The organism is Amycolatopsis sp. cg9 (assembly GCF_041346945.1).
Lineage (GTDB): Bacteria > Actinomycetota > Actinomycetes > Mycobacteriales > Pseudonocardiaceae > Amycolatopsis.
Window position 1 is genome coordinate 108,684 of record NZ_CP166851.1, and the last position, 55,557, is coordinate 164,240.

Below are 55,557 nucleotides of genomic sequence, written 5' to 3' on the forward strand. Positions count from 1 at the left end.
CCGCGACGTGCGGGGCGGCGGCGACGTCGTCGAAGTGGTCGGTGGCGATGAGCAGCACGTGACCAGGAGCGCGCGGTGACGGGGCTTCGACGGCGATCACGTCCGGCCAACACCGCAGCACCACGACACGCGTCGTGCCGCTGACCATGGCGCACAGCGGACAGTCGGGGACGGCCATGACGCTCACCCGATTCCAGGCCCGCGGTCACGGCTCAGACCAGGCTGGACGACGTGCGGCTGCGGGAGCGCCTGTTCGCGCTGCCGGGCCGGTGCACCTGAGTCCATGACCCAAAGGGTGTCGGGCGCAGCACGCTCCGTCAGGGGGTTTCAGCCATTTGACCGCGAATTGTCCAGTAGTCCGCCCAGTTCGGCCTGGATGTTGGCTACTCCGCCTTCGCGGCGCGGCCTTCCCCGCCGGACTGGTTGGCCTGGAGGGTGCGCATCAGCTCCAGGACCTGTTCCCGGTGGGCCGGGGTGAGGCTCAGCGCGCGCAGCGCCACCGAGTGCACGTCGGCGTCGCGCAGCGCCACCACCAGATCAAGATCGGCCTGGATCTGCCGGGACTTCTCCGAGTCGAAGAAGATCGCCGGATCGACCTCGAAGAAGGCTGCGATCGCCTCGAGGTGCCCCTTGGTCGGGTTGTCCGCGATTCCCGCGCGCAGCTGGCGCATGTACTCCTTGGAGAAGGTCTTCGTCGGGTGGCGCTCCTTCAGCCAGGCCGCGCACCACTTTGCGACGTGTTCCATGGAGTGCTCGCTGCCGTTGGACCGCGTCACCGTCTTGAAGAGCTTGTCGATGATCTCCGCGAGCGTGGATGCCTCCGCCATGGCAACCCGCCTCCTCGTCTGTCCGGGAATCTTCTCGACGGTCCGTAACCGCCCGGTCGCCAAACATAGGTGATCGAGCCCGATACGTCCACATCAGTTGACATCTTGGCGGCTGGGCATATCCTCTGTCTAGCAGGGACGGCAACTGATATGGACGTTTCACTAGGGAACGCCAGGTCAGCGCCGTCTCGCGGGGGCAGGGAAACCCAGAAGGGGTTGGCCCACCCGAGGGGAACCGAGCCGGCTACGGGGGCCGGACGAACCGAGGGACGCCGGCGCGGCCGGTGTTTCGCAGGAGGGGGCTTGATGCACAACCGACCGACGAGGTCGCGCAGCCGCACCGCGCAGTAGCGACGGCACGCCGACTCGTACCGCCGGGCCCGCACCGGGCTGACCGGCGATAACCGAAGCTGGCGCAGCCGTCGCCGGAGCTCGGTCCGCCACCGGCTCCGCCGACGCGCGTGAGCGCATGGCGCGATTCATCGCGCCGTCGACCTTGGTCTTTCCAGCACTGGATCGCACCAGCGACCCAGCGTGCCCTCGCACGCCCTCGTGACGGCCGACAGGCGGCCGGAGAGAGACCGGGCCGCGCTCACCTTCTGCGCCGCCGTGGCGCACCCCACCGGGTGCGCCACGGCACCACCAACAGCCACGCGGGTCGCGGGCCTGGGTTCAGCGCGCCCTCGACCTGGCACGGCCGCAGCACCAGCGGCGCACGCAGAAGGGAGGAGGACGTGCCCACCGTGAACAGCGAACCCTTGGGAAACAACGGGTTCCGTCGCCTCGTTGGCACCGTGCCCTTCGACGCCGACGCCGGGCAGCGGCCCGACGAGCAGGCCGCAAGGCCCGCCCCGCAGCAGGGGCCCATCGACCATCCGCCGTCGAGCACCACCTCGCCGGCAAGCCTGGGGCGCCCGGCCGGTCTCACCCTCCGGCCGGGCGCTCCACCACCCGTGCCCGTCGCGACGTCGCCGGCGGACACGAATCCCACGACACCGGTGCGCACCGCCACGCCCCCCGGTGGGCCGCCGATGCCACTCGCCGGGCCGGCCGCCGCGCCGGCTGAACCCGAGGGACTGCGCACCCTCGAGGCCGAGCTCGCGCAGGCCGCCCGGCGAACGTGGGCCCAACTTCCGGCGGCCGACGTCGCCGCGGCTGTGGAAGCGGGGACGATCTCCGCAGCCACGCAGGCGTCCGAGGAGCTGACCGCCACCCGCGCCGGGCAGCCGCTCGTCGGCGATCAGCCCGCCCCGCCCGGCGGCGCCGCGCACGCGGCGACCATCGAGGTCGCGGCCGCCGCGGCAGCGATCCAGCGCCAGGGCCTGCCGCCCACGGCGACCGACCCGGTGGACTGGAGCGGCTTCGGCACGGTCATCCCCGTGCTGGCCGGTTCGCCCGGCGCCGGTGCCTCGGTCCTGGCCGCGGTGCTGGCCGACGTCCTCCAGCTCGCGCAGCTGCGGGTGCTGCTGGTCGACCCGGCCGACCCGCCGCGCTCCGGCCTGGCCGCCGCCACCCGCTCGCTGGGCCCGTGGCTCGCGCACCCGCACCCGCATGTGCACATCCGCTTCTCGTGGCGGGCGCAGGCCCTGCTGGCGCGGCTGGAGACCAGTCTTCCGGTCCTCGCGCCGGGCATGGTGCCGCCGCCCCGCTTCTGGCACCCGCCGGTGCAGCAGCTGCACGCCACCGTGGTCGATCTCGGCCACGACCCGTGGCGGGTCACCGCGCACCCGCTCTCGGGCGCCGGGGCGTGGCTGCGCCGCGGTACCCCGCAGCCCCGCCCGGTGCTGGTGGTGCGCCCCAGCCGCCCGTCGCTGCTGCACGCCGAACAGGTCCTCGCCCGGCTGGACCACTGGATCTCCTGCGCCGCCGCGGCCGCTCCGGCGCAGCTGGTGGTGATGGGCGCCAAGCGCTGGCCCGACGGGGTGGCCGGCGCGGCCGGACGACGAGTCAGCGCCCTGCTGGACGAAGCGGTGTTCCTGCCACACGACCCCGATCTCGCCGCGGCCGGCGTCACCGCCGCGGTCACTCCGCCCCGGCTGCGGCAGGCGATCACGCCGGTGCTGCGCCGCTGGGGCCTGCTGCCTGACACCGCCGGCAAGAGCAGGCGGTCGAGTACGAGGGGGCGCTCATGATCGAGCACTTCGAGACCGTGATGTTCCTGGCCCAGCAGATTCCCAACCCCGGCCCGGCCGAGCCGCCCGGCGCCAAAGAGATCCTGGGCGTGGTCAGCAACGTCAAGTGGGCGGCGGGAATCGCCCTGCTGGTCGGCTTCTTCGCCGGGCTGGTGGTGTGGGCCGGCGGGCGCTGGATCGACCACCACCGCGCGGGCCGCATCGGCTTGATCATGATGCTCTGCGCCATCGGCGGCGGCCTGCTCTACGGCATCGGCTGGCAGGTCATCAACCACTTCGCCGGCGGTCAGTGATGACCGAGAGCCCGACGGAGGACACCCAGGCCCGCAAGAAGGCCGGGCTGACCCTGACCGGGGTCCTGGTCGCCGCGATCGTGCTGATCGGGGGCGTGATCGCGGTCGTGGTCGCGCACTACGTCACCGCTCCGGCGCCGGCGCCGCGCGCACCGGGCGCCACCACGCCTCCGGCCGTGGCGACGAGCACGTCCGGCGCCGGCGGCGCGGCCGAGGAGAACGCGCTGGCCGCCCAGCCGATGGTGCAGCTGCCCGCCCAGGCGGCGCAGCCGCAGGCGATGACGACCGCGACGGCGGGCCCGGCGATCACCGTGCCCAAGCCCACCGTCACCACCGGTCGCTGGATACCGGGTGGGTTTCCCGGCACGCCCGAAGGCGCGCTCGGCCAGCTCAAGGCCCTGGACGAAACCGCGATGACGGCCGCGGATCCGCAGGTCTACGCCCGCGGCTACCGCGAACTCGCCGAGTCGGGCGCGCCTGATCCCGGCTCGACCGGGCTGGCGTCGCTGCTGACCAGCATGCGCGCGCGAGCCCAGCTGCCCGCCACCGGCTCGGTGACCGGGCTGAGCGCGACCTACCAGGTCACGCACGGCCAGATCAAGGGCACGGCCTCGGGCGGGCGCTACGTGGTGGCGTGCGTACTCGGGCAGTTCTCGGTGGGCGTCAACGGCCAGCTCGTCAGCGTCGGAGTCGGTGACTGCCAGGCGATGCGCTGGACCGGCTCGGACTGGCGGATCGCCTCGGCCGCGCTGGCCGCGCCGGCGCCGAGCGCGTGGCCGGGCAGCGCGGACGCGGTCAAGGCCGGCTACCGCGAGCTGAGCGGGAGCTGAGCGCAGATGTGGCCTTTCGACGACATCGGCTCCTCCATCGGCGATTCGATCAAGGGCATGATCGCCTCGGCGTTCGAGGCCGCCATGCAGGCGATCTGGGACGCGAGCCTGTTCGTGCTGCGCGGCGCCTTCTCCCTGGCCGACCGGTTCTCGGTGTTCAGCGTCAGCACCACCGAGGGCCCGATCTCCATCTTGTGGCCGATGATGCTGTGGATCTCCGGCGTCCTCGCGCTCGGGCTGTTCTTCTGGCAATTGATCATGACGAACCTGCGCGGCGGCCGCGGGTTCATGCGGCTGGTCGTCGGGCCGGTGCAGTACGGCATCGCCCTGGCGGTGACCGTGGGCATGGTCGCGGCGTTCCTCGCCGGCACGGACGCGCTGACCGAGGGCATCCTCAACTACGGGTTGCAGTCGAAGAACTTCACCGACGCGCTCAACCACACCAGCTTCGGTGACAGCGTCGTTGACGGCGTCAAGGCCATCGTGCTGGGCATCTGCGCGTTCGTCGGCGTGATCCCCGCGGCGATCGGCTACATCCTCGAGATGTTGTTCCGCGAGGCGGCGATCTACGTCCTCGTGGGCACGGTGCCGATCGCCGCGGCGGGGCTGCTGGCGAACGTCACCTCGCACTGGTTCTGGACTCCCTGCCGCTGGTGCCTGGTCTGCATCGCCATGAAGCCGGTGCTGAGCCTGGCACTGGTATTGGGCGTGGCGATCGCCGGCGGCGCGCAGGGCCTGTCCGGTCTGCTCGCCGGCGTCGGCGTGCTGATCATCAGCTTGTTCTGCCCGTTCGTGTTGTTCCGGTTGTTCGCCTTCATCGACCCGAACTCCGATGCCGGCGCCGCGTTCCGCGACGCCCTGTCCGGGATCGGCGTCGACTCCTACGGCGCGAACAACCCCGCGATGATGGCCGCCGGCGCCGTCGGGGGCAGCGGTGGCGGCGGGGCGATCGAGGACGCCAACACCGGCCGGTTCGACGAGGCGGTCGCCGACCACGCCGAGAACTCCATGGACGAGTCCGGCGTCGGCCGAGGCTCCGAGGGCGGCTCCGAGTCCGACAGCGACAGCGACACCTCCAGCCCTGACCAATCCGGCGACGACGGCGTCGGCGGCGGAGGCAGCAGCTCCGGCGGAGGCGGCGAGCTGCCGCCGGCGAACTCCGGATCGGTCGTGTCCTCCAGCCGCGACAGCGGCCCATCGGGTGACTACAGCAACGACAGCACCGGCGGCGACGGCGGCGATCCGCCCCCGCCCGAGCCGCCCGGCGGCGGCGGAACGCCCTCACCGCACGGCGGAGGCGGCGGTGGGCCCAGTTCCGGTGGCGGCGGCGGAGGCACCGCCAGCGAAGCAGAAGAAGCAGAGGAAGCGGCGGTGATCGCATGACGACGCCTCGGATCTACCGGGGACTCAACCGGCGCGAGCACGCGGGCTGGATCATGGGGCTGACTCCGGTGCAGGCCCTGGTGTGCATCCTGCTCGCGGTCCCGGTGCTGTGGACCATCTCCGACGGCAGGTTCACCGACGCCGCAATCCTGCTGCTGATCTGCGGGACGATCGCGGCCCTCGTGGTAATCCCGGTCCGCGGCCGTCCGGCGTTCCGCTGGTTGCTGCACCTGGTGCTGTTCCAGGTCGGGATCGTCACCGGCTGGTCGCGCTGGCAGTCCAAGGCCGCCGCCGGCGCGTCCGTCGACCCCAACGAGCCGGATCTGCCCGGCGTGCTCCAGCGCGTCGACTTCCCCGACGGCCCGCAGTTCAAGGACGCCGGCCGGGTGTGCCTGATCCACGACACCGGGGACGGCCGGTGGGGCGCCACCGCGCGCCTGACCCACTCCGGGGTGGGGATGCTCTCGGACGAGCAGTGCGAGCGCTTGGCCCACCGCTTGGGCAACCTGCTGCTGTCGCTGGGGCACCGCGAGGTCATCGACCGGATGAGCCTACTGGTGCGCACCGTGCCCGACGACGGCACCGAGTACGAGGTGTGGCGCAGCGACCACGAGGTCACCGACGCGCCGCGGCTGGCGCGCCAAGCCAGCTACGAACTGGACCGCACCATCGGCAACGTCAGCGTCCGCCACGAGGTGTTCGTGACGGTCAGCGGCCCGGAGGACAAGCTGCGCAAGCCGGCCGCGGCGGCCGGCGGCGGCGTCGCCGGGCGCGCGCTGGCGCTGTACCGGGTGCTCGACGGCCTGGAGGATCCGCTCAAGGCGCTCGGTGCCCGCACCGTGGAATGGCTCGACGGGCCGGGCATGGCCGAGGCGCTGCGTACCGGGTTCAACCCCGCGGCGCGGGCGGTGCTGGCCACCGCACACGAACGCGGCACCGGCGGCCGCGGGCTGGAGAAGGCGGCGGCCGGGCCGACCGCGGCGCCCTCGCCGTCGGCGCGGGCCTACACCCACGACGGGTTCACCACGGTCTCCTACAGCGCGCTGATGCCGGAGGCGGGCACGGTCTTCGGCAGTCTCGGGCCGCTGTTGGCGGTGCGCACCGCCGGGGAGCGGCGCACGCTGGCGATCCACTACGAGGTCCTGGACTCCCGCCGCGCGCATCGTGCGGTGCAGGGCAACCGGTTCCGGTCCAACGTGATGACCGACTGGAAGCGCAGCAAGGGTTTCAACACCACGGCGATGGACGAACGGGAGGCCAGCGGCGCCCGCGCGCAGGAGCGTGCTGTCGCAGCCGGGCACTCGGTGGTCCGCTTCGCCGTCGCGGCCTCGGTCACCGTCCCCAGCACGTGGAACGTCGAGGACCACGCCGCCCGCCTGGAGAACGACGCGAGCGGCCGGTTCCGGCTGCTGCGGCTGGATTTGGCGCAGGACTCGACGTTCGTCGTCGCGGTGCTGCCGGTCGGGATCGGGCTGCCCCGCCAGCGGGGAGGTCTGCTGTGAGCCGGCGCGGTCACCGGGAGCGCAGCGCGGCGCAGCTGCTCGGCGACTTCGGCGCGCCACCGGCGACCAGGCCCCGGCAGGAGCCGCAGCGCCGCAGCCGGGACCGGGTCAACCGGGCGATCGCGCCGCGCCGCGGCCGCGCCCGCCCCGGTGAGGGATGGTCGCCGGTCGAGGCGCCGATGGCGGTCTACCAGGCCGCCACCTCCGAGATCGGCGGCTTGTTTCCCTTGCTGGCAGCCAATGGCATTCCCGCGGTCGGCGCGCGCATCGGCTACGACACGCTCTCGGGTGGCGCGTTCTACGCCCACCCCATCGAGTGGGTGCTGCGCGGCCTGGCGACCAACCCCAACCTCGTCATCTTCGGCGAGCCGGGACGCGGCAAGTCCAGCACGGTCGTGGCGTTTCTGCTGCGGATGATGCTGTTCGGCATCAAGACGCTGATCTCCGGCGACGTCAAGGGCGAGTACAGCCCGCTGCTGCGGGCACTGGGGATCACGCCGATCGCGCTGGGCCGCGGCAGTTCCGCCCGGCTCAACGCGCTGGATCTCGGGCCGCTGCGCAGCCGGTGGGGCGGCTGGACGGTGACCCGGCAGCGTGAAGAACTCGCCGGCGTGCTGGGCCGGTGGGTGAAGCTGCTGGTCGCGCTCGCCGAGGCGCAGGGCTACCGCCCGACCGTCACCGACGAGGCGGTCCTCTCGGCGGTGCTGCGGCGGCTGGTCGGCGTCGACGACGGCTACACCCAGCTGCGCCCGGTCACCATCCCCGACGTGCAGCGCGAGCTGGCTGAGCCGGACGACGCGCTGTGGGAGGCCACGCGATTCGCCGGCCGCCGCCAGTTCCTCGACACCCTGCGCCCGATCACCGACGCGCTGGGCAACCTGATCAACGGGCCGCTCGCGGGCTTGTTCGACCAGGAGACGAACTTCGAGCTGGACTGGGACGCCCCGGTGCAGTCGATGGACCTGTCGCTGCTGCGCTCGCGCGGCGACCAGGCAATCGCCGTCGCGCTGACCTGCCTGGGTTCCTGGTCGTCCATGGTCACCGACCTGCAAGACGACGGCGAGATCCGCATCGTCGTGCGCGACGAGGTGTGGCGGCAGATGCGGCTCGGGCTGCGCGCGGTGCAGGCCGTCGACTCGGACCTGCGGCTCTCGCGCGCCGAGCGCAAGATCCAGATCTTGGTCATGCACAAGCCGTCCGACCCGCTGTCGGTCGGCGCGGCCGGGTCGCAGGAAGTGGCGATCGCCAAGGACCTGCTGGCGTTGTGTAGCACCCGGATCCTGTTCGGCCAGTCCACGCGGGTGGCCGACGAGCTGGCCGAGGACTTCGCGCTGTCTGAGCGCGAGCAGGACGTCACCACCGGGTGGGCCATGGAGCGCACCGGCCGGGCGCTGTGGAAGATCGAGAACAACCCGGGCTACAAGGTCCAGACCGTCCTGTCGCGCACCGAGCGCAAGATCTTCGACACCAACGCGCAGCTGCGCGCCCGGCGGGACGGGTAGGCCGCCGTGGGGATCGGGGCGGCCAAGGGACCGCTGTTCGCCGGCGCCGCCGCGGCCATCTACGTGGTCGTGGTGATTCCGGCGCTGCTGGTCGGCACCGTGCTGATGGCCTCGCAGTCCAGCGCCATCGGCATCACCACGGCCGCGGCGGTGGAGTGCTCGCCCTACCAGTTCGCCGACTACGGCAAGGGCGGCGGCACCCAGGAGATCGGCGACGAGAAGTTCCACGCCGAGCAGCTGGCCAACGCCCAGACCATCGTGGCCGTCGCCGTGCAGCGCAAACTGCCCAAGCGGGCCGCGGTGCTCGCGCTGGCCACCGCGATGGTCGAGTCCGAGCTGCGCAACCTCAACTACGGCGACCGGGACTCGCTCGGGCTGTTCCAGCAGCGGCCCAGCCAGGGATGGGGCAGCCCGGAGCAGATCCTCAACCCCGTCTACGCGGCGGGCAAGTTCTACGACCACCTCGTCGCGCTGCCCGGCTGGCAGACCATGCCGCCCGGCGCGGCTGAGCAGGCGGTCCAGCGCTCCGGGTTCCCTGATCGCTACGCCCCGCGCGAGCCCGCGGCCGCGGGACTGACCGAGCGGTACTGGCAAGGGCCCGACAACCCGACCCCGCCGCCCGTCACGGACCCGGTGCAGCAGGTCGACTTCTCCGCCAGTGCCTGCCCGGACAAGGGGCGCGGCAAGCTGCGCGACGACGGCAAGCTCGACCCGAAGAAGCTGCCTCCGGACTTCACGCTGCCCACGGACCCGAAGCTCGCCGCCGCGGTGACCTACGCGCTCGCGCAGCTGGGCAAGCGGTACGTGTGGGGCGCGGAAGGCCCGGACGCGTTCGACTGCTCCGGCCTGATGCAGGCCGCCTGGGCGCACGCCGGCGTCGCGATCTCGCGTACCACGTCCACCCAGGTCCACGACGGCGTCGCCGTCGGCTCCCTGTCCCAAGTTCAGCCCGGGGACCTCGTGTTCATCCCGGGCGCCGACGGCACCCCCGCCAATCCGGGCCACGTCGGGATGTATGTCGGCAACGGCTACATGGTCGACGCCTACGACGACGACCACGGCGTCATCCTCACGACCCTGGAGTCGTGGGTGCCCAAGGTGGTGGCAATCCGGCGGGTCGCGGTCGGCAACAACGGACAACCGCCACCAGGAGGTGACCCGCGGGTATGAGGAACACCGTCTCGCCGACCGCCGACCGCGACCTGGCGCTGATGGGCGTGTTCGTGGCTCTGCTCGGCGTGCTCGCCGCGATCGCCGCCGCCCTGATGCTCGGCGCTGCGGTGACCACCAGCCTGCTCGGCGGGCCCTGGTCGATGCCCGGCGTCGACAGCTGGCTGGCCGGGGTGTTCGGGGTGCTCAGCCATCCCGGCAGCCCCGGCGCGGGCCTCGGGCAGCCGTGGGCGAGTGCCCTGACCGGCCAGGGCGGCTGGTACTGGACGATCACTGCGGTGCTGCTCGTGGTGGCCACCGGCCTGGTGTTGCTGGTGGCCGTGCCGGCGTGGCGGCGGTTCGGGCCGTCGCAGGCCGGGCACGCCAGCCGCGAGGATATCCGCGAGGAGCTGTCGCTGACCGCGGCCCGGCGCACCGCGGAGTGGACCCGGCCGGGCCTGCCGCGGGCGCAGGCGCTGCGGGCGCCGCTGGAGGAGGTCGCCGCGCCCCTGCACCTGTCCCCGCAGCGGCAGCCGATGTGCACGCCGTTGGAGAACCCCACCGGCACGCTCGCCCCCACCCAGAGCGGAAAGTCGCGGCGGGACTTGGTGCACAAGGCGATCGCGGCGCCGGGGGCGCTGTTGTGCAGCACGACCAAGCCGGATCTGCTGGAGTTCAGCGGGCTGCTGCGGGCGGCGCGCTACCAGGCTGGCCCGGTGATGGTCGCCGACGTGACCGGCGCGGTCCCGTGGCCGGCGCAGGTGCAGTGGCTGCCGATGCAGGGCTGCGAGGACACCACGGTGGCCTTCCGCCGGGCGCACACGATGGTCGAGGCCGCCTCGGTCGGGCTGGCCGGGGTGGGCGGCAACGACAAGGTGTTCCGGGACCGGGCCAAGGTGGTGCTCCAGGCGTACTTCATCGCCGCGGCCATCCACCACCGCGGCGTCGACGACCTGGTGCGGTGGGCGATGAGCAAACCGGTCGACCAGGAGCCGGTCAAGTTGCTCCAGCAGGCCGGGTTCGCCGAGCACGCCCGCAACCTGCGCTCGGAGATCGGGATGGTCGCCGAGACCTCCGACGCGGTGTGGATGAGCGTGCGGCGGGTGATCGAGCCGTTCATGGACCCGCAGATCCGGCGGCTGTGCACGCCGGCGCCGGGCCGCGACTTCGACGTGCGCGCGATGATCGCCCAGCACGGGTCGCTGTACCTGGTCGCCGGGCAGCACCAGGCCGCCCAGGCCGCGCCGATCCTGACCGCGCTGGTCGAGCACTGGCTGACCACCGCGCAGGAGATGGCCCTGCACACCCCGCACCGGCGCCTCGACCCGCCGGCCACCGCGATTCTGGACGAGATCACGAATGCGACGCCGGTCCCCTCCATCCCCGACATCGTCTCCGACTCCGCGGGCCGGGGCGTGCTGATCCACTGGGGCGCCCAGTCGGTGGCCGCGCTGGAGAACACGTTCACCGCGCAGCGGACCCGGCAATTGCTGGACAACACCACGACATTGAGCGTGTGGGGCGGCATCAAGGACCGTGTGACGCTGGAGTGGGTGTCGCTGCTGACCGCGCACCACGAGCGGCGGCGCTTCCAGCAGCAGAACGACGGCCTGTTCAGCCAGGGCCGCACGTCGGTGGGTCTGGAGACCGTGCCCACCTACCGGCCCGGCGACGTCCGGCGGGTCCGCCGCGGCCGGGTCCTGGTGATCCACCGCCACCTCGACCCGATCCTCGCCCTCACCCTCGACGTGCGGAACCGGCCCGACTGGAAGGTCATCCGCGAGCACGTCCAGGCCGTGCGCGACGGGCAGGTCCCGGTCGGGCCGGACGGGTTCGCCCTCGCGCCCACGCTGAGCACCACGCCCGGCGCCGGCCAGCCGGGGAGGTTCACGGCGTGAGCGAGCAGCCGGAGCAGCAGCAGGCGGCCGCGGGCGCCGACGGCGACCGGGACGGCCAGATCAAGGCCCTCACCGAGATCATCGGGGCGCTCGCGCAGACCGTGCGCCGCCTGGAGGGCCGGGTCAACCAGCTGTCGAAGAAGCCTGCGGACGGGGAGAAGGAGGACGAGGAGGATCCCACCGCGCCGGCGTCGTGGGTGTGGTTCAACCAGCCCGCGGCCGCCGAGGACGATCCCGACGGCGAAGACGACCCGCGGGCCACCGTCGGGAACTTCGTGGCCTGGTACAACGTGACCTTCGTCGGCGTCGACGGCAGCCGGGCCCGGCCGATCCCGCCGTGCTGGCGCAAGCATCCCGGCCTGGCGATGGAGGTCGCGGCGCTGGCCTACTCCTGGCGGGCGGCCAACATCGGACCGGAGGCCAGCGTGCGCGACGCCCAGTACTGGCTGCACCAGTGGCGGCCGGGGTTTACCGACCGGCTCACCCGCGACTGGGTCCGCCCCGACTGCCTCGACGGCGACCACCGCGACGACGGCGCCCCGGCGCGCGCGGACCGGTTCGAGCTGGCCGAGCAGCACGCCGCCGCAGCGGCGCACGCGCGCCAACCGGTGTGACCCGCCGGCACGAAGAAGGCCCCGCGCGGTGCTCGGCAACCGGGGGGTTGCTGTCGAGATGAGCAGGAGCCCAAGGGGGAGGGGCCACTGCGCGGTCCCGCGCGGGGCCACACCTTCAGGGTACGGCGCGTTCCCGCCGCGGCGCCGGGGATTTGCCTGGAATAGGGGCGTTTTTCACCTCAAACCGCCCATTGTTCTTCGCTCGGCAGGGTGACGCGAGTCGGCGGCGTGCGACTCAACTGCGACGCCGTCGACGCAGGATGCCGCCATGGTCGAGAGGATGAAGACCAGCCCGGTGCGCGGCGGCGCGCATCTCGACGACCCGGTGCTCGATCAGTTGCTCAGCGAACCGGTCGTCGTGCTGATGGTCGGCCCGGCCGGCGCGGGCAAGAGCACGGTGGCGCGCGAGCTGGCGGCCCGGCGCCCACACCTGGCGATCGTGTCCTACGACCAGGAGCAAGGCGACGGCCAGGTCGTCGGCGAGGCGGCCGTGGCCCGCGCGCACACCCGGCTCGACCGGCACCTCGCCGACGGCGCGGGCGCAGTGGTCGACGGCACCCACCGCCAGTCCGCACGCCGCGCCGCCGTCCGGCGGATCGCCGCCACACACCGGCTGCCCACCGTGGCTGTGGTGGTCCTGCCCGGCCTGGACCAGTGCCTGCACCGGCAGACCCTGCGAACCCGCGTCGTCGCGGAGCATCGGGTGCGCGCACACCACGCCGCGGTGACCGCGCTGCTGCCCGTCCTTCCCGGCGAGGGCTACGACCTGGTCGCGGTTCTCGCCCTGGCCGCGTCCGGACTCCCGGATTTCCGGGAAAACGCCGCGGCCGTGCGTGATCCACTGAAGTCGTGACCTGCGACGTCGACGACCCCGATGCCCTGACCGACGACGAGTACGCCCAGCGGTACCTCTTCCCGCACCGTGCAGCCCTGGATCTGCGGGTGCGGGCGTTGCTGCGCGGCCGCGGCTGGACGTCGCGGCACAGCGACGACGAGGCACTGGGGGAGAAGTGGGTCTACGCCGGCAGCTTCGGCGGCCGGTCCCCGAACTACGGGCTCGAATGCGGCATCGAGCCGCTGGGCCTCGGTGTCGAGGCGGGACCGCCGGCGATGCTGCGCGTGCACGACTGCGGCGTGTACCAGGGCTGCGACGCCCACGCCTCGACCGAGCACACCATCCCGGCGGATGCGGCCGACCTGGCCGACCTGCTGGACGCCCTGGAGCGCCAGGCCCGTGCCGTCGACCCGGCCGCCGTCGCCGAGTACGTGGTGTTCGGGGCCTGCGGCCGGCGCGGCCGCGAGCGGGCATGGTGAACACCCTGGGCGTGGCACCGCGTGCGCGCCCGGCGAGCATCACCATTTCGGCCAGCGAGGTTCGATGTGGATTCCCGCTGCTTGCTGGTGGGAGCAGGGGGCTGCCGGTGCCGGCGGCGGTGGTCCGATGCGCGCCCAGAACGCGGCGGAGTCCGGTTCGTCGGGCGGGTTCGCGCTCCAGCGGTATCCGGCGCCTCGGGCCGCTGCCGCGCGGGCCAGGACCCGGCCGACGCCGCGGCGTCGGTGCTGCGGTTCGACGTGGATGCCGAGCAGCAGTCCGCGCCGATCGAGCGGGCACAGCGACAGCTCGACCTGGCCGTAGATCGTGGCGCCCCACCGCAGCTGGATGAGGCCGATCCCCGCGCGGTCGGCGGGCGGGAGGACTACGAGCTGGAGTCGCCGCGACTGGACCTGTTCCTCGGTGACCTGCGCGGCGACCGACGGGTCGACCAGCGCCCATCGTCCACCGGTGCCTGGCTGGTTTTCGCAGTGCCGGCACACGAGCTCGTTGAGCTGGTAGTCCTGGTTCGGGGCCTCCTGCAACTGTCCGGGCCGCAGCCAGTGCCGTGCCGGGCACCACCGGGGCAGGTGCGGCCCGGACTCCGGCCGAGTCCATGGCCAGAGCGGGACGTCGAGGTAGCGTCCCGCTCGCGCCGCCCCCGCGCCGGCGTGGCGGGCTGCTGTCGGGTCAGCGGAAGTCACGGCTCTTGCTGGCCAAAGCGCGCAGGTCCAGCGGGGTGATGTGGTCTGCGACGAGCGACGCGGTGCCCTGGGAGACTTGGGCTTTCCCGCGGATCACCAGCGCCGAGCAGGTGGAGAGGACTTGCCGGTACCGCGTCCAGGTGCCGGGGTGGACGATCACGTTGGTCATCCCGGTCTCGTCCTCGAGGTTGAGGAAGGTGATCCCGCCCGCGGTGGCGGGCCGCTGCCGGTGGGTGACCGCGCCGCCGACCAGGATGCGGGTGCCGTCGGCGACGTCGAGCAGCTGCGCAGCGGGGACGACGCCGAGGCTGTCGAGGTGCTGGCGGACGAACTGGACGGGGTGCTGGTCGGGGGTGATGCCGGTGGCCCACACGTCGGCGGCCGCGACCTCGAGCGCGGTCATGCCCGGCAGGGCTGGGGCGTCGACGCCGGTGGCGATGCCGGGCAGGTGTCCGGCGCGGGTGCGGGCGGCGGCGCCGGCGGCCCAGAGGGCTTGGCGGCGGTCCGGGCCCAGCGTGCTGAACGCGCCGCTGGTGGCGAGGGCTTCGGCGACCGGCTGGGTGAGCTGCACCCGCTGGGTGAGTTCGCCGATGCTGCCGTACGGGCCGTGTAGGGCGCGGTCGGCGACGATCCGCTCGGCGACGTCGGCGCCGACGTTGCGGATCGCGGCCAGCCCGAGCCGGACCGCCACGCCGCCGGCGGAGTCGGGGTCGGGCTCGAGGGTGGCGTGCTCGTGGGAGGCGTTGATGTCGGGTTCGCGGACGCGGACGCCGTGCCGGCGGGCGTCGGCGACCAGCGACTGCGGGGAGTAGAACCCCATCGGCTGCGCCCGCAGCAGTCCGGCGCAGAACGCCGCCGGGTAGTAGTACTTGAACCAGGCGCTCGCGTAGACCAGCAGCGCGAAGGCCATCGAGTGCGCTTCGGGGAAGCCGTAGCCGGCGAAGGCGTGGATCTGCTCGAAGATCCGCTCGGCCAGCGGCCGCGGCACGTCGTTGGCGGCGCAGCCGTCGAAGAAGCGGGTCATCAGCGCCCGCATCTTCCGGTCCGAGCGTTTCGAGCCCATCGCCCGCCGCAGCCGGTCGGCTTCGGCGGGGGTGAAGCTCGCGACGTCGACGGCCATCTGCATCACTTGCTCCTGGAACAGCGGCACGCCGAGCGTGCGGTCCAGGCTCGGGGCGAGCAGCGGGTGAGCGTGGCGCCAGGTTTCCTCGCCGCGGCGGCGCCGGATGTAGGGGTGCACCGAGCCGCCCTGGATCGGGCCCGGCCGGATCAACGCGACTTCGACTACGAGGTCGTAGAACTTCCTCGGCCGCAGCCGCGGCAGCGTGCCGAGCTGAGCACGGGACTCGACCTGGAACACGCCGATCGCGTCGGCGGCGCAGAGCATGTCGTAGACGTTCTTGTCGGCCAGGTCCAGCTCGCCGAGGTCGACCTCGCGGCCGTGGTGCTCGGCGACCAGGTCGATGCTGAAGCGCAGTGCCGAGAGCATTCCGAGCCCGAGCAGATCGAACTTGACCAGCCCGACGGCCGCGCAGTCGTCTTTGTCCCATTGCAGCACGCTGCGCCCGGCCATGGTCGCCCATTCGACCGGGACCACTTCGGACACCGGCTGCTTCGAGATCACCATGCCGCCGGAGTGGATGCCGAGGTGGCGTGGCATGTCCTCCATCTGCGCGGCGAGCTCGCGGACGTCCTCGGGCACGCCGTGGCCGCGTTCGCCCGGTGTCTCGCTGTCGGCGATCCGGCGCCACCGGTCGACCTGTTTGCCGAACGCGTCCTGCTGGCCCTCGCTGTATCCGAGTGCCTTGGCTGCGTCGCGGACCGCGGACTTCGCCCGGTAGGTGATCACGTTGGCGACTTGGGCGGCGTGCAGTCGGCCGTGCCGCTGGAAGACGTACTGGATGGCTTCCTCGCGGCGGCCGGACTCGATGTCGACGTCGATGTCCGGCGGGCCGTCGCGTTCCTCGGACAGGAACCGCTCGAACAACAGGCCCCATCTGACCGGGTCGGCATGGCAGATCCACAACGCGAAGCAGACCGCCGAGTTCGCGGCGGAACCGCGGCCCTGGGCGAGTATCCGGTTCTCGCGGCAGAACCGGACGATGTCCCAGACGACCAGGAAGTAGCCGGCGAACCCCAGCGCCTTGATGACGTCCAGTTCGCGCTCGAGCTGCGCGTAGGCGTCCGGTGCCTCGGCGGGGGTGCCGTAGCGGACGGCGGCGCCGTCCATGACCAGGTGGCGCAGGTAGGCGTCCTCGTCGGCGTGGCCAGGGGGCACCGGGAACGGCGGCAGCGTCGGGGCCACGAGCGTCAGGTCGACCGCGCACTCCTGGCCGAGCTTCGCCGCGCGGGCGACGGCGCCGGGGTAGCGGCGTTCGAACTGCTGCCGCTGCTCCGCGCCGGAGCGCAGGAACGCCGCGCCGGCTGCGGGAAGCCAGCCCTCCATCTCCTCGAGCGAGCGCTGGGCCCGGATCGCCGCGAGGGCATCCGCCAGTCGGCTGTCGCGGGGAGCTGCGTAGTGCACGTTGTTCGACACGACCGTCGGCAGGCGCAGTTCGCGGGCCATGGCGGCCAGGTGGTCGTTGTGTGTGCTGTCCAGCGGCTGGCGGTGGTCGATGAGCTCCACCGCGACGTGCTCGCGACCGAACCGGTCGGCCAGCAGGGCCATTTCGTCGGCGGCCGCGGCGGGGCCGCCCTGGGCGAGGGCCTGGCGGACGGCGCCCTTTCGGCAGCCGGTCAGCACCTGGACGTGCCCGGCCAGCTCGTCCACAACCTCGGCGAGGTCGTAGACGGGGCGTCCTTTCTCCCCGCCGGCGAGCTGGGCGTGGGAGATCACCCGGCACAGCCGGCGGTAGCCCTCCAGGCCGCGGGCCAGGACCAGGAGGTGGGTGCCTTCCGGATCCGGGACGCCGTTCTGCCGGGCGGTCAGCCCGAGCGAGAGCTCCGCGCCGTACCCCGCGTCGATTCCGAGTTCGCGGGCGGCCGTGGCGAAGCGGACCGCGCCGTACATGCCGTCGTGATCGGTCAGCATGATCGCGTCCAGGCCCAGCCGGACGGCCTCTTCGACCAATGCCTCCGGTGAGCTGGCGCCGTCGAGGAAACTGAAGTCGGAGTGCACGTGCAGCTCGGCGTAGGGCACCCGCTCCTGCTCGGTGCCGTGCCCGGTCGCCAGGTCGGGCGGTGGGCGGTAGCCGTCGCGCTTGCGGCTCCAGGCCGGGGAGTCCCCGCCGTCGCCGTCGATCGCGGGTTTCCGGCCGGACGCGATGCGCTCCAGCTCCCGCCATGACGTTCGGCTGCCGCCGTCGAAATTGGACACACTTCACCCCGCGCTACCTGGGCGCCGCGGGAAGGACGGGCCGAACTACACTACTCGAACACCAGTGCGAGCAGCATCGCCATCATGGTCATGGCCAGCGGCGAAAGCAAATTGAGTCCCGCTCGGCACGGCCGAATGGGCTACGCGGAGGAGAGGCGATGCCGATGCCGGACATCAGCGATCTCGTCGACGAGGCCGCGGAGCAGATCCGAGCCACGGCCGAAGCCGACGGGCTGACGGCCGGGACTGCGATCGACGTCGTGCAGGCGATGTACGCCGTCCGCACCCGCAAGGGCGCCGGCGATGTGAACCTGGTCGGCAACCGCCGACGCCTCGCGCACGTGGCCGGGAGCGCGATGCACGACGCCCGGCTCGATCCCGACCAGCTCCGCCGGGCAGTCATCGCCAAGCTCACGCCGAATCACACCGCGTCCACCTGAACAGCTCGCGCCGGGCCGTCGCTTCCCGCCGGCCTGGCGCGTTGGCTGTTTCCCGATCATCTGGGAAACGGGAAACACCTGTTCAGGAGGGGTTTCCAGCCATGATCGTTGAGTCATGGACACGACGCCCACCACCCTCACTACTGCCGCCGATTCCGCCGCCCCGGCCGTGCACCTGATCTCGTTCGGGTTCCTGCACGGCCCGGTCCCGGAGGCAGACCTGGTCCTGGACGTCCGCCGCTGGCTGCACGACCCCGCCGCCGCGAAGGCGATCCTGGACCTCGACGGCCGCGACGCCCGTGTGCAGCAGACCGTCTACGGCACGCCCGGCGCGGTGGAGCTGGTCGAGCACGCGGTGCACGCCGCCGGCGTCGCGCACCGCGGTGAACGCGTGCTGGCCTTCGGCTGTGCAGGCGGCCGGCACCGCAGCGTGGCCCTGGCCGAGCTTGCCGCCGGTCGCCTGGCGCTGCGCGGCTACCGCGTCAGCCTGGAGCACCGTGACGTCCACCGCCCCCGCGTCCTGCGCGCCGCCACGACGACCACGGAACCGGACCGGCGTGAACCCCGGGACCTGTACTTCGAGGCCCCGAACTACTACCTGCCCCAGCCCGGCGACGCCCCGGCGGTGTTCCTCGCCGGCGGGATCACTGGCTGCCCGCGCTGGCATGATCACGCCGCCGCGGTGCTCGCCGCCGCGCCCGAGCCGGTCGTGGTGCTCAACCCCAACCGGGCGGACTTCCCAATCCACGACCCGGCCGCCGGCTGGGAACAGGTCTCCTGGGAGCAGCACCACCTGCACCTGGCCGAGACCACCACGTTGTTCTGGTTTCCGGCCTGCGACCCGGCGGTGACGGTGCAGCCAATCGCGATGTACGAGCTGGGCCAGGCCCTCGGCGAAGGCCGCCGGATCGTCGTCGGCGCGGATCCCGGCTATCCGCGCGTGGCCGACGTCCGGATGCTCTGCCAGCTCGCCCAGCCCGGCCTTCCCGTTCACAGCACCCTTGACGACACCCTCGCCGCGGTCCTGGATGCGTTGCCCCACCCCGCCGAAGCCGCACTCGCCGCCGCGTAGCCGTCGTTGTGGCCGAGCGCGTGGTGCTCGGCCACAACAGGCGCTGCTGCGGTGAGGGAGGGCATCGGTCACGCGCTGAGGCACAGGAACTCGCCGACCACGCGGACATCGCCGTGTTGGACCGGCGGCTGCCACACTGGGAAACGTGATGGCCCCGCCACTGCGCGTCGCAGCCCGCGTCGTCGCCCTCGCCCCCGATGACCGGGTCTTGCTGGTGTACTACGCCGAGAACGGCGGGTTCTGGGCCACACCCGGCGGCCGCATCGAGGACGGCGACGACAACGACCGCGCCGGCGCCCGCCGCGAATTGGCCGAAGAAGTCGGCATCGACCCCGTCCTCGTCGACCTGCGCGAGCAGGTGGCCGAACGCAGTGAGGAACACGAGGTTGGCGACCAGCTCGTCCGGCAGGTCGAGCGCTACTTCCTTGCCTACCTCGACCCGGACGACATCAACCCGGCTCGTGCCACGCAACCGGACACCATCCGGGCCACTCGATGGTGGACCGTTCAAGAACTGCGCGACACCACCGAGACCGTCTACCCGCCCGGCCTCGCCGACCTCGTCACGAACATCCAGACCACGGGCGTTCCCTCGCATCCGGTCGTGCTGCGATAGCCACGGGGGATAGCCCAGCAAGCTGAAGTCGATTCCAACCGGCCGCTTCCGGGTGATTACCGCAGGTCACAGGGTGTCATGTGTGGACGGTCGGCGAGCGCGACCGCGCCGTCCGGGTGACCATGGAACCGGCGGCGGGCCGGTCCCGGCGCGGAGTCGGCGGGAGGTGCGGGGATGGCGCGCACAGCCCGTCGCGACAGCTCCCGGGTCCCCGGCTGGGTCGAGCCGATGCTGGCCAAGCCCGACGGCGGGCGACTGCGCGAAGGCCCAGATTGGACCTACGAGTACAAGCTGGACGGCTACCGCGCCTGCATGCAGATCGCCCCGGACGGCACGACGCGGCTGACCAGCCGCGCCGGCAACGACTTCACCGACGAGTTCGCCGAGCTCACCAGCGTGTTCGGCCCGGCCCTCGAGGGCCGGGCCGCCGTGCTGGACGGCGAGATCGTGGTCTACAACGAGGCCGGCCAGCCTGAGTTCGGCATGTTGCAGGAACGTCGCGGCCGCTACCAGACCCACCGCAGCTCGATCCGCCGCGGCGAGCCGTTCGAGGGCCTGCCGGTCCGGTTCCTGGCCTTCGACCTGCTTCAGCTCGGCACACGGTCGCTGCTGGGCGCTCCGTACGACGAACGCCGGCAGCAGCTGCTGGCGCTGCCGATGCCGGATCCGTACCGGGTGGCGGTGGTGCGGGGGTTCACCTTCACCGAGCTCGACGCCGATCGCTGCACGCCCGCGCATCTGCTGGCCCACGTCGCCGCGGCCGGCCACGAGGGTCTGGTTGCGAAGAACCGCCGCGCGGTCTACACGCCGGGCAAGCGCACCGACGCCTGGCTCAAGCACCCGCTGATCCAGACCACCGAGGTCATCGTGTGCGGCTGGCGCCCGGGACAGGGCAGCTTCGCCGGGAAGGTCGGTGGCCTGCTGCTCGGCGCGCATGATCCGGACACCGGCGACCTGTGCTACATCGGCGACGTCGGGACCGGCTTCAAGGAAGCCGAACGCGACCGCCTGCAAACCCGCCTCAAGCCGCTGGAGCGGTCGCAGCACCCGTTCGCGGTCACGCCGCCGCGGGAGGACGTCGTCCGCGCCCGCTGGGTCGACCCGGTACTGGTCGGAGAGGTCCAATACCGGCAGTTCACGCGCGGTGCCGGGCGCCTGCGCCACACCAGCTGGCGTGGCCTGCGTGCCGACCGTGTGCCCGGCGACGTCCTCGTCCCCCGCACCGAGCCGCGTGTGGCCGCCCAGCTCCCGCCGGTCAACCCGACGGCTTCCGAACCCGCGGCCGCGCCGGCGCAGCCGACCGGGGCGAAAATCACGGTGCAGGCCGGGAAACGGCAGATCACCTTGTCCAACCTGGACAAGCCGTTGTACCCGGATGGGTTTACCAAGGCGCAGGTCATCCACTACTACTCCCGCATTGCCCCCGTCTTGCTGCCACATCTGGCCGGGCGGCCAGTCACGGTCATCCGGTTCCCCGACGGCGTCGACGGACAGCAGTTCTTCGAGAAGAACGTCCCCCGCGGCGCTCCGAGCTGGTTGTCCACGGTCCGGCTGCCGAGCACGAGTTCCCGCAGCCGTCACGGCGAGCGCGGTGAACCGATCGAGTACCCGCTGCTGGACGAGCTCGCGGCGCTGGTGTGGGAGGCGAACATGGCCGCCCTGGAGATCCACGTCCCGCAGTGCATCGTCGACCTGGGGCCGCCACCGGCGCGCCGGCCGCCGGACAGGCTGGTGTTCGACCTCGACCCCGGGCCCGGCGCGTCGATCGTGGATTGCTGTCGGGTCGCGGAACGGCTGAACGACCTGCTGGCCGCCGACGGGCTGACCGCGTTCGCCAAGACGTCCGGTTCCAAGGGAATGCAGTTGTACTGCGCGATCAGCACCGATGACCCCGCGGCGCCGTCCGCCTACGCCAAGCGGCTGGCCCGGCACCTGGCGCGGCAGACACCTGAGCAGGTGACCGCAGTGATGGCCAGGGCGCAGCGCGCGGGCAAGGTGTTCATCGACTGGTCGCAGAACAACCCGGCCAAGACAACCATCGCGCCGTACTCGCTTCGCGGCCGCGACCGGCCAACCGTCTCCACGCCGGTCACCTGGGCGGAAGTCCGCGCCTCCCGTCACGCGAGCCAGCTGGTCTTCACAGCCGAGGATGTTCTCGACCGCGTCGACGAGCACGGCGACCTCCTCGACACCCTCGACAGCACTCGCGCCCCGTTGCCCACCGGCTGACCGGGATCTGCGCCGATCGGCGCTTGCGCGACGTCCTGGCTCCCCTTGATCAGGGATTCAGGCGCTGATCGAGCGGCGTCGCTGCCGCCACCAGAACTGCCCGGTGCCTCGGCATCCTCGCCGGCGGGCGGCGACTACGACGGCGACGGCCGCCTCCACGCAGAGCAAGTCCGGGAACCTCACGCTGTCGATGTCGGCCCTCCATTCGACTAACGCCCGCGTAACCACGTCCTGCTCATGCATCTGCACCTCACCCCATGTCCTACTTCCGCGTAGGTCGCGCCGGAAAGCAGCGTCGTTACCGGCCATCACCTGCCGTCGCAGGCAGAGGAGCAGGCCGGCCTGGCGACTCAGAGCCGCCAAGACGAGGACTGGGCTTTTTCTGGGCATCATGCTTCACTCAGTACATGCCCAAAAAAGGCCCAGTCGAGGACGAGGTTCGCGCCGCGGTCGCGCGACTGCTGCGGCGGGGCCTCCCGGTCACGCCGGCCAGCGCCGACACCGCCCTGCTCAACCTCCGCGGAATCGTCGCCAGGGCCGTGGACCCAGCCGACCCGGCGAGCCGCACCGCTGCGTTGGACGGCACGCTGCGTGGCCTGCTTGCTCGTTTTCCGGATGCCCGCCATGCCGCAGCGGCGCGAGCGCTGTTCGGGCTGCCACCTGCCGAACCGGGCCAGAACCTGACCGCCCGCCGCGCGCAGGCCGCCACGCTGGCGGGGTACGAAGTACACCACTTCCGCAAGCGGGTCGAGCCGAAGTTGCTCGAGCGGGTGGCCTGGGAGCTACTGGCCGACGCCGACCGCTTCACGCGGTCACCGATGATCGCGCCCCGGCTCGCTCCGGCCGGCGAGCGCCAACTGGTACTGCCGGACCCGTTCGCCTGGGAAGTGACCGAGCACGAGGAGCACCTGTCGCGGTTGTGGTCCGCGCTGTTCGCCGCCCGCGCCGAACTGCTGGCCCTGGAGCGCCTGATCAGCTTGGAGGCCGAGCGCACGGCCATCGTTCGGGTTGCGGTGACCGCCGCATGGCGCTGGGGCGCGGCTCGCGCCGAAGCGGTCAACTACACCACCGCGTTCGCCTCAGAGCTGGAGAAGACCTCCGCCGACGAGCTCACCGCGCTGGCCGGCTGGACGCCGCCGCTGACCGACGCGCAGGCGGCCCGCCTGACCGAAGCCGCGTCCGGCGGTGCCAGCCGCGAGCAATTTGTCCAGGCCCTGCACGACGAGACCGAGCTGGGCAACGCCTGGATCGAGGGTTTCCTCACGCCGTCGGAACACGACAAGACCACGACCGAGAACAGGAACGGATCACAGCATTGAGCAGCAACAACCTCACACCCTCACCCGCGCTCACCGCCGCGCTGAAGGCCGCCGATGACGAGGCTCCCCGCCGGTACGTCATCACCGGCGGCCCCTCGTCAGGCAAGGACGACTTGATCACCGCAGTGCACGCCGCCGGAATTCCCTGCATGCAGGACGAGCCCGGCCGAGAGATCTACCGCAAGCACCGCGAACGACTCGGCCGGCATCTGCGCCGCGAAGACCGCCGGGAGTACTCGTTGGAGGTCTTGGACGCCTTCGTGGCCGAGTACACCGCCCACCAACACGGCGTCCGCTTCTACAACCGCGGCATCCCCGACGGCTACGGCTGGGAGGCGTTCTTCGGCCTGCGCCCCACCAGCGAGCTGGAAGAGGCGACTCGGCGGTACCGGTACGACACCATCTTCGTCCTCGATCCGCTGGACACCTTCGAGGACCCCGACGACATCGTCTGGGCCAAGGACCGTGAGATCCGCCGGGTGCACGAGTTGATCGTCCAGGGCTACTTCGACGCCGGCTACGAGCCGGTCTTCGTCGCCCCGGACTCCGCCGCCGCCCGGCTGGACTTCATCTGCGCCAACCTGCGTCTGCCCAAACCAAGCCGAGGAGCGTGATGTCGTTGTCCCGCACCGCAAAAGCAGGCACGCCGGGCCTGCTGCTGTCGCCGAACAGCGTGCTGGCTAACGCGCTGCTGCGCTCGATCGACCTGCTCCGGCCGCGCGTGCTCGCCGCACGACCCTCGCGCATCGAGTTCGTGGTCGGCACCCAGATCAACGGTGCCCCGCACCTGGGCACCAACCTGGTGCAGACCGCGGCGTTCCTCCTGGCCAAGACCGCCCGCCGCGAGTTCTCCATCGACACCACGGTGCGGTTCAGCGCGCTGGACAACGCTCCCCACGAGGTCATCCTGGACCCGGAGACCCACCACGCCTATCAGCAGACCTACTTCCACGCCTTGGGCAAGGACAAGATCAGCGAACTGATCGAGGGCTACTACCTGTCGTTCTTCGACTCGTTGGCCGAGGCGACCGGCACCGAGTACGCGATCGAGACCTACACCGATCAGCAGGCCACGCCCGGTTTCCGCGCCGAGTTCCTGCGCACGCTCGAGCGGATCGAGGACATCCGCTGGTGGATGGCGCCCTCCCACGGCGTGGTGCACGTGCGCGTTCCGTGTCCGTACTGCGGCTGGGCGGAAAAGCGCGCCGACCGCACCAAGCTCGCCGGCTTGGACGAGGACGGCGCCACCTTCACCGCCACTTGCTTCGACCACGGCGGCTACGAGGCGCACATCGACCCCGAGGACTCCACGCCCTACCTGGACCTGGCGACGCTGTACCGCAACCTCGTCAAGGAACGCGCGTTCGGCCGGGACACCGACGTGCTGCACGTGATGATGAAGGGCGGCGACTGGACATTCGGCTGTCAGCTCGTCGACGGCGCCCTCGGCGCGCTGGGAACGCCGCCGACCGCGATGCCGATGCGGATCTTCACCCCGCAAGTGCTTGCTCCGACCGGCGCGAAGCTGTCCAAGTCGCTCCTGCGCGAACAAGGCAAAGGCGCCCTTCCCGCCGACGTCGAGCCCTGGATGCTCGACACCACCACCTGGACCGGCGACGTCGACAACTACGTCGACGCGCTGGTGTGGCTGGTCAGCGAGCTGCTGACCGACCCGAAGCACTTCTTCCGCTCGTTCACCGTCAAGGAGCTCGGCCGCCTGATGACCGCCCGCCCGACCACCATGCCTGTGCGCGCCCACGAGATGGGCATCTACAAGCGCTACTTCGACCTGATCGCCACTGGACGCAAGACCACTGAGATCCGCGTCAACGACTCCAGCCGTCAGAAGATCAAGCAGGGGTCGCTGATCCGGTTCCGCTGCCAGGGTGACGAAGTTCTGACGCGCGTTACCAAGGTGGCCCGCTACGCCTCCTTCGAGGAGATGTTCGACCACGAAGCCGTGACGTCGGTCAACCCGTTGGCCACGCGCGAAGAACAGCTGGCCAACATCCGCCAGATCTACCCACCGGAGCGGGAAGCGCTGGGAGTGGTCGCGATCGGCATCGAGCTGGTCAACCCGCCTCGATCGGCGTGACCACCGAAGCACGACAACGCACACGCTGGGCCTCGACCAAGGTATCGAGGCTCAGCGTCGTGCTTGTCGAGGTTTCCCGCTCAGCTGATCCGGCGGCGCAACCAGGCCAGCGCTGCCATGCCCTTCTCGCGCTGGTGCGCCCGCAGCGTCGGCAGGCCCGCCGGGGCGGGTAGCAAGGACTGATACAAGAAGTCGCCGGCCACCGCAGCAAGCACCGAGTTCACTTGGCCGGAAGCGGCGGCATGCGCGGGCCGGAAGTCCTGCCACGCCTGTTCAGGGTCGAGGTCGCTGGTCGCGGCCACCGAGGGCAGGAACAACAGTGCGTCCACCCACGGTGCACCGGTGACGGCGTAAGGCCAGTCCACCACTATCACCGTGTCGTCGGTGAGCAGCAGGTTGTCCGCCCGCAGATCGGCGTGCAGCAAGGTGTCGCCCCGAGCCGCCGACGCCCAGCCCGACTCCAGCTCCGCCAGCCGCGTCAAGTTCGCCCGCGCCCACTCGTCCAGCCGGCTGGCGAGCTGCGGGTCGGCCCCGATGGCGTGCCATGACCGGAAGTTCTCGGCGAGGTCATCCACAATGGACATCGCGGGGACGGGTGCCGGGGTGAGCCCGTCGGCCAACCGCTCCAACGCGGACATCACCCGCGCGAACTGCCCCGGGCGCCACGGCGTGGCCAGCATCGCGCCGTCGACGTCGTCGAGCACGAGCATGACCCACTTGCCGTCGTCGTAACTCCACCGCAGCCGCGGCGCTGGAACCGAAGCCGGAAGAGAGCGCATCACCTCGATCTCGCGCCGATACAGCCTCGGCGCCCGCGGATTCTGGTCGGCGCTGATCGCCTTAGCGAATACCCGGCGCCCATCGCTAAGAGCGAGCCGGGACGCCAGGCCCGGCGAGAACCCACCGGACTGAGACACGTCGCGCACAACCGGCGCGCCGAGCGCCGATTCTGCGGCCGCCCGCACCTGCTCGGGCAACTCCTGCCAGCTCAACCGGTGCGGGACGAGCGTGGCCGCCCCCGATGCCGTGTTCACGCGGGCACTTCCATGCACTGGCTGGTCAGTGGGCTGTTCACCTGAAAACGATAGAGGACAGCGGTCTTCCGGGCGGCCCGCCGCCAGCATCGCGCCGTGTGGCGAGCGACGCCAGGGCGGTACTGCCCGGCTGCCGAACCGTTCGAGGCATTCCTGGCCTCGGCCTGCCCGGCTATCATCGGGGGCATGACTTCGGCGCTCGCGAATCGCTCGCCCGCTGACCAGTACCTGGTGCAGCGGATCGCGGCGCGCGACCGGGTTGACGTGGCGTCGCTGGCCGCGCTGCCGGCCCACGAGCTAGACCGGCTTCTTCCCGGCGGCCGAGCTGCGTTCGAGCATCGCGCGCAGGTCGCCCAGGCGCTGCTGACCCGCAGAGGCATCGACCCGGACTCGGCTGAGTATCAGGCGGCTGACGCGCAGGCCCGCGACATCCTGGCGCGCGTTGACCAGCTCGGTTCGGACCACGCCGCGTGACCCTGCCGCGCGCGCTGCTGCTCGACTCGACTTTCTTGATCGCCTACGAACGTGAGCTGAGTCCCCGGCTGGCGCAGGCCGTGGTGGTTCAGGCGATCACGAGCGGACGGCTGCTGGTCGTGCCTGCCGTGTCCTTGCTGGTCGCCGGGACCGAGCTGGGCGGGCGTCACCCGGATCTGTCCTGGATGCTCAACGACCCCGCCGGCCCGGTGGAGGTGCTGGCACTGTCGGCGGCTAACGCGCTGGAGACCGGCGAGCAGGCCGCCCGCGCCGACGGGCCGGACCTGATCGGCGTCGAGGTGGCGCAGATCGTGGTGGAGGCCGGCGGCAGTCCGATGGCCGTGATGACGTACGAGCCGAAGCGGTACTCGGGGCTGTCGTTGCAGGTCATGGATATGCGTCCCCGGTAGACGGCGGAACCAGGTCGGCGCAGCTTCGGGATGATCTTGAGGGCGCAGGGAGTTGTAAACCCCTTCTGACGGCCTGTAGATGAGGTCTTCGGACCTGCTACCGGCAAGGCGCCTGCGCCAGCCGCCCGTCACAACGGTACCGCCACGCGGCAAGTAGTCCCGCGGATCATCCGCCGGGCCGCGCGGGAACCACCGAGACCCGCAGGCCGCTGTCGGTGATCTCCGTCTGGAAACCGTAGTGGCCGCCGTTGGGCCCGCCCAGTGCGTCGGGCGCCAGCTGCTCCGGCGTGAGTTCGACGCTGCCTCCGGCGCGGACCAGCAGCGCGATCAGCAGGGTGTGCGCCCAGTCTTCGGGGCTGACCTGTTCGTCGTCGCACCAGGCCGCGTGGTGCAGCGCGGTGTAGAGCTGCCGGCTGGTGACGGCGTCCATCGGCCCGTCGACGTGCACGGTGATCGGCGTTGCGGCGCCGGGCTCGCGGTGCACCGACCAGCCCGAGCCGGACCAGTCCGTCGTCTCGTCCTTCATCACTGCTCCTTCATACCGATCATCGTCCGGATCGAGGTCCGGACACGTGCTGTCAGGCGGGTAGTTCCTGCCAGAGCTCGGCGGCGACGGCACGGCACGCCGGGCAGGTCTCCAGGTGGGCGTCGACCTGTGCGGTCTCCCGCTTCGACAGGCCGCCCCGCTGCCACGCCCCCAGCTTTCCGGTGATCACCCGGCAGGCTTCCGGCTGGCCGTCGGGCTCGGCGACGTATTCCTGGAGGTACGCCTGCCGCAGGGCCTCGCGGGCCCGATAGGCCAGGGCGGACACGCCGTTCGGGGTCAGCCCCATCACGGGGGCAATCTCGACGGGGGTCATCTCCTCGACCTCGAGCCGCCACAGCACCTCCTGCCACCGTTCGGAAAGGCGGGCGAAGGCCCGTGCGACCAGGCCGCGTTCCAGCTGCGCGACGGCGGTGTCCTGGAACGGTTCGGCGATCAACTCCGGGTTGTTGGTGTCGATCGCGAAGGTTTCGACATCCTCGGTGAACTCGACCTTGCGGGCGCGGCGGGTTCGGTCGTAGGCGACGTGACGCAGCGACGTGAGCAGGTAGGCGCGGAAGGTGGCGTGGGGGCCGCCGCCAGCGCGCATGATGGCGAACACCTTCGCGAACGCCTCCGCCACCAGGTCGTCGGGGTCGATGGCCCGGTTCGTCAGCTGGTTGGCCAGGTTGTAGGCCGCGGGGCGGTGCCGGCGGAAGAGCACGCCGTACGCCGCGTGCTGCCCGTCGCGCACCGCGGCGATCAGCGCGGCGTCGTCCGGCTCGTCGCCGGCGGGCGGGACCTGGTGGCGGGCTGGCGAGCCGTCCTGGCGCTGGGAACAGGGAGTCCGGTGAGCCGAGGTGCGCTGGAACGGAACGGTGGCCGGCTGCTCGCTGGTCAACATGGTGGTGGGCACTGCTGTCTCCCCGCGTGGCGTGGTGCGCGATGTGGACTGCGCGACGTGGGTCTGCGAGGCCCGGCCGGAAACCTCTACAGCGCGTCGATCGGCAGTTTCGGTAGGTTCGGTAGATTCAAGCTACCGAACCTACCGAGACTTTCGCAAGAGGTTCGGTAGGTTCGGGAGGTTCGCCCTTCCGACAGCAGGGTGTGGCGGCCCCGTGGTGCATGCCCAGCTGGCCGGACTGCCTGAGGCCGTCAGTCGCGGCCGGGAGGCAGCTGCGGCTCGGCGCTGAGCCGGACGTGGCGAAACCGCGGCCGGTAGAGGGTGTCGTCGGCCAGGACGTCCGCCCGCGGCCCGTTGACGCTGTACACCAGCAGGAAGCTGTTGCCGGTCTGGTGCAGGAGGGTCGGGTTGTAGGCGTAGCGGCCGGCGCTGTTCTCTGGTGGGTCGAGGATCAGCTGGGGCCCGGTCCACGGACCGGCCGGGTGCTGGGCTCGGTAGGCGACGATCGGCCACGAACCGTGTGGTCTGCGGGTGTCGGAGGTGACCAGCAGCCACCCGGCATCGTCGGGCAGCGGCAGGACGCTGACCTCGTTGCTCACCCCGGTCAGCAGCCGTGCCGCGTCGGCTGGCTCGGGCGACCACGTTCCGGCGGCGCTGCGGTAACGCCAGGTTGCCGCGGGCCGCAGCGCCGAGGTGGAGGCCAGCAGCAGGTGCTTGTGCTTCCCCTCGTCGGCCACGCCGTAGACCAGCAGCTCATCGCCGACCCGGTGGACGGCCGCGCCCCACTGCACTCCGGTACCGTCGGCGATCGGCGTCCGGCTGAGCACGCGCAGGTCCGGGAGCGTGAGCTCGACCAGAACCGTCTGGCGCCAGGCGAAGTCCCATTCCGTCTTCTGCTCGTCGGGCACCGTGGCCTGGTACTCCTGGTAGAAGATCCACAGCCGGTGCCGGTCGGCGGGCAGCGCGGGGTCGTCCACCGCGACGCCGTGGCCGGTCCACAGCCATTGGGTCAGGCCGTCCGGCCCGACCTTGTCGATCGGGGTGACGAGGGCATCGGGCTGGCCCGGCGTTCCGCCGAGGACGGTGCGCAGTCCGCCGGGGGCGACGTCTTCGACCACGATGCAGTTGTTCACCATGCGGTTGTCGGCCAGCAGGGTGTCGGAGAACAGCCAGAGGCGCTGGCGTCCGTGGGCGAGGTCGATCGCGTAGGCGGAGTCGCCGCCGCGCCAGCCGTTCTGCGTGGCGGCGAGCACGGCGAACCGGTGCGCGAGCGGATGCGGCGTGGGGTCCAGGACGATGGTCAGGCCGGCGGCGGGTGGTGCGGGCACGGCGACCGTTCAGCGCGGGCCGGCGGCGTCGGTGCTCGCTGCCGCGGTCCGGAGCTTCCGCAGCAGCGTCAGGTAGCCGCCGAAAGCTTGCGGGCCAAAGGCTTTGACGCCGACGGTCATGGTGAACGAGGCCGCCGCGTGCAGCCACAGTTCCCGGGTCGGCTCGCCTTGGGTCATCGCGACGACCTGTGCGCTGCGGCCGGCGAACCATGCCTCGCACACGTCATAGACCTGCTCGGGGGTCAAGGTGAAGGTGTCGCCGCTCATGCGGGCGACGACGCGGGGGAAGGTTTCGTGGATTTCCTGGGTGGACCAGCCGCGGCTCTCTCGCTCGGCGCGGCTGGCCATCGGGACGTAGATGCCCACCAGGTCCGAGCACACCTGGTCGCTGGCCGCCGGGTCGAGTGCCTTGATGATCTCGGCCGCGCGGGCGTGATCGGTGACGAGGTAGGCGCGCAACAGCTGGATGGTGTCCAGCCTGGGGGGCGTGATGCCGTCACGCGCAAGACCTGCCAGCTCGTCGGTCATCCGGTCACCCTAGCGATCAACTCGGGTCGACCGGGCGGTCAGCGGGGCGTCCGGATCAGCGCGGTCGACGCGATCTCGCCCCAGCTGGTCAACAGGGGCGCCAGCTCGGTGTCGTCGATGTCGGCCAGCAGCGCGTCCACCGCGTCGGCGCCGTCTCCGGCGGCTTCCGCGATCGCGGCCCGCACGGCGATGATCTGGGCTCGCTGGGCGGGTTCGGTTGCCGTGTCGAGGTCGTGGCCGGCTCGCGCCGTCGTCTCCTTCGGGACCGTTCCGGCGTCGACCGCGGCCGCGGCCAGCTTCAGCAGGCACCGCGCGACGATTCCGGCGGCACCGTCGACGACGGCGTGGTTGAGCCCGAGGCGCAGCGGCGGCTGCCAGTCGGTGGCCGCGCCGACGACGATCCGGGCGGCGGCCATCGAGGCGGCGGTGTCACCGCCGGTGAACACCGAACACAGCTGTTCCAGGGCTTGGATCGCCCGGCCGGGCAGGCGGGGGAGCCGGTCGGTGATCGTGACCGCCGCGGTCATCGCCACCGACAAGGCGAGCTCGACGTCCGGGGAGATCTGTGCCCACCACTTGGCGCGTGCGGTGGGCGTGCCCGCGCGGCCGAACCCGGCGAGGGCGTGCTGCACCTTCGGGCCCAGCTCGGGCCGGGTGGCGACGATGGTCAGTGACGCGGCCGCCGGGTTGTCCGTGCAGTAGTTGGCGTTGATGTAGGTCCAGGACGCGAGCACCTGCGGAACCCGACCGTCCCGGTCGAGCGTGTGCAGCAGCGTGTGGAAGCGGTCCGCGTCGCGGCCGGCGGCCAGCAACGCGTCGCCACGGGTCAGGTCCAGGGCCATGGTCACGGCGGACTCGCCTTCGTGTCGGTCGCGGCCTGAACGGAGCGCGCGGCCGCGGCAACGCCGGAGCAGTGTGGCAGCCGGGCCGCTGACACGATCGGGTTACCGGGGCCCTCCGGCGCGACCGGTGCGCGAAAGAGGCGGCGGGACGGTGCCGTGAACAGGGACAATCGGAAATGGATTGACCCGGCGAAGGGAGGACGCCGTGTACTCAGCAGGCCACCGCCCAGCCGCCGACGCAGGTGCGGCCTCGGAGGCCGCGGGCCAGGTGCGCCTGGCCGACCGGGTCGTCCCGATCGCCGCGGTCCGCGAGCACCCGGAGCGGTACACCTCGCTGTTCGGGCGGGCGCGCAGCGAGGTCGGGCACGCGGTGTGCTTGTGCCGCACGGATCAGCTGGTGAGGCTGGTGATCCGCTGCCGCGCCGGGCGCTACCACCTGGCCAACTGGCCGGCGGGCGGGCAGCAGCACGCGCCCGGTTGCCCGTGGTTCCGCAGCCCGTCGGCGATGTCGGGGCGTAGCGCCTACGCCGAGGCCATCACCGTCGGCGAGGACGGCACGTCGATCCGGCTGTCCACGCCGCTGACCGTTCGCGGCGCGACCGCGGCGCCGTCCGACACCCCGGCTCCACCGGCCGCGTCGGCTGGGTCGGTCACGACCGCGCGGCGAGCGATGGGCCTGTTGGCGCTGCTGCACTACTTGTGGGAGTCCGCGCAGCTGAACGTGTGGCACCCACGCGACGGACGCAGAAGCTGGCGCGACTGCCGCGAGCTGCTGAACGAGCAAGCCGGGGACTGCCGGGTCAACCGGCTGGAGCTGGCGGACGCGCTGTGGGTCGTGCCGGCGTTCCAGCGCGCGCAGGCCGAGAGGATCAACGCCGCGTGGGAGCGGTTCCTGGGCCGGTTGGCCAACTTCGGGAAGGTCCGCCGGCGTGGCCTGGTACTCGGCGAGCTCCGGGCTGTCGAGGCGACCGACTACGGCGTGCGGATTCGCCTGGCCCACCAGCGCGCCCCGCTGTTCGCTTCCGCCCAGCTGATGGATCGCGTCCGCCGCTCGTATCCGAGCGCGTTCGGCGCGCAGGCCACCCAGGACGGCCGCCGGCAGGTGGCGCTGTGCCTGGTCGAGCGCAGCCGCCGCGGCTACCCGACCGTCGTCGACCTGGCCGCGATGCTCACCACCAGCTCGTACCTGCCCGCCGACTCCAGCTACGAAGCAGCGATGGCCGACGCGCTCGCCGCGGCCGGCCGCGCGTTCCACAAGCCACTGCACTACGACGGCACCGAGGTCTTTCCCGACTTCGTGCTCGTCGACGTCGACCCGGAGACCTATGTCGAGGTGTGGGGTGTGCGCGGGCGCGAGAGCTACGAGATGCGCAAGCGCGCCAAGCAGTCCTTCTACCGCGAGTCGGGCCGGACGCTGCTGGAGTGGGACGTCCGCGAGCCGATGCCGGTGCTCGCCCGCAGCTGACCGCGCCAGCGCGTTCGGGACTCGCGCCGCGCCGAAGACGCCGGGCACACCGTGCTGGCCGGGTTGCGCAGGCCATGATGGGCCAGGAAATGGGGCGCGACCAGCGCCTCGACGATCGACAAAGGGGACTTGAATGGCTCTGCCCACCCTCACTCCCGAACAGCGCAATGCCGCGCTCGCCAAGGCCGCCGCGGCCCGGACGGCGCGCTCGGAGCTGTTGCGGGCGCTCAAGGCCGGCGAGACGACGCTCGCCGACGTGCTGGCCAAAGCCGACGCCGACGACGAGATCGTGAAGAAGACCAAGGTGCTGGCGGTATTGAAGGCGCTGCCGGGCATCGGGGATGTCCGGGCGCGCCAGCTGATCGACGGGGCCGAGATCGCCGAGAGCCGGCGCGTCGGTGGGCTCGGCCAGCGCCAGCGCGAAGCCCTTCTCGCCGCGATCAGCTGATCGGGCTTTCCGCGCCGGCGATGCCCGCGGAGCCGGGGCGCGGGTGGAGCGCGCGATGATGGCGCGCATGACGGCTTCCGGCTTGGAACGTGCTCGGCGGGCTCTTCATCAGGGCGACGCCGAAGCGCTGCTCGGCGAGCGGGAATGCGCCTGGCTGGATGTGAAAGAGCGCATCTACCCGCTCGACAAGCCCCGAGGGGCCGAAGAGCTCGCCAAGGACGTGGCGGCGTTCGCGAACACCCTGCACGGCGGCCTGCTGGTGGTGGGGTTCGCCACCAGGAAGGAACACGGCGAGGAGATCGTCGACGTCCTGCACCCGGTTCCCCGCACGCTGGTCAATCTCGACCAGTACCGCCAGGTCATCGCCACGCGGGTGCTGCCCGCGTTGCGCGAGGTGACGGTCGACTGGATCGAGCGCGGGAACGGCACCGGCGTGCTGGTCATCGACATCCCGGCCCAGCCGCGCTCGAGCCAGCTGTTCGCTGTGCCGGCGCCGACCGGGACCGCCGAGGTGAGCAAGAGCGCCGTCGGTGTCCCGGTCCGCCGCGGCGACGGCACGACGTGGCTGCGGCCGCACGAGATCCAGCATTTCATCGGGCTGGGCTACGCCAACTCCGGCGACGGGGCCGACAAGCTGGCCGCCGCGCTCGCGGCCATCCAGGCCCCGCGTGAGGAGGAGCCGAAGTACACGGTCGGCGGCGGTGAACCCGGCTGGACCGAGCCGTTTCAGCAGGCCGTCAGCGACCTCGCCGGGCACGGCGTGACGCTGGGCGAGCCGGTCTCCCTCGCGTCCGCAAGCGGTCCCGGGGTGGCGCAGCACTTCCGGGCACCGGGACAGCAGACCGGCTGGGTGCTGTGCGCCCGCCCGGGGCGCCGCCCCGTCGCGGTCGCCGGCGAGATCTGGCAGGCGTTGCGCGAGCAGGGCAGCGGCGCCCCGGACGGCGACGCGCTTGCCGCGCTCGGACTCCCCGCCGGAGATGCCGGTACCACCCGCGTCGTCGGCCAGGACGCCACGGAAGTGGCGCTGTCGGGTGGTCACTGGGGTCCCGGCCGACTGCTGCGCGCGGCCGGGCGAGGGTGGCGGTGGGAACCGGACCCGGTCGTCAGCACGGAAACGTCGGCAGTGACGGGGAACTGGACCGGTGGGCCGAACCCACCGCAGTTGCGGGCGCGGGTGCTGGCGGTTCTGCCGTTGGCCGGTGCTGACACCGCGAAGATCAGCCCGGACCGGCTGGACGCGGTGCTTCCGCAGCTTCCGTTCAGCGCGCTGGCCGGGATCACCACGGCCTTGTCCCGCGGTCGCATGTTCGCCGGTAGCTGGGCTCCGGGACGCAACGGCAACGCCAGTGATCGGCTCAGCTACACCTGCGAGATCACCGCTCCGGATGGGCAGCTCGCGCTGTCGGCCGAGGTCATGATGACGCTGCCGCCGGCGTCACGAGGTTTTGCGGTCGTCACCTGCGCCGAGGTGCGAGTGGAGAACTTTGACGCATGGTCCCGGGTCCTGGACGATCCGGCAGCCGATCTGCGCTGGTCGGTGGACGACCTGGTCGAGTTCTTCGTGGCGGCCTGGGACACCGCCACCGAGCTGCTGCCCCAGTTGATCGACGGCGCCGAGGACGGCTCCCCGGCCTCGCCCCGGTGGGCGGGGGTGCCGCGGGTCGAGCTGTCGATCGGCACGGAGTCGCGGCACGACCAGCAGGCCGGGGAGCAGCTGGTGCTGGCCAACGTCTTCGACCTGGAGCCGTTCGGGCCCGGTGATCGCCGTGACCGGCTGACCGAGCTGTTCGTCGCGGTGCACTCGGCGCCGGGGCTGGACGCGGACTCGCGGCGTCGCCTGGTCCGGTCGGTGCTGGTGGAGATGGCGCACCGGTATGGCTTCATGCAGGTCCGCGACCGCACGTTCTGACCGGCCTCCAGGTTCCTCGCGGGGAGCTCCCGGCCGCGCCGGGCCGCGGCGAGGTCAGCGGCGGCCCGACCAACGACGCCGGCCCGGCCTCCCTCGCGTTGGGTGGCCGGGCTGGCGTTCGCCTTTTCGTGTCGAGGTCGTCAGGTGGGTCAGAGTCCGCGCTGCATCTGGTCGAGGGCGGCGGTCAGGGCGTTGCGGTGGTCGCCCCACATGTTGGGAAGCACCGCGTCGAGGGTGTCCAGCGGCGTCCATCGAGCGCGGAAGCCGTCGGGGACGGACTGGCGCGTGGGCAGCACCACCAGCACGGTGTAGACCACGGTCCAGGCGTTGAGGGTGTGCGGGCTGGACACCGGGCGGATTTCCCGGACGATCCGGAGCGTGGATCCGTCCGGGGTCGCGATCCCGGTCTCCTCGCCCAGCTCGCGTAGTGCGTTGGCGATGATTCCGGCCGGGGTGACCGGCCGGTGCCCGGTGGTCCAGTCCGCGAAGGTCAGCCCGAAGTCCTGGGGTTCGGCGAAGCCGCCGGGCAGCGCGGGAATGGTGCCGTTGTGCGGGGTGTCGCGGTCGATGAGCGCCACGTGCCCGTCGGCCACCGCCACGGCGTCGGTCACGACCTGTTCGCCGTAGCGCCACGAGGGGCCGAGGCCGGTGCACAGCCCGATGCGCGGGTCGGCGAGCAGCGACGCGTACCGGGGGTTGACCGGACGGCCGTGCTGGTCGGTCGGCCACCCGCGGGCGATGGCCCACGCGGTGATGCCGGGGTGCACGCACCCCACGCCGTCGCGGCGCGTCGCCACCGCGGCGTCGCGGCTGCCGGGGCCGGGGTCGTTGCGGTGGGCGCGGTCGGCCAGCCAGTCGAAGCCGGGCGGCACCTGGACGATGCCGTCCTCGGTGACGGCCAGGCCGCCAGGCCCGGTGAACAGGCGGGGAGTGTTGGGGTGGCCGTGCATGGGAGCGACGTTGTCGGCGATGACGTCGAGGTCGGCGGCGGTGTAGGGGGCGTCACCGGCGCCCTGGCCCCGGGTGAGGGTCGACAAAGTGGTCATGAATTCAGCATCGGAGCACCGCTGACCTGGGAAAATGGGTTTCCTGTTTCGCACAAGATCCGTCAACTCAGGAAACCCGGAAACTGCCAGGTCAGCGGTGCGACGCCCGCGATGCGTTCAGGCCGGCGCGGAGCTGGCGGTGGCCGGCTGCCGCGGGGAGAGCTTTGCCAGCGGCGAGGGCCGCCCGGCCGGAGTGGCGCGTACGGCGTCCCAGTCGATGGCCGGATGGTCGAGAAGGACTTCGAGATCGGCGGCGCGGAACAGCGGCACCGCCGGGATCGAGCGGCGGCGCTGCCGGCCGCTGCGCACCCAGGTGACCGGCTCCAGCCAGTTCGCGCGGATCAGGTGCTCGACGTCGGACGCGCGCACGCGCAGGTGCTCGACGACCTCCGTGCGCTGGAGCAGGCGCCCGTCGACGAGGGCCTTCTCCAGTGCGGCGCGGTCGTCGAAGTGCTCCAGCGCACGGCCGTCGTAGAGCGGGTAGTCCTTGTACTCGCCGACCTCGGGGATGAGTCCGAGGCGATCGAGCTCGAGCAGAACGTCGGCGGGGACCTCGATGCCGAAGCGCGCGGCCAGCACGTCCGCGGCGCGGCTGGCGCCGACGTCGGGCTGGGAGCCGACCGCGGCCTTGATCTGCTCGATCTCGGCCAGCGCGGTGTGCACGACCGCGGCGGGCCAGCGGCCGGTAGCGGGGTCCGCGGACGGGATCAGCCCGGCTTTCACCGCGCGCTCGAACTGCCACATCGGCATCCCGAGCGCGGTGGGCGTCTGGATCGGGCCGTAGTCCTTGGGCGTGCGGGTCCTGGTGTTCTTCGCGGCGGTCATCTCAGGCGACCTCCTCGGCGGTCAGCACGCGGACCGAGCCGACGAGGAACGCGTGGGACTCGACCAGGTCGACCACGTGCTCGGCGGTCAGGTGGCCACAGCCGCACCGGTCCGCGGCGTCGTCCTCGAGGAGTTCGGCAATCTCGTCGGCCAGGTCCTCGGGCACCGGGGCGTTGTCCCAATGGCGGGTGCAGGGGCCGACGACGACGTCGACGTGGCCGGCGCCGCGGGCCGCGTCGGCCCAGCCGTCGGGCAGGTCCAGCTGGCACACCAGCAGATGATGGGGCGTGCCGTCGGCGTTCTCGCCGTGTCCGGTCCGGATCGCGATCCAGGGCGAGTGGTTGTCGTCGGCGTGCTCGGTGGCGACGCGCAGCGCCCAGCCGGTCTCGTCTTCGTCGTCGAGCTCGTGCACGCGGCCGACGCCTTCGCTGCCGAGATACAGCTCGAGTTCGGTCAGCCAGGCGAAGGGTCCCTGGCCGTGGTCCTGGACGACGTGGGCGGTCAGCAGCAGCATCGCGTGCTGGGTGTCGTCCTCGGGGTCGGTGTCGAGCAGAGCGTGAACCTCGAGCTCGAACTCGCCGACCATGGCGGGCTTGGCGCTGGCCGGCAGGCCGAGGTACTGCGGGCCGGCGGGGATGTCCGCGGGGACCGCCCACGCGATCGAGGAGGGCTTGCAGGTCGCGTGGTACTTCTTCGTGCCGATGTGGTGGGTGACCGGGGAGAGGTCGGGGTCGTAGGCGGTGACGATGAGCGAGAGGCTGGAGTCGTTCTCGCGGGCGTCGCCGGGTTCTCCGCACCAGTCGCAGTCGAAGGTCGGCTTGACCTCGTTGTCGAGCCAGGCGTAGAGGTCGCCGTAGTTGACCCCGCGCCAGCTCTCGCCGGACAGCCAGGCGCGCACGTCGTCGGTGAGGATCCAGCGGTGCTGGGGCTCCCAGGGCTCGGCCGCCCGGATGACCTGGCGCAGCGCGCTGGCGTAGGGCATGCCGGTGCGCTTGGCGAGCCGGCGGGCCTGCGCCTTGCGGGCGTTGGGCCGGTCGGGGTTGGTGGAGGTCATGACGGAAAGTCCCGTTCCCGGCAGGTCCCACGCTCCTGCCGCGGTGGTCTCGTCGCGGCGGAACACGTCGTCGAAGGTCGCTGGATCTCGTGCTGCCTGCCCGGTGGGCTTGGCCTGTTCGCCGGGTGTGCGTGGGACACGTCGGCCAGGGCGCGGCCGTGCGCAGCGACGGCCAGGTGTCACGGTAGCGGAGGCCACCGACAAAGCCGTGCGCCGCACCGCAAACGCGGTGCGGCGCACACGTCAGGTTCGGAGAGCGTCGACTCGGCCGGAGCCCTACTGGGCGTGGTCACCGACGATGCCGTTGATGACCGGCAGGTCGTAGTGGCCGTCGTGGTTGACCGGGCAGTTCGCCGCCGTCACCTGCCGCACGACACCGCCGGAACCGCGGACGTTGCGGGTGTAGGTGTGGTTGGGGGGCTGGCCGCCGCCGGGGCAGGGCTGGGGGCGCGGGGGCATGGCAGTTCCTCTCGGGGCCCGTGAAACCGCCGAGGACGTCGATCGGCAGTTTCGGTAGGTTCGGTAGATTGAAGCTACCGAACCTACCGACACGCATGCAAGAGGTTCGGTACTTTCGGGAGGTTCGGGAGTTCAGCTACGGTAGGCACCGTGTTCGACATGACCAGCGAGGGCGTCCGGCGCGCGTGGAGCGAGTTCCTGGACCAGATCGAGACCGGCCAGGCCGTGACCGTGAGCCATCGCGGCCGGGCGAAGCTGGTCGCGATGCCGTGGCCGCGCTATGCCGAGCACCGCGCCGAGACCGGCGCGGCCATGGGTGAGCCGGCGCGCGTGAGCGCGGCCGACGTCGGCGACGCGCAGCCGAGCTGGTGGACCGCGTCGTTGGTTGTGGTGGAGTCGGGGGTGGCCAAGGACGCGTGGCGCCGCCTTCAGGTGTGGGTCGCGGCGGGCGGGCACGCGATCGTCGAGCGCTACGGCCGTCGTTTGGCCGTGCTGACGCCGGTGAGCTGGGCGCAGAACGTCACCGCCGCGGACGCGTCCGGCGAAGGATCGACGGCCGGCCAGGCGGACTGATCGTCATCGCGGGGCGTCAGTCCGACGTCGTCGCTCAGGGCTCAGGGTCTCCCGAGGATGAGCTCGTAGCGCGGGCCGCAGCTGGCCCGCTCGGCGGATCACGTCGACGCTGCGGCTCCCGAAGCGGTCCGCGGGGCACGGTCCATCATGGTCGGAGCCACGGCCGCTCATCACGGCGCTTCGCACCGCCGGTCGAACAGGCGCCAGCCTCGGCGCAGCGTGTTCATGGTGAGGTCGTACCAGCCGGCCAGGTCCCCGAGTTGCCCACCGGCGATGCCGACCGACAGCCCGGTCGTGCGGTCGGCTGGTCCGGCCGCCTGGAAGTCGGCGCGCGTCGCGATGCTCCACATCAGGACGTGGGCGTCGCTGGACAGGGTGTTCCAGGCCAGGCGCAGACCGCCCTGGCGCACCGTGTCACCGGGGAAGACGATCGGCCCGATGTCGCGCAGGATGTCGGCGACGTTGACCTTCATCAGCGCCGGCTGCACGGCCGTGAGTGCGTCCAGCCGGCTGGTGATCCAGTCGATCTGGTCGCGTACCAGCTGTTGCTGGGCGGCAGTGTTTCCGAGGTCGTCGGCGAGGTCGAGTGTGCGGCGCTGGTACTTGCGCAGCTGGTCGTAGGACTCGGCGATCACCGAGTGGCCGCGGCGCTGTCGTGTCGCCGCATCGTCGGGCGCGGTGATCCACACCGCCTGGGCGGCGCCGACGAGCGCGCCGCGCACGGCGGTGTGCTGGGCGGTGGTGTAGAGGTGTTTGCGGTCCAGCGCGTCCCAGACCAGCCGCAGGTGCTCGCCGGCGGAGATGAGGCTGATGCGCGTCATCTCGCTGATCCGTTGGTAGGGGAAGACCTTGTCGTCCTCGGCGAGGTCGCTGCCGCGCTGGGGTTCTTCGGGCGGGTTGCGCACCTGGCGCTGGCGCCACTGCTCCAGTTCCGGCTGCGCGGACTCGAAAACCTTCAGGTAGTCCATTCCGCTTCCTCGTCGCCGGCGGGGTAGGGGCCCGCTGATCCTGTCGGACCGCGCACCACGACGGCACTCCGGCCCGCTCTCCGCGGGGGTGGTCAGTATCCGAACCCGGCGTCGAGGTCGCTTCTCTGGTCGACGTTCTCGGCGTCGTCGTAGCGGTTCAGTTCCTCGGCGGCCTCGGTGGCGCGGGCGTCGGTGTGCTGTTCCAGTGCTTCGTCGGCGTAGTCGGTCGCCAGCGCCTCGGCGTCGTCGGCGTAGTCCGCGGCGCGGTTGATGACCTGGTCGCGCAGCGCGTCGATGCGCATCTGGTTGTCCGCGTACGGGTCGGGTGTGGTCACGATGGGCCTCCACTGGTCGGTGAGGTTCTTCCAGGCACGGGCGCGGGCGTCCTCGCCGCGCGGCTGCGCCCCGAGCGGGACGCGGGGGTCGGCGGTGGTGATCCGGTAGGTCTCGCGGTAGGCCGCGGCCGTGCCGGCGAGCTCGTCCCAGCGGGTCGCGGCGACCGGGTCGGCGGGACGCGGGCCCAAGCCGGACGTCCAGTCCGGCGTGGTGTCGGCGACCTCGGCGCGCAACGTGGCGGCGCGGTCGGCGATCGCCTGCCCGAGCTCGTCGAGATGACGGGCGAGGTCGGGCCGGTCGGCCAGCGCGGCGGGATCGGCGGCGTCCAGCCACGGCAGCGGGCCGCGGTGGTATACCGGCTCGCCGGGTGGGTCGGCGCGCTGGATGCGCTGTTCGACCCGTCGGTACAGCACGGCGGCGGGGTCGCGGGCGCCCTCGATGCCGACCAGGCTGTCGGCATCGGGCACGGCCTGGGCGATGGTCCAGCCCTGCTCGTGCGCCTGGCGCAGCAGCCAGCGCAGCCCCGGTTCGGCCTCGCGCCCGAGCACCTGCGGGGCGCGAGCGGTGAGGACGCGGGTGATCTCGGCGTCGAGGTGCTGCTCGTCGGCGAACCGCGCGCCTCGCTCGTAGCGGCGCGCGAGGTCGGACAGCCGTTCCTCCAGCGGCTGGTGGGCGAGCAGTTCGTCATCGAACGTGGCCAGCAGCTCGTCCGGGTCGATGGTCTCGCGCAGCCGGTCGGTGCTGTCCTCGCGCGACCCGGCCCTGTCGGCCTGCTCGGCGCCGGCGGTCTCGTCGTCGCCGAGCGGGCTCCACTGGGCCATGAGGTCGCGCCAGGCGCGGGCGCGCAGGCTGTTGCCCTCGGGTTTCTCGCCGAGCGGGTAGCGCGGGTCCTCACCGGTGACGCCGTAGGTGTCGCGGTAGGCCGCGCCGAGTCCGGCCAGCCGGTCCCAGCGGTCCGCGGCCGCGGGATCGTCGAGCGGGCGTGCGCCGAGCGCGCCGGTCCAGGCCGGTTCGTCGGCGATAACGGTGGCGCGCAGCTCGGCGGTACGGGCGCCGATGGCCTGATTCATGCGGTGCAGGTAGTCCAGCAGTTCCGGCTGCTCGGCGAGCTGGTGGTGGTTCGGGTGCGCCAGCCACGGCAGCGCCGGCTGCCAGCCGCCGCCCTGGGCGCGCTGCCGCGAGAGGGCGTGGTCGAGGGCGTTGGCGGTGAACCGGTAGTCGGGCATGGGGTCGTTGGTGGGGCGGGCGGAGAGCAGGCGGGCGGCGTCGGTGACCGCGGCGTCGGCGTCCAGGCCCTCGCCGGTGGCCGCGGCCGCGACCTGCCACACCGGTTCCCAGGTGCTGTCCTCGACCGCCGCGGCGTTGTCGTGGCGTTCGATGATGCTGCGCCACCGGTTGGTCTCGGCGAGCGTGGGCGCGACGGTGCGCGGGGGCGGAGTGTCGCGCAGGGTGCGCTGCTGGATGCGCCATTGCAGGACCGCGGCCGGGTCGTCGACGTCGTCGACGTCGAGCGGGCCGCTGGCCAGCGCGGGCGCGACGAGCTGGTCGGCCTGCCAGCCGAGGGCCTGCGCGGTGCGCAGGGTCTGCCGTAGCGCCGGCGCGGCCTTGTTGTCCAGCAGCTCGGGGACGTGCTCGGCGAGCACGGCGTCGACCTGTTCCTCGGTGCCCAGCAGTGCGACGTAGTCGTGCCGGCCGACCAGGGTGCGCAGCGACTCGGCGGTGACCAGCGCGTCGCGCAGCTCCTCGTTGGCCGAGGTCTCCGCCGACGAGCGGGTCAGTGCCTTCTCCAGCACGCCGCGCGGGGTCTGCTCGAGCGGGGTCTCCTGGTGGGAGTCGATGGTGTGCTGGTGGGTCTCGACGTAGACGCGGTTGTCGTCCACGGCGCGGGTGATCAGGGTGTAGAGCTGTTCGCGGGAGATGCCCTGGGTGGCGATCGCGTGCGCGGATCCGCCGCTGGTCATGCCCTGGACGCGGTTGATGGTGGCCGCGTAGGCGAGTTCGACGTCCTCGCGGACGTAGTCGGCGGGCACCACGACGGTGCCGCGGCTGGCCTGGTGGCGCAGCTTCAGCGCGCCGTCCCGGCGGACCGCGGTGACCGTCCAGGTGTCGCCGTTCTTGATGAAGTCCTTGCCGCCGAACAACGTCTGGAGGCGGTCGTTGCGGCGGGTGACGACCCAGTCGCCCTTGCTGGCGGCGGTGCCGTCGTGCAGCTGTGCGGTGCGGCCGTCGGCGTCGACGTCGCCGCGGGCCAGGCGCAGTTCGCGGGCTTCGAGGTTGAGCGCGGTGACGTCGACGTTGGTCGGCACGATCAGCAGCGATTGGCGGCCGCGGTCGAGGTCGGCGCGCCAGGCGCGGTGTGCGGCGTCGCGGATGGTCTCGCGGCTGCCGCCGCTGATCCAGCCCTGATCGAAGTAGTAGTCGAGCCCGGCGGCGTTGCCGGCGTGCAGATCGAGGGAGGCGGCGCGCTGGTCGGGGTCGCGGAATCGCACGACTTCTTTGAGCCGGTTGGCGCCGTTGATGTGCTCGAACCACCGCACGGCGCCGCCGGCTTCGACGGCGGCGAGCTGCTTGTCGTCGCCGACCAGGCGCACGTCGGCGCCGCGGCGCAGCGCGTAGGAGACGACGTCGTGCAGCGTGTGGGTGCCGGCCATCGACACCTCGTCGATGATCAGCACGTCGCCGCGGCGGAACGGGAACGCCCGCTCGACGCTGCCCATCATCTGCGCGGTGGTGACCTGGTGCAGGGTGTGCGGGCGCGCGTCGATCGCCTCGCCGAGCACGTGCGCGGCCCGCGCGCTCGGGCCGAAGGCGTACACGCGGCCGCCTTCGGCGCGCACGGCGTCGGCGTAGACCTTCATCGCGGTGGTCTTGCCCGCGCCGGCCGGGGCGTAGAGCAGCTGCACCCGGCGGCCGCTGGTGGCGAAGGAGACGACGGCGGAACGCTGGCCGTGGTTGAGCTTGCGGGCGCCGGCGAGGGCGGCGTTGACGGTGGCAGGGGCGAGGCGGTGGCCGTCGGTGAGCTTGCCCCATGCGGCCAGCGCGGACTCCTCGCGCAGGGTGCGGCCGGTGGTGAAGCGCTGGCTGTTGTGCTCGACGAACACCGACTCGCCGGAGCGCCGTCGCAGCGCGTTCGGCTCGTCGACGATCGACGGTGCTTCCAGGGCGACGATGTCGGCGGAGCCGAGCACGGTGCCGACGACGTCGGCGATCAGGGCGTCGCGGCCGCCGTTGACGACGCGCAGGTGCGCGGTCTGCCGGTGCGCCTCGGCCTCGACGTTCCACCGGTTGAAATGGGAGTAGTGGTCCGAGACGGTGGCGAGCGTGGCTTCGGCGAGCTCGGCGACGTCGACCTCGGACAGCTCCTCGGGTTCGCCGGCGAATACCCGCTGGCCGAGCTCGTCGATGCTCTCGGGCGTGACCATCTGCTCGGCCTGGCCGCGCCAGCGGCGCAGGTGATCGGCGAACGAGCGCGGCGATTGCTTGGCGTCGCGGGTGCTGTACTGCGCCTGTTTGGAGATCTCCAGGATCTCCTTGGGGGTGGGCTCGCGGCCGTGCGCGTGGCGGAAGGCGACGATCCGGCGGGCGCGGTCCTGCTCGACCTGCGAGGCGCGCTGGGAGAAGCCGGTCAGCAGCTCGTTGGACACGCCGTCCAGTTCCCAGGTCGGCCGCTTGTGGTCGAATCCGCCGGCGGGGCGCTCGGTCCAGGAGGCGCCGTTCTCCCTGGCCAGGTCTCGGATGCGGCTGTTGTAGAACTCCGACAACGTGACGGAGGCGGCCAGGATGGTCCGGCCGTCCAGCGCGGTCCAGCGTCCGTCCGGGCCCTGGACCTTCGCCGAGATCGTCACGTGGGTGTGCAGGTGCGGGTCGCCGGCGCGGGAGTCCCAGTGTTCGAAGATGGCCGCGGTGATGCCCTTGACGTCGTGCTGGGTGTAGCCGCCGTCGCCGCGTCGGGTGTACGCGATGTTGTCCTCGGCGTAGGTCAGGGTGTCGCGCACGGCCTGGCGGTGGATGTTCATGGCGAGCTCGCGGCTGGCGTCGTCGCCGAGTGCCATGAGCACGCTGAGCGACTTGTACGGGGCGAGCACCAGCTCGAAGCCGCTGGTGGCCGACTTCATCGCGCGCTTCTGCTCGGCCAGCCACTTGGTCAGCTCGTCGGCGGAGGGCTGCTGGCCCTCGTGCGCGTCGGCGTACGCCTGGGCCTGGACGTCGCGGCGGATGCCGGCGCGGGTGGCGTCGTCGATGGGGGCGCCGATGGGGCGGTTGTGGTCGAGGTTGTGCTGCTTGTAGGCCGCGATGACCTTGCTGCGCAGCTGGTCGAGCCCGTCGTACTGGTAGAAGCGGTGGCCGAGTTTCGTGGCGGCCAGAGCCTCGGCCTCGGTGTGGCCGGCCGCGATCATCTCCGCCTGAATGCGGTCGGCGTCGGGATGGCGGCCTTCGCCGAACAGGTTGTTCATCTGCGCGGCGGTGACCTCGCCGGACATGCCGAGTTCGGCGGCGCCGCGGCCGAACCACTGGCCGGGCGGGTAGCCGTGGGCGATGTAGTAGTCGCTCAGGGACTCGCCGGCGTCGAGTTCGCGGTCTGCGCAGGCCACCGACCCGGTCAGGTACTCGTACCCGCCGGGCGAGAGCTTGCGCACGCCGATCACCGAACGCCCTCCCAAACGTCCATATCAGTTGACGTCCACACTAGTTGACAAATCGCAGCTTCGTCACCAGCTCTTAAACGATTCAGTACCGGCTCGCATGGCACATGCAAGAGGTGCTGTGTGGCAGTAGAGGCGAGCAGAGGGAGGCCGGCGGCCGGGTGAGGGTGCCGAGGGGGCAGGCGGGGCGGCCGGCAGTAGAGGCGAGCAGAGGGCCGGCGCGGGCCGGGCGCGGGTGCCGGGCGGGCAGGCGGGCTGTCCGGCCCTGGACGCGCGGCGCGGCCAGGATGCGGCGCGGCACGGGCGCGCGCACCAACGGGGCCGCGCCGAAAGAGCTGTCGGCCGCAAGGCCGTCCGATTCGTCGTGCACGCGCACGAAAAGGCCCCCCGGCGGAAACCGGGGGGCCTGGGCGGCGGGGCGGGCGGCTAGTCGGTCCAGCTCTGCCGACGGGCGGCGCGGCGGGCGCGGCGGTTCGCGCGGACCTTCGCGCGCTTGGCGCGGCCGCGACCGGGCTTGACGTCGCGGCGGTGGTCGAACATGTCCACTTCTTCGCCGTCGTGGCGGGCGCGGCGGCCGGTGCTGGGGTGGGTGCTCATCGCGGGGGCTCCTGCGGTTCGGGCGGGCGGCTGGCGGCGGGCGGGGTCCGGCCCGGCGGGCCGGACCCCTGCGCGGACTACGCGGCGGCGGTCTCGGCGCGGCACTCGGTGCACAGTCCGTCGTCGGCGGACAGCCAACGCACGTCGCGCGCCTTGCGCGTCTCCCCGCACGACCCGCAATCGGCAAGCTCGGTCACCTCGACGGGCGCGGCGAGACGGTCGAAAGCGTCGGCGTAGAACTGGTGGGCGGTCGCGTAGTCGGCGATCAACCCGCGAACAACGGGGTCGGTCGCCTCGCGCCACTCCCGGCGCATGGCGCGCATGACGGCGTCCGTAGACATGACCTGGGCGGCGATGAAATCGCATCGCGCGTAGACAGCAGACCGAAGGCTGTGCACGGCAGGCAGGGCGGGGACCCCGGCGACTCCGGTTTCCCGGCACTCGACACACAGTCCGTCGTCGTTGCGCTCCTCCGCGATGCGTTCGGCGTTCACCTCGCCCGGCCCTCGGCTGATCCAGCACCCCACACACCGCGTGCCGCCGGTGCCGAACAAGGCGGCGCGGTCGTAATCGAAACCGGAGGCGTAGACCTGCGCCGCGCGGGCGGCGTCGTCGCGGTCGCGCAACTGCTCGCCGTCTGCGACCCCGGCGCGCTCGGCCTGGTACTTGGCGAACTCGGCGGCGTCGGCCTGCTCCTGCCGGGAGCGGCGACGGCGGCGCAGCTCGGCCCGCTGCTCGGTCTTGACGGTGCTCGGAGCCTGGTACTTGTTGCGGCCGTTCCAGCGGGGCGCGCGGCCGGTGTCGGCCTGCGGGCGGCGGCGCTGCTCGCCGTTCTTGGGCGCGCACGCGGCGATGATCGCGCGGTCGCCTTCACTGGGGGCGCTGGCCCACCACTGACGGAGGATGTCAACGGCGGTACGCGGCCGGTTCTCCAACAGGTCGGCGATCCGGGCGATGAGCCACAGTTCGCGGGTCTCGGCGACGTTGAGCAGCTTCTTTCCCAGCTTGCGGGCGGCGGGAATGTTCCCGGCCTCCACCAGCGCGGTCAGCTCGGAAATGGTCTCCGGAACGGAAGCGATAACAGACATGAAATGAACCCCACTACTGAGTTTTTCCGCTTCACCAGGTCTGGCGTTCCCGGTGTTTCTTACAGGTTTGAGTCTAGTAGCGAAAGGGCTGTTTTGCAAGGTCAGAGCGGGTTTTTGGCCGACAATTTTCTGTGACTTTTCCCGCCATCTTGACCCCCTGAACAGCGGTTTTACCCCGCGCAAAACCGGAAGCGCACAACAAAAGCCTATTAGCGCTTAACTGATTGCTGCCCTTTCCTCCCCCTCCCCCCTGCCCCTGCCATCTCTTGTGTCGTGGCAGTCGGGTCAAGGTGGGCCCCGAAAAAGATTTTGTCGGAGCTTGCGGAGACAAAATGTTTTTTGGGTGCCTTGAGGCGGCTGACGCGACATAAGACGATCGAGGTCAGGGGGGCCCTGGTGACCACCCAGTGCCGTCAAGGTGAGTCGCCGGATGCCGGCCGGGACGTGATCGGGTCGCGTCCGGCCCGGCGGGCCGCCGAACCGGCCGACAGGCCGCGGCGTACCGGTCACGACTGGGAACCGTCAGGGCGGCCCTGCCGGGGTGGTTGCGCGTCGCGACGGCGCCGCCGGCGGGCGATCCGGCGGCCGCGTCGCGGCCTGCGGCTGGGAACCGTCAGGACGGGAGCAGCCGCTGCCGAACAGAACCTGACGGTTCCCAGCTGCCCAGGTCGGCGGCGGTGTCGTTCGTCTCGGTCAGCACTGAAGTCATGGTGACAACGGACTGCGGGTGAGGCCGCACGCCCCGGTCGTCCACCGTCGTGCGCTGTCTGGGCGCCGCCCGTCGACGGGCTCGCGCTGCCGGTCCTCCGGCCGACCGGCCGGTGCGGGCGCGACCGGTTGGCGGTTCGCACGCGAGGTGGTGCCGGCGGCGCCGCCCAGCGGCTACACTGGGTGGCGCGCCGGTCAGGTCCGCTGAGGCCCTCCGCGCCGGCGCACCGTCGATCGCAGTTTCTGGCGAGATCCGCTTCCGGGCGGTGAGCCCTTCGGGGCTTATGCGATCGGCACCTCAAAGGCGTGTCCCAGCCCTCGGGCGGGACACGCCTTTTGCGTTGCGGGGCTGGTTCGCCGCACCGCGCCGGGTGGCAACTGGTCTGGCCGCGTGTGCCCTGTCGCTGCGTGTCGGTTCCCTCTCGACGTCCACATGAGTTGACGTTCGCGGTATGGTGTCCGACGTCGGAGGAACCGGAACGCAGGTCACAGGGGGTAGGAACATGGCCGAGCCGACGAAGCAGACCCGCCGCCGCGGTCGCCGGTCGACCAGGGTCAGCCAGCAACTGGAGGCGGCGCGCAAGCGCAACGCCGAGCAGCTGGCCAAGCAGCGCCAGCAGGAGGAGGCCGTCGAGGCCGCGCTGGCGAAGTTCTTCGACGCCGGCGACCAGATCGCCGCGGCGGACGCGGACTGCCAGCGGAAGGTCGAGCCGCACGAGCAAGCCATCGCGCAGCTGCGCACGCAACGGGATGAGCTGGTCGCCGCGCAGGAAGCGGAGCAGGGGCTGGCCGCGCTGGCGATGCACGAGGCCGACCGGACGGTCGAGCAGGTCGGCGAGCTGCTGGGTCTGGGGGAGAAGGCCACGCGGCGGCTGATCGCGACGGGCCGGGAGGCCAGGGCGAAGCTGGAGGCGAGCCAGGGCGAGCAGGGCGGCGGCACGCCGCCGTCCGATCCGGCGAACGATCACCGCGGCCGGGGCGCGGACGGCAGTGCTCGCGGTGAGGACGTCGTGCCGTCGCCGGACGGGGCGGAGGCCGCGCCGGCCGGCGTGCAGGGTTGGCCTGCCGGAGCTGGTGGTGAGGAGGCCGCGCCCGCGGCGCGGCCGGTGCCCGGCGCGGTCAGCGCATAGAAGACGGGAAGGGGGCGGACCGATCCGGTCCGCCCCCTTCCCGTGCTTTCGCGCCTGGTTCAGCGGGTGCGGTGTACCTGCCGCGGCCGGGCGGCGTAGGTGCGGGCGCCGGGTGCGGGGTGCGTGGCACGGAACCAGCGCACCCACACCACCGTGGTGGTGACCGCGCCGACGAGCATCAGCAGCATGCCGACGGCGAGCAGGTTGCCCAGCTGTCCGATGGCGATGGCCAGCGGCACAACGACGGCGCCGGCCAGGGTGCCCCACAGCAGGCGGCGGCGGGCGATTGCGGGCAGCAGCCAGAACCGGGTCAGCCTGGCCACGGCGATGCCGACCAGGGCGCCGAACACGATCAGGACCGGCAGGGCGGTCAGCCACGGGCTGGCGGGGGCGAAGGCCCGGCCGGTCAGCACGGCGATCAGTCCGGCGACGGCGGCTCCGACGCCGGCGCCGATGCCCGCGGCGCCGATGAATCGCCAGAAGACGACGAACGTGGTGACCCTCATGTCGTCCGAGGGTAGGGCACCTGCGCGTCCTGGTCTGCGGAAATTCCCGGTCCGGGCGTGCCGCGGCGGGGGCGGCACGGTGGGCCCGCCGGGTCTGGCGGTGGGGCGGGACAGGCCCGGCCGGTGTCCAGCCGGGCGGCGCTGGGGTGCGGTCACCGCGGCTTCCGCCTGGAGGCCGGGAGCAGCTTGGTGAGCACGTACAGCTGCCCGTGCCGGTAGGCGGCGCGGGCGGTCAGCCCACTGACGAGTGCCGCCGCGATCACGGTGACCGCCCCGTTCGGCCAGCACGGGGGTGCCAGCGCGCCGAGGACGAGGCTGGCCAGGGCGGTCGCGATGGCGGCGATCCAGGCGCGCCGTTCGGAGCGGCGCCAGCGGCGGGCCCGCTCCGCGGTGGTGGTGTCGGGTGTGTTCACCGGGCCTCCTGGAGGGCGGCGCGGGCACGGGCGGCGGCGTCGCGCAATTGCTGGGCCGCGGCGCGGGGGGAACGCAGGGCGAAGCGGAACCAGGCGACGTCCTCGCGCCAGGCTTCGACGCAGGCGTCGCAGGGAACGCGCTGGGGCGGGCGGCCGGCGCTGAAATCCAGGTAGTCGCGGGAGCCTTCGCACGCATCGCAGTGGGCGCGCCAGTACTTGCAGTGCGGAGGTTGGGCGTACCAACCCTGGCTGGCGCACGAGGGGCAGGCGCACTTGCCGGGGCCGCTGGCGGCCGGGGGCGGGGTACTCGGGAGGCGGAACCGGTCCGGGCCGCGGCCGAAGAACGTCTCGTACCGCAGGCCGCCGTAGTTGACCCGGAGGTCGAAGGCGTCGGTGCCGGCCGGGTAGATGCCGATGCGCATGGATGTGGGCTCCTTGCCTGGGGTGGGTGGTCGGGGACGCCGCGCTCGACGGAGGCCACGCGGTGGGGGAGCCGTCCGGGGTGGACGGCTCCCCTAGGGCTGGGCGGGTTCAGCGGGTCCGGGTCGAGACGCCGAAGCCGCCGCGGGTGATCGCGGGGTTGCGGGTCGGCGCCGCCGCGGTGGTGCGGGCTGCGGAGGTCGGCGGGGCGGTCGTCGCGGCGGGTTTGGTGCTGGCCGTGGTCGGCGTGGTGGTTCGGGCCGGGACGGTGGCCTGGTTGTGGGCGGCGGCCGCGGAGGCGCGTACGGAGGTGATCGAGCCGCCGGACGGGGATGCACCGCGGTCGATGACGACCACGGTGGTGGAGGTGGCCACCGGCACGGTGTGGATGATCGGCACGCCGATGACCGGCTGGTTGTAGGCGGCGATGACGCCGGTGTAGCTGGGCGGGTAGTAGTCCCACAGGTAGCCGGCGCGCGAGAGCGCGGCACCGGTGTAGGGGTCGGCGCCGCCGCAGAAGGTGTCGGCCACCCGCCAGTGGGTGACCGGGTCGACGCACACGCCCACGTAGGCCACGGTCGGCGCGGCTGGCGGTGCGGCGACCGGGTGGCCGCAGGCGGCCAGCAGGGCGGCGGCCGTAATGGTGCCGCCGGCCAGGACGGCGGCGACGACGTGGGTCCGGCGGCGGGCCGGTGTCGTGGTCGTGCTCAACGGGACCTCCTCTGCGTTGCCTGCGGGCGTGGTCGTCCGCAGTGCGGGTGAGCGGGAAGGGGCACGCGGCGGCCCTCGGCCGGGCGCGGGCCGCTGGGTGAGGGCGGCGCGCCCGGCCGAGGGGTGAGCGGGCAGCAGCGCCGTGGGGGGGTGTGGGCGCGCGCCTCGGCTCGGCCGGATGGCGTGAGGCCGCCCGGTGATGGGCGGCTGGTGGGCCCGCAGGACCGGCTGGGGCGCATACGGTCCATGGCCGACGACTCGCCTCGCGTCCAACGCTTCGGCTAGCCGGTCCTGCGGGTGTTCGGGGCGCGCCCGGCGGGCGCGGTGGGACAGCGAGGGCCCGCCGGCGTCGGTGCGCTCGGGGCGGGCCCTCGCTGGGTTTGAGGGGCTGGTCAGGTGCTGTCGAGGCCGCACTGCGGGCACAGCAGGGCGATGCCGTCGGGGGCATCGGGGTCGGTGGCGTCGGTGATCTGGCTGCCGTCGGCGGCGAACCAGATGCCGCGGCCGGAGTCGTCTGAGCATTCCTCGGGGCGGGCGGCCGGCCAGGTGAGGCCGGGAACCTCGATGACGGTCCGGCCGGGGTAGACCCATTCGCGGTCGAACGGGTCGTCGGCGCCGCCGTGCCAGCGGACGAGTTCTTCGCGCTGGCGCAGGGCGGTGCCTGCCAGGTCGGGTGCCTCGAACGGCGGGTAGCCGCGGGCGCGGGCGAATTCGGCGGCCCGTTCGGCGAAGCTGGTCGCCGGCGTGGCGGTACCTGCGGTGGTCGTGGTGGACAACGGGTTCCTCCCGGGCGGGGTTGCCGGACAGAAGTCGGGCCCGGACGCGCGATGGCGTCCGGGCCCGATGTGCGATGGCTGGGGACGGGGGTTGCGGCTGAAGGCAGCCCTTGCCCGGCGTTCAGACGCAGGGCAAGCCGCAGGGCTCGCCGGCGACCTTCTCGTACCAGCAGAGTCGGCAGATCACGTAGATCTCGTCCTCGAGGGGAAGCGGCGGCGCGGGCGGTGGTGGCGTTTCGGACGTCCAGACCAGGACTGACGACATGTGTGCGGTTCCTCCGGCACGGGATGAGCGGCAGGGCGGATCAGGCTCCGGGCGTAGGCGCACCGAGTTCGGGGGCGGGCGCACGCCGGGGCGGTTGGTCAGAACAGGGCCTGGTCGCGGAAGCCGGGGCACCACCGGACGGGCGCACTGCCGGCGGCCAGCCCGCCCGCTCCATTCGAGCGCGCACGCTCTCGGGCAGGAAACGGCGGTACTGCGGGGCGACGGTGACGTCGCCTTGGCGCGCCCGTTCTCGCGTAGTGCGCAGCAGGTTCTGGCGGTGCAGGTCAACTGTCGCCCCGCACCGCTCGTAGTACGCCCGCGCGTCGCGCTTGATGCGGGCAGTCGCGCGACGCTCCATAAGGCTCGCGACGTTCTTGTGCTGCTTGGTCATGACGACTCCGGACGAAGGCACGAGGTTGGACAGCCGGTGGGCGCCCGGCGTGCGCCCACCAGTTCGGGGCGGGCGCACGCCGGGGCGGTCGGTCAGAACGGCGGCTGCTCGCCGAAGCCGTTCTCGCCGGCGGCCGGGGCCGAGCTCCACGGGTCGTCGGCCGGCGTGCCGTTGCCGCCGCCGTTGCCCTGGCTGCGGGAGACCTTGCTGACCTTCGCCGTGGCGTAGCGCAGCGACGGGCCGATCTCGTCGACCTCCAGCTCCACGACGGTGCGCTTCTCGCCCTCCTTGGTCTCGAAGGAGCGCTGCTTGAGGCGCCCGGTCACGACGACGCGGGCGCCGCGGGTCAGCGACTCGGCGACGTTCTCGGCGTACTGGCGCCAGATGTTGCACCGCATGAACAGCGCGTCGCCGTCCTTCCACTCGCCGGACTGCCGGTCGAAGAAGCGCGGGGTCGAGGCGACGGTGAAGCCGGCGACGGCCGCGCCGGAGGTGGTGAAGCGCAGTTCCGGGTCGGCGGTCAGGTTGCCGACGATGGTGATGACGGTCTCTCCAGCCATGGCGAGCACTCCCTTGCAGATCGGTGATCAGGTCACCGACAGCCCGGTCTCGGCTTTCTGCCTCACCCGTTGGCGGGTTCGGCCCGAGGGGGCTGTCGATCTGCGGAGCGGAGATCAGGCCGTGGCAGGGCCCCGAAGGGGGCGGCGGGGGTTCCGGCCCGTGCTTTTTGGGCCGGGTTCATCGGCGCGGACCCTGCCGCGGCCTGATTCGCTTAGAGCAGATCGACAGCCCCCGGTCCGAATCCGCTGGCCCCTCCGCCTCCTCCGTTCCTCTGTTTTTGCTTGTGGGCCGGGCTTGCTGAACGGATTTGCTGGGCGGGGATGTGCTCGTGCCGGGGCGGGCGCGCGGAGGTCAGGCCGCGCGGTCGGCCAGCCGCCGCGGGTAGAGCGCGCCGGCTTCCAGGCCGTCGCTGATCGCGTCGTCGGCTTCGCCGGTGGGGATGCGGCGTTGCTGCGCGGCGATGTGCAGGGCGGCGCGGGCCTCGTCGTCGGTGAACTCGCCGCCGCCGACCAGGCGGCCCAGGGTGTAGGCGGCGCGCACGAGGGTGTCGTGGGCGGTGTGCGGGGCGGCGTGGGCGACGGTGTCGGCGACCTTGTCGAGGTAACGCTGGCGGCGGGTGTCGGACAGTGGGCGGACGTCGCCGAACTCGACCGGCTCGGGCAGCGGTCGCGGCGGCGGGGTGAACAGCGGCACCAGCCAGCCGGGCAGCGGCGCGATCGGTGCGTGGCGCGCGACGGTGTAGACGCCGTCGCGGCGGACCGAGCCGGGCGCGACGATGAACCCGCCGCGGCCGCGGCTGTCGATGCGCCACCCGGCCCGGCCGGCGGTGTTGCGCAGCGTGCTGTCCTGGCCGACCCGGAAGTACAGGTGCAGGGACGGACTGGGGCTGCGGCCGGTGAAGGTGTCGCCGGGGTAGGGCTGGCCGGCCTGCTCGGCCAGGCGGGCGAGGACGTCGCGGCCGTGGCGGGCACCGGCCCATTCCGGCGGCGGGTCCTCGCCGTGGTCGGGGTCGAGGTCGAGCACGTAGAGGTTGGAGGGGCCGCAGGCGATGCCGACGTTGCAGGTCGGCGAGGCGCCCCACCAGTAGCGAATCAGGTCTGGGTCGGTGGTGGCGCGCTGTTCCCAGCCCAGATGCCCGTCGGCGCACACGCCGGTGCCTTGGCAGCGGCGCTTGCCGTGCAGGCAGGGCGTCTTCGAGCGCGGCCAGAGCGGGAACACGTACAGGCCCTGGCGGGCGGCGGCCAGGGCGACGCCCATCAGGCGCGGCGCCGGGCGGCGCCGCCAGGTGCGTCCCCTCGTGGTGCGCCGGCGAACCGCGCCGGCGGGTCGTGGTGCGGTCATGGTCATCTCCCCTTGGATCCAGAGTACCCCGGCGTTTTCCCTGTTCAGGGCTCTCAGGTGAGGTGGCGTCGGTGCGCGGGCGGACGCTCGGGGATGCGGCCGCGCGGACCGGCGACGGGTAGTGGTCGCCGGTCCGCGCGACGCGGTCAGCTCTCCTTGCGGGCCTGGGTGTCCGGCGCGTCGAGCGCGGCGTCGACGTCCTGCTGGGCGTTGAGCACGTCGAGCAGCGCGGCGATCGCCTGCTCGATGTCGGCGGACTCCGTCTTCGCCACGACGGTGTCGCCGGCGCTGACCGCCGCGGCGGCGCCGAACGGCACCTTGAGGGTGACGATCTTGTAGTCGCGGCCGGCGACGCTCACCATCGTGGCGCGTGCGCGCAGCAGGAACGGAACCCAGATTTTCTTGTGCGGCTTGCTCACGACGACGTCGTCGCGGGTGAGCGCCTGGGACATGCGGTTCTCCTCATCACTCGGTTTCCGGAGGCCGGCGGCGGGGTGGTCGGCCCGCCGCCGGGGATCGGGGGTCACTACGGAGGGGTCTCGGGTGGAGCGGGATCACCGCGCGGTGGCGGGAGCGGCGATCCGGCGGAGGTGCAGTCGCACCAGCACGCCCAGGAAGGGCAGCGAGGGCGGGTGGGTTCCGACACCGTCCAGTCGCGGGTCGTCGTCGACCGGGATCTCGCCGTCGACGGTGAGCTGCCAGTGGTCGCCGCGCGGGCCGTAGGGGGCGGACTCGGTGCGCGAGACAACGGTGATTACCTGGCCGTCGTCGGTGCGCAGGCGGGCGGTGACCTCGCAGCCGACCGGCAGGTGCTCGGGCACCGTGTCGTCCTCGTGCGGGCCGCGGGCGAGCAGTTCGCGGTAGTGCAGCGACAGCGGGGTTCCGCCCAGGGCGATGTACAGCTCGACCAGGTGTCCGCGGGCCCAGTTGTGGACGCCCAGGCTGCCGAGGTGGCCGCGGCGCGGGACGTTGGTCTCGACCTCGTCGCGCAGGACGTAGCTGCGGCAGGCGTCGTGCGGGGTGAGCCGGTGCGTCCCGGCGGGCCGGATGTCGGTGGCGGACGGCACGGGAACCTCCTGGTGGGTCGGGTGCGGCAGGGGTCGGGAGGCCGGCGGCTGCGCCGCCGCCTCCCGCGGGTCAGTTCTGGTCGGCGGGCTGGGAGTTGAGGACGTCGAGCAGGGCGGAGACGACCAGTTCGGTGTTGGCGGTGTCCTGCTCGACCAGGGCCTCGGTGGCGGGGTAGACGGTGGTGCGGTCGCCGATCAGCCAGCTCTTGACGGTCTGCACCTGGTAGCGCTTCCCGGCGACGGTCAGCTGGGTGAGCTCGGCGCGCACGATGCCGGGGATGTGAAAGCTCGTGCGGGGTTCGCTCAGGAAGACGTCGTCGCGGGTGAGCACCTGGGACATGCGGTTCTCCTTGATTACTCGGTTTCCAGGGGGCCGGCGGCGGGATGGTCGGTCCCGCCGCCGGGGGATCGGGTCAGTACAGGGGCGTGGTGCCGGGCGCGGTGATCTGCTTGACCGGCGGTGCCTCGGGCAGTTCGCGCCAGCCGGAGGCGTCGCAGGAGTAGAAGCGGCCGTCGATGCCGAGGACGTCTCCGATCGACAGGGAGCGGTTGCGGCGGGCGCGGTAGTCCAGCGCCCGGGG

Annotated in this window: 56 protein-coding genes (2 of these 56 running past the window's edge); 25 read left to right on the forward strand and 31 right to left on the reverse strand. The window is 72.2% G+C overall.

Translation table 11 applies throughout. The annotated features are described in order from the left end of the window. Both AB5J73_RS48260 and AB5J73_RS48265 read right to left on the reverse strand, forming a co-directional pair. Positions 1 to 178 carry the 5' end (the start) of an HIT domain-containing protein gene (locus AB5J73_RS48260; protein WP_370973820.1) on the reverse strand. Its footprint begins 215 nt before the window's first position, so 178 of the gene's 393 nt are visible here — the first part of the coding sequence; its start codon is at positions 176 to 178; its stop codon lies beyond the left edge, outside the window. A 205-nt stretch (positions 179 to 383) separates the two neighbouring features. Continuing rightward, the gene (locus tag AB5J73_RS48265) at positions 384 to 827 is read right to left on the reverse strand and encodes an XRE family transcriptional regulator (protein WP_370973822.1); all 444 of its coding nucleotides are present in this window, start codon (positions 825 to 827) and stop codon (positions 384 to 386) included. A gap of 1,031 nt (positions 828 to 1,858) precedes the next feature. Here AB5J73_RS48265 and AB5J73_RS48270 point away from each other — a divergent pair. The 11 genes from AB5J73_RS48270 (at position 1,859) to AB5J73_RS48320 (ending at position 13,444) form a co-directional block, all read left to right on the forward strand. Continuing rightward, positions 1,859 to 2,959: a hypothetical protein gene (locus tag AB5J73_RS48270; protein ID WP_370973824.1), complete on the forward strand. Its 1,101-nt coding sequence runs from the start codon at positions 1,859 to 1,861 to the stop codon at positions 2,957 to 2,959. Beyond that, positions 2,956 to 3,252 (forward strand): hypothetical protein, encoded by a 297-nt coding sequence (locus tag AB5J73_RS48275; protein WP_370973825.1) that lies wholly within the window; start codon positions 2,956 to 2,958, stop codon positions 3,250 to 3,252. Before AB5J73_RS48270 ends, AB5J73_RS48275 begins: the two co-directional genes overlap by 4 nt. Then, positions 3,252 to 4,082, forward strand: a complete 831-nt coding sequence (locus AB5J73_RS48280; RefSeq protein WP_370973827.1) for a hypothetical protein — start codon at positions 3,252 to 3,254, stop codon at positions 4,080 to 4,082. Before AB5J73_RS48275 ends, AB5J73_RS48280 begins: the two co-directional genes overlap by 1 nt. A gap of 6 nt (positions 4,083 to 4,088) precedes the next feature. After that, positions 4,089 to 5,465 (forward strand): hypothetical protein, encoded by a 1,377-nt coding sequence (locus AB5J73_RS48285; protein WP_370973829.1) that lies wholly within the window; start codon positions 4,089 to 4,091, stop codon positions 5,463 to 5,465. After that, a complete protein-coding gene (locus AB5J73_RS48290; protein ID WP_370973830.1) occupies positions 5,462 to 6,967 on the forward strand; it encodes an SCO6880 family protein in 1,506 nt (501 codons plus the stop codon). Before AB5J73_RS48285 ends, AB5J73_RS48290 begins: the two co-directional genes overlap by 4 nt. A 179-nt stretch (positions 6,968 to 7,146) precedes the next feature. Continuing rightward, the gene (locus AB5J73_RS48295) at positions 7,147 to 8,469 is read left to right on the forward strand and encodes an ATP-binding protein (RefSeq protein ID WP_370973980.1); all 1,323 of its coding nucleotides are present in this window, start codon (positions 7,147 to 7,149) and stop codon (positions 8,467 to 8,469) included. 6 nt (positions 8,470 to 8,475) lie between these two features. Next, positions 8,476 to 9,639 carry a C40 family peptidase gene (locus tag AB5J73_RS48300; RefSeq protein WP_370973831.1) on the forward strand — a complete coding sequence of 388 codons (1,164 nt, stop codon included), beginning with the start codon at positions 8,476 to 8,478 and terminating at the stop codon, positions 9,637 to 9,639. Then, a complete protein-coding gene (locus tag AB5J73_RS48305) occupies positions 9,636 to 11,516 on the forward strand; it encodes a type IV secretory system conjugative DNA transfer family protein (RefSeq protein ID WP_370973833.1) in 1,881 nt (626 codons plus the stop codon). Before AB5J73_RS48300 ends, AB5J73_RS48305 begins: the two co-directional genes overlap by 4 nt. Next, the gene (locus tag AB5J73_RS48310) at positions 11,513 to 12,130 is read left to right on the forward strand and encodes a hypothetical protein (protein WP_370973835.1); all 618 of its coding nucleotides are present in this window, start codon (positions 11,513 to 11,515) and stop codon (positions 12,128 to 12,130) included. The genes AB5J73_RS48305 and AB5J73_RS48310 overlap by 4 nt, the downstream gene beginning before the upstream one ends. 268 nt (positions 12,131 to 12,398) lie before the next feature. Beyond that, on the forward strand, positions 12,399 to 12,983 hold the full coding sequence (locus AB5J73_RS48315; protein ID WP_370973837.1) for an AAA family ATPase: 585 nt from the start codon (positions 12,399 to 12,401) through the stop codon (positions 12,981 to 12,983). Further along, positions 12,980 to 13,444: a hypothetical protein gene (locus AB5J73_RS48320; protein WP_370973839.1), complete on the forward strand. Its 465-nt coding sequence runs from the start codon at positions 12,980 to 12,982 to the stop codon at positions 13,442 to 13,444. Before AB5J73_RS48315 ends, AB5J73_RS48320 begins: the two co-directional genes overlap by 4 nt. A gap of 39 nt (positions 13,445 to 13,483) precedes the next feature. Here AB5J73_RS48320 and AB5J73_RS48325 read toward each other — a convergent pair whose 3' ends face one another. After that, positions 13,484 to 14,146: a GNAT family N-acetyltransferase gene (locus AB5J73_RS48325; RefSeq protein WP_370973841.1), complete on the reverse strand. Its 663-nt coding sequence runs from the start codon at positions 14,144 to 14,146 to the stop codon at positions 13,484 to 13,486. Further along, entirely contained in the window at positions 14,133 to 17,462 is a 3,330-nt protein-coding gene (locus tag AB5J73_RS48330) for an error-prone DNA polymerase (RefSeq protein WP_370973842.1), read from the reverse strand. Before AB5J73_RS48330 ends, AB5J73_RS48325 begins: the two co-directional genes overlap by 14 nt. A 158-nt stretch (positions 17,463 to 17,620) precedes the next feature. Here AB5J73_RS48330 and AB5J73_RS48335 point away from each other — a divergent pair, with 158 nt between their 5' ends. From AB5J73_RS48335 to AB5J73_RS48365, 7 genes are all read left to right on the forward strand, one after another. Beyond that, positions 17,621 to 17,902 (forward strand): hypothetical protein, encoded by a 282-nt coding sequence (locus AB5J73_RS48335; protein ID WP_370973844.1) that lies wholly within the window; start codon positions 17,621 to 17,623, stop codon positions 17,900 to 17,902. A 115-nt stretch (positions 17,903 to 18,017) separates the two neighbouring features. After that, a complete protein-coding gene (locus AB5J73_RS48340) occupies positions 18,018 to 18,974 on the forward strand; it encodes a nucleoside 2-deoxyribosyltransferase domain-containing protein (RefSeq protein ID WP_370973845.1) in 957 nt (318 codons plus the stop codon). Positions 18,975 to 19,122: 148 nt separating this feature from the next. Then, a complete protein-coding gene (locus AB5J73_RS48345; protein WP_370973847.1) occupies positions 19,123 to 19,590 on the forward strand; it encodes an NUDIX hydrolase in 468 nt (155 codons plus the stop codon). A gap of 174 nt (positions 19,591 to 19,764) precedes the next feature. Beyond that, positions 19,765 to 21,819, forward strand: coding sequence for a DNA ligase D (gene ligD, locus AB5J73_RS48350; RefSeq protein ID WP_370973849.1), 2,055 nt, complete (start codon positions 19,765 to 19,767; stop codon positions 21,817 to 21,819). A gap of 407 nt (positions 21,820 to 22,226) precedes the next feature. Then, complete coding sequence (locus AB5J73_RS48355) at positions 22,227 to 23,138, forward strand: hypothetical protein (protein ID WP_370973851.1); 912 nt, start codon at positions 22,227 to 22,229, stop codon at positions 23,136 to 23,138. Continuing rightward, entirely contained in the window at positions 23,135 to 23,752 is a 618-nt protein-coding gene (locus AB5J73_RS48360) for an AAA family ATPase (RefSeq protein WP_370973853.1), read from the forward strand. The genes AB5J73_RS48355 and AB5J73_RS48360 overlap by 4 nt, the downstream gene beginning before the upstream one ends. 1,106 nt (positions 23,753 to 24,858) lie before the next feature. Continuing rightward, positions 24,859 to 25,233: an ASCH domain-containing protein gene (locus tag AB5J73_RS48365; RefSeq protein WP_370973982.1), complete on the forward strand. Its 375-nt coding sequence runs from the start codon at positions 24,859 to 24,861 to the stop codon at positions 25,231 to 25,233. A gap of 80 nt (positions 25,234 to 25,313) precedes the next feature. Here the strand turns inward: AB5J73_RS48365 and AB5J73_RS48370 are convergent, their stop codons facing one another. Continuing rightward, the gene (locus AB5J73_RS48370) at positions 25,314 to 26,267 is read right to left on the reverse strand and encodes a phosphotransferase family protein (RefSeq protein ID WP_370973855.1); all 954 of its coding nucleotides are present in this window, start codon (positions 26,265 to 26,267) and stop codon (positions 25,314 to 25,316) included. A gap of 186 nt (positions 26,268 to 26,453) precedes the next feature. Here AB5J73_RS48370 and AB5J73_RS48375 point away from each other — a divergent pair, with 186 nt between their 5' ends. Together AB5J73_RS48375 and AB5J73_RS48380 are read left to right on the forward strand one after the other, a co-directional pair. Continuing rightward, positions 26,454 to 26,741: a hypothetical protein gene (locus tag AB5J73_RS48375; RefSeq protein ID WP_370973857.1), complete on the forward strand. Its 288-nt coding sequence runs from the start codon at positions 26,454 to 26,456 to the stop codon at positions 26,739 to 26,741. Next, the gene (locus tag AB5J73_RS48380; RefSeq protein ID WP_370973859.1) at positions 26,738 to 27,151 is read left to right on the forward strand and encodes a hypothetical protein; all 414 of its coding nucleotides are present in this window, start codon (positions 26,738 to 26,740) and stop codon (positions 27,149 to 27,151) included. Before AB5J73_RS48375 ends, AB5J73_RS48380 begins: the two co-directional genes overlap by 4 nt. Before the next feature lie 166 nt (positions 27,152 to 27,317). Here the strand turns inward: AB5J73_RS48380 and AB5J73_RS48385 are convergent, their stop codons facing one another. The 5 genes from AB5J73_RS48385 to AB5J73_RS48405 form a co-directional block, all read right to left on the reverse strand. Further along, positions 27,318 to 27,677: a hypothetical protein gene (locus AB5J73_RS48385; protein WP_370973861.1), complete on the reverse strand. Its 360-nt coding sequence runs from the start codon at positions 27,675 to 27,677 to the stop codon at positions 27,318 to 27,320. 52 nt (positions 27,678 to 27,729) lie between these two features. After that, on the reverse strand, positions 27,730 to 28,590 hold the full coding sequence (locus tag AB5J73_RS48390; RefSeq protein ID WP_370973863.1) for a sigma-70 family RNA polymerase sigma factor: 861 nt from the start codon (positions 28,588 to 28,590) through the stop codon (positions 27,730 to 27,732). Between the two features lie 239 nt (positions 28,591 to 28,829). Then, a complete protein-coding gene (locus AB5J73_RS48395) occupies positions 28,830 to 29,906 on the reverse strand; it encodes a hypothetical protein (protein WP_370973865.1) in 1,077 nt (358 codons plus the stop codon). Between the two features lie 9 nt (positions 29,907 to 29,915). Continuing rightward, on the reverse strand, positions 29,916 to 30,434 hold the full coding sequence (locus AB5J73_RS48400) for a hypothetical protein (protein WP_370973866.1): 519 nt from the start codon (positions 30,432 to 30,434) through the stop codon (positions 29,916 to 29,918). Positions 30,435 to 30,472: 38 nt separating this feature from the next. After that, positions 30,473 to 31,282 (reverse strand): hypothetical protein, encoded by an 810-nt coding sequence (locus AB5J73_RS48405; protein WP_370973868.1) that lies wholly within the window; start codon positions 31,280 to 31,282, stop codon positions 30,473 to 30,475. Positions 31,283 to 31,481: 199 nt separating this feature from the next. Between AB5J73_RS48405 and AB5J73_RS48410 the strand changes: the two genes are divergently transcribed. The 3 genes from AB5J73_RS48410 (at position 31,482) to AB5J73_RS48420 (ending at position 35,098) form a co-directional block, all read left to right on the forward strand. Further along, positions 31,482 to 32,741: a DUF1173 family protein gene (locus AB5J73_RS48410; protein WP_370973870.1), complete on the forward strand. Its 1,260-nt coding sequence runs from the start codon at positions 31,482 to 31,484 to the stop codon at positions 32,739 to 32,741. Positions 32,742 to 32,874: 133 nt separating this feature from the next. After that, positions 32,875 to 33,189, forward strand: coding sequence for an integration host factor, actinobacterial type (gene mihF / locus AB5J73_RS48415; RefSeq protein WP_370973872.1), 315 nt, complete (start codon positions 32,875 to 32,877; stop codon positions 33,187 to 33,189). Positions 33,190 to 33,232: 43 nt separating this feature from the next. After that, positions 33,233 to 35,098, forward strand: coding sequence for an RNA-binding domain-containing protein (locus AB5J73_RS48420; RefSeq protein WP_370973874.1), 1,866 nt, complete (start codon positions 33,233 to 33,235; stop codon positions 35,096 to 35,098). A 149-nt stretch (positions 35,099 to 35,247) separates the two neighbouring features. Here AB5J73_RS48420 and AB5J73_RS48425 read toward each other — a convergent pair whose 3' ends face one another. The 4 genes from AB5J73_RS48425 to AB5J73_RS48440 form a co-directional block, all read right to left on the reverse strand. Continuing rightward, complete coding sequence (locus AB5J73_RS48425) at positions 35,248 to 36,144, reverse strand: NUDIX domain-containing protein (RefSeq protein ID WP_370973876.1); 897 nt, start codon at positions 36,142 to 36,144, stop codon at positions 35,248 to 35,250. Positions 36,145 to 36,261: 117 nt separating this feature from the next. Next, positions 36,262 to 36,969, reverse strand: a complete 708-nt coding sequence (locus AB5J73_RS48430) for a hypothetical protein (protein ID WP_370973878.1) — start codon at positions 36,967 to 36,969, stop codon at positions 36,262 to 36,264. A 1-nt stretch (position 36,970) separates the two neighbouring features. Further along, positions 36,971 to 38,023: a hypothetical protein gene (locus AB5J73_RS48435; protein WP_370973880.1), complete on the reverse strand. Its 1,053-nt coding sequence runs from the start codon at positions 38,021 to 38,023 to the stop codon at positions 36,971 to 36,973. A gap of 276 nt (positions 38,024 to 38,299) precedes the next feature. Then, positions 38,300 to 38,482 carry a hypothetical protein gene (locus AB5J73_RS48440; RefSeq protein ID WP_370973882.1) on the reverse strand — a complete coding sequence of 61 codons (183 nt, stop codon included), beginning with the start codon at positions 38,480 to 38,482 and terminating at the stop codon, positions 38,300 to 38,302. Between the two features lie 159 nt (positions 38,483 to 38,641). Here AB5J73_RS48440 and AB5J73_RS48445 point away from each other — a divergent pair, with 159 nt between their 5' ends. Continuing rightward, on the forward strand, positions 38,642 to 39,055 hold the full coding sequence (locus tag AB5J73_RS48445) for a hypothetical protein (RefSeq protein WP_370973883.1): 414 nt from the start codon (positions 38,642 to 38,644) through the stop codon (positions 39,053 to 39,055). A 170-nt stretch (positions 39,056 to 39,225) separates the two neighbouring features. Here AB5J73_RS48445 and AB5J73_RS48450 read toward each other — a convergent pair whose 3' ends face one another. The 4 genes from AB5J73_RS48450 to AB5J73_RS48465 form a co-directional block, all read right to left on the reverse strand. Beyond that, positions 39,226 to 40,023 (reverse strand): hypothetical protein, encoded by a 798-nt coding sequence (locus AB5J73_RS48450; protein ID WP_370973885.1) that lies wholly within the window; start codon positions 40,021 to 40,023, stop codon positions 39,226 to 39,228. Positions 40,024 to 40,115: 92 nt separating this feature from the next. Next, positions 40,116 to 45,005: a MobF family relaxase gene (gene mobF, locus AB5J73_RS48455; RefSeq protein WP_370973886.1), complete on the reverse strand. Its 4,890-nt coding sequence runs from the start codon at positions 45,003 to 45,005 to the stop codon at positions 40,116 to 40,118. Between the two features lie 423 nt (positions 45,006 to 45,428). Then, positions 45,429 to 45,599, reverse strand: a complete 171-nt coding sequence (locus AB5J73_RS48460) for a hypothetical protein (RefSeq protein ID WP_370973887.1) — start codon at positions 45,597 to 45,599, stop codon at positions 45,429 to 45,431. Positions 45,600 to 45,676: 77 nt separating this feature from the next. Next, positions 45,677 to 46,687 carry a hypothetical protein gene (locus tag AB5J73_RS48465; RefSeq protein ID WP_370973889.1) on the reverse strand — a complete coding sequence of 337 codons (1,011 nt, stop codon included), beginning with the start codon at positions 46,685 to 46,687 and terminating at the stop codon, positions 45,677 to 45,679. A 1,211-nt stretch (positions 46,688 to 47,898) separates the two neighbouring features. Here AB5J73_RS48465 and AB5J73_RS48470 point away from each other — a divergent pair. After that, entirely contained in the window at positions 47,899 to 48,525 is a 627-nt protein-coding gene (locus AB5J73_RS48470) for a hypothetical protein (RefSeq protein ID WP_370973890.1), read from the forward strand. Positions 48,526 to 48,584: 59 nt separating this feature from the next. Here the strand turns inward: AB5J73_RS48470 and AB5J73_RS48475 are convergent, their stop codons facing one another. The 13 genes from AB5J73_RS48475 to AB5J73_RS48535 form a co-directional block, all read right to left on the reverse strand. Beyond that, positions 48,585 to 49,031, reverse strand: coding sequence for a hypothetical protein (locus AB5J73_RS48475; protein ID WP_370973892.1), 447 nt, complete (start codon positions 49,029 to 49,031; stop codon positions 48,585 to 48,587). Between the two features lie 152 nt (positions 49,032 to 49,183). Continuing rightward, positions 49,184 to 49,444 (reverse strand): hypothetical protein, encoded by a 261-nt coding sequence (locus AB5J73_RS48480; RefSeq protein ID WP_370973894.1) that lies wholly within the window; start codon positions 49,442 to 49,444, stop codon positions 49,184 to 49,186. Further along, the gene (locus AB5J73_RS48485) at positions 49,441 to 49,866 is read right to left on the reverse strand and encodes a hypothetical protein (protein ID WP_370973896.1); all 426 of its coding nucleotides are present in this window, start codon (positions 49,864 to 49,866) and stop codon (positions 49,441 to 49,443) included. Before AB5J73_RS48485 ends, AB5J73_RS48480 begins: the two co-directional genes overlap by 4 nt. 109 nt (positions 49,867 to 49,975) lie before the next feature. Next, entirely contained in the window at positions 49,976 to 50,575 is a 600-nt protein-coding gene (locus AB5J73_RS48490) for a hypothetical protein (protein WP_370973898.1), read from the reverse strand. Positions 50,576 to 50,967: 392 nt separating this feature from the next. Beyond that, positions 50,968 to 51,351, reverse strand: coding sequence for a hypothetical protein (locus tag AB5J73_RS48495; protein WP_370973900.1), 384 nt, complete (start codon positions 51,349 to 51,351; stop codon positions 50,968 to 50,970). 121 nt (positions 51,352 to 51,472) lie between these two features. Next, entirely contained in the window at positions 51,473 to 51,616 is a 144-nt protein-coding gene (locus AB5J73_RS48500) for a hypothetical protein (protein ID WP_370973902.1), read from the reverse strand. Between the two features lie 40 nt (positions 51,617 to 51,656). After that, positions 51,657 to 52,007 (reverse strand): hypothetical protein, encoded by a 351-nt coding sequence (locus tag AB5J73_RS48505; RefSeq protein ID WP_370973904.1) that lies wholly within the window; start codon positions 52,005 to 52,007, stop codon positions 51,657 to 51,659. A 92-nt stretch (positions 52,008 to 52,099) separates the two neighbouring features. After that, the gene (locus AB5J73_RS48510; RefSeq protein ID WP_370973905.1) at positions 52,100 to 52,567 is read right to left on the reverse strand and encodes a single-stranded DNA-binding protein; all 468 of its coding nucleotides are present in this window, start codon (positions 52,565 to 52,567) and stop codon (positions 52,100 to 52,102) included. Positions 52,568 to 52,919: 352 nt separating this feature from the next. Continuing rightward, a complete protein-coding gene (locus tag AB5J73_RS48515; protein WP_370973907.1) occupies positions 52,920 to 53,909 on the reverse strand; it encodes a bifunctional DNA primase/polymerase in 990 nt (329 codons plus the stop codon). A gap of 146 nt (positions 53,910 to 54,055) precedes the next feature. Continuing rightward, on the reverse strand, positions 54,056 to 54,361 hold the full coding sequence (locus AB5J73_RS48520; RefSeq protein ID WP_370973909.1) for a hypothetical protein: 306 nt from the start codon (positions 54,359 to 54,361) through the stop codon (positions 54,056 to 54,058). A 102-nt stretch (positions 54,362 to 54,463) separates the two neighbouring features. Beyond that, on the reverse strand, positions 54,464 to 54,976 hold the full coding sequence (locus AB5J73_RS48525; RefSeq protein ID WP_370973911.1) for a hypothetical protein: 513 nt from the start codon (positions 54,974 to 54,976) through the stop codon (positions 54,464 to 54,466). A 70-nt stretch (positions 54,977 to 55,046) separates the two neighbouring features. Next, a complete protein-coding gene (locus tag AB5J73_RS48530) occupies positions 55,047 to 55,316 on the reverse strand; it encodes a hypothetical protein (RefSeq protein ID WP_370973913.1) in 270 nt (89 codons plus the stop codon). A gap of 73 nt (positions 55,317 to 55,389) precedes the next feature. Continuing rightward, positions 55,390 to 55,557 carry the 3' end of a hypothetical protein gene (locus tag AB5J73_RS48535; protein ID WP_370973915.1) on the reverse strand. The gene runs 231 nt beyond the window's last position, so the window shows 168 of its 399 coding nt (coding positions 232–399); its start codon lies beyond the right edge, outside the window; its stop codon occupies positions 55,390 to 55,392.

Excerpts from the sequence above, each read along its gene's own strand:
- AB5J73_RS48280 (WP_370973827.1), top strand. The coding sequence starts at position 3,252 with ATGACCGAGAGCCCGACGGAGGACACCCAGGCCCGCAAGAAGGCCGGG.
- AB5J73_RS48355 (WP_370973851.1), top strand. The coding sequence starts at position 22,227 with ATGCCCAAAAAAGGCCCAGTCGAGGACGAGGTTCGCGCCGCGGTCGCG.
- AB5J73_RS48530 (WP_370973913.1), bottom strand. The coding sequence starts at position 55,316 with ATGTCCCAGGTGCTCACCCGCGACGACGTCTTCCTGAGCGAACCCCGC.
- AB5J73_RS48485 (WP_370973896.1), bottom strand. The coding sequence starts at position 49,866 with ATGCGCATCGGCATCTACCCGGCCGGCACCGACGCCTTCGACCTCCGG.
- AB5J73_RS48305 (WP_370973833.1), top strand. The coding sequence starts at position 9,636 with ATGAGGAACACCGTCTCGCCGACCGCCGACCGCGACCTGGCGCTGATG.
- AB5J73_RS48335 (WP_370973844.1), top strand. The coding sequence starts at position 17,621 with ATGCCGATGCCGGACATCAGCGATCTCGTCGACGAGGCCGCGGAGCAG.
- AB5J73_RS48295 (WP_370973980.1), top strand. The coding sequence starts at position 7,147 with ATGGCGGTCTACCAGGCCGCCACCTCCGAGATCGGCGGCTTGTTTCCC.
- AB5J73_RS48445 (WP_370973883.1), top strand. The coding sequence starts at position 38,642 with ATGACCAGCGAGGGCGTCCGGCGCGCGTGGAGCGAGTTCCTGGACCAG.
- AB5J73_RS48290 (WP_370973830.1), top strand. The coding sequence starts at position 5,462 with ATGACGACGCCTCGGATCTACCGGGGACTCAACCGGCGCGAGCACGCG.
- AB5J73_RS48285 (WP_370973829.1), top strand. The coding sequence starts at position 4,089 with ATGTGGCCTTTCGACGACATCGGCTCCTCCATCGGCGATTCGATCAAG.
- AB5J73_RS48515 (WP_370973907.1), bottom strand. The coding sequence starts at position 53,909 with ATGACCGCACCACGACCCGCCGGCGCGGTTCGCCGGCGCACCACGAGG.
- AB5J73_RS48430 (WP_370973878.1), bottom strand. The coding sequence starts at position 36,969 with ATGACCGCCGCGAAGAACACCAGGACCCGCACGCCCAAGGACTACGGC.
- AB5J73_RS48375 (WP_370973857.1), top strand. The coding sequence starts at position 26,454 with ATGACTTCGGCGCTCGCGAATCGCTCGCCCGCTGACCAGTACCTGGTG.
- AB5J73_RS48460 (WP_370973887.1), bottom strand. The coding sequence starts at position 45,599 with ATGAGCACCCACCCCAGCACCGGCCGCCGCGCCCGCCACGACGGCGAA.
- AB5J73_RS48270 (WP_370973824.1), top strand. The coding sequence starts at position 1,859 with ATGCCACTCGCCGGGCCGGCCGCCGCGCCGGCTGAACCCGAGGGACTG.
- AB5J73_RS48500 (WP_370973902.1), bottom strand. The coding sequence starts at position 51,616 with ATGTCGTCAGTCCTGGTCTGGACGTCCGAAACGCCACCACCGCCCGCG.
- AB5J73_RS48265 (WP_370973822.1), bottom strand. The coding sequence starts at position 827 with ATGGCGGAGGCATCCACGCTCGCGGAGATCATCGACAAGCTCTTCAAG.
- AB5J73_RS48345 (WP_370973847.1), top strand. The coding sequence starts at position 19,123 with ATGGCCCCGCCACTGCGCGTCGCAGCCCGCGTCGTCGCCCTCGCCCCC.
- AB5J73_RS48440 (WP_370973882.1), bottom strand. The coding sequence starts at position 38,482 with ATGCCCCCGCGCCCCCAGCCCTGCCCCGGCGGCGGCCAGCCCCCCAAC.
- AB5J73_RS48275 (WP_370973825.1), top strand. The coding sequence starts at position 2,956 with ATGATCGAGCACTTCGAGACCGTGATGTTCCTGGCCCAGCAGATTCCC.
- AB5J73_RS48385 (WP_370973861.1), bottom strand. The coding sequence starts at position 27,677 with ATGAAGGACGAGACGACGGACTGGTCCGGCTCGGGCTGGTCGGTGCAC.
- AB5J73_RS48475 (WP_370973892.1), bottom strand. The coding sequence starts at position 49,031 with ATGAGGGTCACCACGTTCGTCGTCTTCTGGCGATTCATCGGCGCCGCG.
- AB5J73_RS48470 (WP_370973890.1), top strand. The coding sequence starts at position 47,899 with ATGGCCGAGCCGACGAAGCAGACCCGCCGCCGCGGTCGCCGGTCGACC.
- AB5J73_RS48340 (WP_370973845.1), top strand. The coding sequence starts at position 18,018 with ATGGACACGACGCCCACCACCCTCACTACTGCCGCCGATTCCGCCGCC.
- AB5J73_RS48425 (WP_370973876.1), bottom strand. The coding sequence starts at position 36,144 with ATGACCACTTTGTCGACCCTCACCCGGGGCCAGGGCGCCGGTGACGCC.
- AB5J73_RS48365 (WP_370973982.1), top strand. The coding sequence starts at position 24,859 with ATGACCGCCCGCCCGACCACCATGCCTGTGCGCGCCCACGAGATGGGC.
- AB5J73_RS48520 (WP_370973909.1), bottom strand. The coding sequence starts at position 54,361 with ATGTCCCAGGCGCTCACCCGCGACGACGTCGTCGTGAGCAAGCCGCAC.
- AB5J73_RS48400 (WP_370973866.1), bottom strand. The coding sequence starts at position 30,434 with ATGACCGACGAGCTGGCAGGTCTTGCGCGTGACGGCATCACGCCCCCC.
- ligD (WP_370973849.1), top strand. The coding sequence starts at position 19,765 with ATGGCGCGCACAGCCCGTCGCGACAGCTCCCGGGTCCCCGGCTGGGTC.
- AB5J73_RS48450 (WP_370973885.1), bottom strand. The coding sequence starts at position 40,023 with ATGGACTACCTGAAGGTTTTCGAGTCCGCGCAGCCGGAACTGGAGCAG.
- mihF (WP_370973872.1), top strand. The coding sequence starts at position 32,875 with ATGGCTCTGCCCACCCTCACTCCCGAACAGCGCAATGCCGCGCTCGCC.
- AB5J73_RS48435 (WP_370973880.1), bottom strand. The coding sequence starts at position 38,023 with ATGACCTCCACCAACCCCGACCGGCCCAACGCCCGCAAGGCGCAGGCC.
- AB5J73_RS48315 (WP_370973837.1), top strand. The coding sequence starts at position 12,399 with ATGGTCGAGAGGATGAAGACCAGCCCGGTGCGCGGCGGCGCGCATCTC.
- AB5J73_RS48510 (WP_370973905.1), bottom strand. The coding sequence starts at position 52,567 with ATGGCTGGAGAGACCGTCATCACCATCGTCGGCAACCTGACCGCCGAC.
- AB5J73_RS48465 (WP_370973889.1), bottom strand. The coding sequence starts at position 46,687 with ATGTCTGTTATCGCTTCCGTTCCGGAGACCATTTCCGAGCTGACCGCG.
- AB5J73_RS48505 (WP_370973904.1), bottom strand. The coding sequence starts at position 52,007 with ATGACCAAGCAGCACAAGAACGTCGCGAGCCTTATGGAGCGTCGCGCG.